The organism is Anaerobacillus sp. MEB173, from assembly GCF_052119505.1.
Classification (GTDB): domain Bacteria; phylum Bacillota; class Bacilli; order Bacillales; family JBJMAU01; genus JBJMAU01.
In genome coordinates this window covers 173015-228966 of record NZ_JBJMAU010000004.1, presented here as the reverse complement: position 1 = coordinate 228966, position 55952 = coordinate 173015, and the positions used below count along the sequence as shown (strand labels likewise).

Sequence of the window (55952 nt, the reverse complement as noted above, 5' to 3'; positions counted from 1 at the left end):
TACTTTTTTGGCAGTACTCGAATTAATGAAAAACAATTCAATTTTTTGTGATCAAGAGGACAACTTTGCAGACATCATGATTTATAGAACAAGGGAGGTTTGATCTTGAAAGAGCAGGAAATGAAAGCAATAATTGAAGGACTTTTGTTTATCTCTGGTGATGAAGGTATTGAATGCAAACAGATTGCTGAAGTTTTGGAAATAGATAAGAAAAAAGTGAAGAAATTAATTCAAGAATTGGCTGCTGACTATAAAGAACAAAATAGAGGTATACAGCTTGTGGAATATGCAGAATCATATCAATATACAACGAAGCCAGAGCATGCGGAGTATTTTAAACGATTGGTTGATCTGCCAAGTTCATCAACGTTATCACAAGCAGCACTAGAAACGTTAGCGATTGTTGCATATCGTCAGCCGATCACACGTGTAGAAATTGAAGAAATAAGAGGCGTGAAATCAGAAAAAGCCTTACAAACACTAATTGGAAAAATGTTAATTAAAGAAGTTGGACGAGCGGAAGGTCCTGGTAGAGCGATTCTTTATGGAACGACTAAATATTTCCTTGAACAATTTGGATTAAAAACTACCGATGAGCTTCCTCCTTTAAAAGAAGATTTTGATGAACAATCTATTGAACAGGAAGCTGATTTGTTTTTCGAGAGGTTCCAGGAAAAAATTGGTGATCTTGGTTAAAAGATAATGTGAAGTAATATCTGTGACTATCATTGAAAGAATACAATGTCTGTTAAATTTGGTATAATTTTGATTGGAACATATTTATTACTATTGCTAGGAGGGATTTTGATGCTTATTACTTTTTGTGAAGGAAAAGAGCTAGAAAAAGAAAGACCAAATACTTCTGAGGATTTCTTTAACCGCTCAACTGTTAAATTTTTGTTAGATGGTCAAGAAAAAGAATTCCATCTTCTATATATTCGCTACTTTGACGAGATTTTTAACAGCTTTGTCCCTTTTGAAAGTGACCCCATTTTTCAGGCGGGAGATCGTGAAGTAACGTTTAAAGACATTGTAGCTCTTGTTTGTCTGATCAAAAATCCAACCTTTGCAGAACGCAAAAGAATTTATATTAATGATCAAAAAGAATTTCAACAGTATTTTCAGGGGATTAATTATGATAAAATTAAAGAAATATTCGAAGCTCTTCAACAACGTGGAGAATATAAATTGGACAATCGTTTAGTTTTTCAAAATTAAACATACTAAAAGTAACAGATAAACAAAGGAGGAGAAAAATGTGGGGAATAATTTAGTGAAGGGACAAATTACACTCGTTGATGAAAACTTGACAAATATTTGTCAAACATTAGAAAATTATTTAAATGAAACGACACTTTCAGGGCTGATAAAAGAAGCAGAAGGTGAAGATCAACGTGAATATTTTACTTCTCTTTTGTCTTCAATAAGAAGAGTTTTCGTCTTTTGTGACGAAGGAAGAGAAGCTTGCGAAGTGATTTTAAAAGGACAAACCTTCCGAAAAGTAGCCGCTGAGAAAACATTATACTGGGTATATCATCATTGTATCGAAGAGTTTTTTAATCCTCGTATTGATAACTGGTATGAAAATAGCCGAGCAGCTTATACTGGGAAAAATTCAATTAAGTTTGCTCAAAAAGTTCCATCTTCTCTTGAAACAATGATGGCAAAAATTGAAGGTCCGTTTCAAACAATGAGAGAAGAATTAGAGTACTATGAAACAGATTATCAAACAAAAACGATTCAAACGAAATAAAAATAAGAAAATCCTCCTTTAGAAAGCAAAGGAGGATTTTTTGTCTGTCTTCCTGATCATTCGGTTCTGGGCTTTGTTGGATCACATTGTGGATAGTTAACGTCTGGTGTGACCTGAGCCAGCTTCATAAGGTAATAACACTCTTCTCTTGACATATGATCAGCCATTAGAGCGGAAAATGTTCCAAGTAGTTTATTATTCATTTCTAATTCTTCAAGCTCTGCTAGAAACTTTTTAAATAAGATGATTTCCAATTCGACATCATTATTAAAACGGTGAAGGGCAGGGAATGTTTCGATATTTGCCCGTAAATATCCAGCCATTTCCACCGCTTTTATATAAAATTGTTCAAAGTGCTCAGTGAAAGTATCACTTTTTTCCCTGATTTGTTTTTCTGTTAGATCTAATGATCCAGATATCCCGTCTGCATGCCCTGCAGCATCTAATAACCAGACAAGATGATAGTGCAATGGATGACAAACAGGTGGAAATTCTTTTTGTGACAGGTAAGGTAATACTAACAAATATTCTTCAACTTCATTAACCATATGGTTTAAAAATGTGGGAGGCAATTCAATGGTTATATCCCCTACTAAATGCTGACCAATAAGGTCTAATTTATATTGTCGAATGAGTTCAGCTTGTTGATGTGCTTCATCAGTTAATTGTAAGATTTGATCTGTAGATAGATTCTTTCTTGATTTTGCTAATAATGTATCAAAAGTATGTTTAAATTGTTCAGCTCTTTCAATTTCTTTTTTTTCGTTTGGTGATAAAGTATCCAATATGAAACGTGAGTGATCACCCAATACTTGTAGCCAAAACCGGTGTTCGAACAGGGCAGTCTTATTGAAATCATTCCTGTACAAATTGTCTCCCCCTTTATGGATAAAACGTCAACAATAACTATATGTACCACCTATAAAGAAAATGCACGTCACTTTTATGCGGTGTAGGCTATCTCCTAAAACATTTTTCTCTTACTAGGCATATAGTAGAAGCGAGATTCAATAATAAGGAGGGGCAAAATGGAGGAACAAAGCAATTTTAACAAGGCTACTTATATTGAAGAATTAGAAGCTTGGGGATATCGATTTAATGAAAATGTGAAGGAGAATGGAGCTAGCCTAGAGGAGTATTATGGGAAGGAAATAATACAGGATATCAATCATCATTCAACACAATTATTAGAAAAGATTACCCGATACAAAAAAGAACAGGAATCGGATAATCGTTCTGATGATGTAACACCAATTGCTGATTTAGCAAATCAGCTTTATGAACAATGGTTATCGTTGGATGAAAAACAATTGAATGGACGTGAAGAAACAGAATGTAATAGAAACGAGCAAGAGGAAAATCGCTTCAATTTTGTAAACAAAGAAGTGCAGGCAGTGCCAATTGGTAAGCATCAACTGCCGCCGCTACCTTATGATTACAATGCACTCGAACCATATATAAATCGAGAAATTATGCAATTGCATCATACAGAACACCATCAATCTTATGTGGATAACCTAAATAAAGCAGAGAGAAAGATGCAAGAAGCTCGTGAAAAAAATGACTTTGAGCTTATAAAACATTGGGAGAGAGAAGCTGCTTTTAATGGGGCAGGACATTATTTGCATACAATCTTTTGGAATAATATGAGTCCAAGAGGGGGAGGAGAGCCAAAGGGTTCATTACTTGCACAAATTAATAAAGACTTTGGTAGCTTTAATAAGTTTAAACAGCATTTCTCTGAAGCGGCAAAAAAAGTAGAAGCAGTCGGTTGGGCGATTTTAGTTTGGGCTCCGAGAGCACACCATTTGGAAATTCTTCAAGCTGAAAAGCATCAAAACTTAAGTCAGTGGGATGTTGTGCCATTACTGGCCCTTGATGTATGGGAGCATGCATATTATTTGCAATATAAAAACGAACGAGGGCTCTATGTAGATAACTGGTGGAATGTCGTAAATTGGGATAATGTAAGTCAAAGATTCGAGCGAGCAAAGCAATTAAAGTGGACGCCGTATTAAATGTAAAATGTATAATTTAAAATGTAAATCTTTTGTTGTAATTCATTGACGCATTTAATAAAAGATTTCTTTTAGAAATACTTTAGATAATTTTACATTTTACATTTTAAATTTAATAAAAAAGCGAATGGTTTGCCATTCGCTTTTTTTAGCTTGCTTGTTTTTTTGTTTTGATTTTCACAAGTGATAGTTGATGGATGGTGATTTCCGGTCGGCTTCCCAGGCGGATGTTTAATGCGGTTTGGCCAAGTCCTTCACTTATATAAAACGGCTTTCCATTATGATAGTGAAGACCTTTAATAATGTTTTGCTTCGCTAGTTCGCCCATTATGACTAAATGGTATGGCTTAGGCCAAAAGATTTGTCCGCCGTGGAAGTGTCCTGATAATAGATAGTCAAAATGATAATTGTCCATATGCAAGACGATATTTGGATCATGAGTAAGAACGAGTGAGTAGTCATTACGTGTTGTCTTTTGAAATGAAGCAGGGAGATCGGAATGGTTCGTACTAAAGTTATCAATACCTATTAATTGTATCGTTTTTCCCTTTACTTTGATCGTTACACTTTCATTTTGAAGTGTATGACATCCAAATTCTTCAAGGGTTTGTTTTAATTGTGCAAAGTCGTCCCCTTTTAAAACATAATCATGATTACCAAATACAGCATACGTGCCATATTGAGGGTTTAGCTTTTGAAAGACTTTTAAATAGGGAATTAGCTTTGGAATAGATCGTTTTTTGTCTAGAAAATCACCAGTTAATGCAATAAGGTCAATATGCTTATCTTTTAGGCTCTCATATAACTCATTGGGAGTAACGGAAAGCTTTTCAAGGTGCATATCTGAAATTTGTAAAACGTGTAGCAATTGCTTCGTTTCTAGCTTTTGTTCATTTATTTCGATAGTATTTAACGAAAACTTTTTTGTATTTTTATAAGCAAATAAAAATAGGGAAGACAGTACAAATAGACTTATCCCAAGGATCATTAATGCTGACCTCCTTTATACTAGTACAACCTATCTACCAGTATAAAGGAAAAGTAGCGGAGAAGTCATTGGAAATTAAAGGTCATTGTGCTTGTAAATACTTCTGAAGTAATTTTTCTTTAGACATAAATAAATAATTAGGCGCATGCTTTTTCTTTTTATATGAAGAAGGTTCAGTAGAAAATAGAAATGAAATTGGACTTAATCTTGCTGCTTTAAACCAACGGTATATACGGCTTTTTATTGATATAGATTCAAACCCTAATCGTGCATGCCCGCGATTAATCATCGTAATCCCGACAATACCTTTAATTTCTTCATACTTTTCATGTTCTTTAATATAGGCAGCAAGTGAAGGGAGTGATTCTTCAACCATTTTGTAGATAAGCAGAGCTTTTTTGACATCGCTTTGAATTGTAAGCATATCTTTAATTAACTGTGTATTGTACAAATGAATTTTAATTAATATATCATTTTTTTTTATTGAACAGCCATCAGATAAAACGACGTCTCTCCCTTTATACTTAGTGAGTCTGACACGAAAAATATTTTTATTCTTTTCCTTTTTCCCGTCGCTAAGGTGAGTAATGCCATATAGATTAATATAAAATGGATCAATAAAGTTCCAAATATTAAACAAAATTGAGCGCATTATAAAACTCTCCCTTCTAATGATCGCATTTTTATTTTGGCTTAATTTACAAATAATAAACGAAAACTGTATGATTTTTTTCCGACGTTTCATACTAAAAGTACGAATATAGATCGAATACAGGAGAGTTGTATCATGAGAAAGGTATTGTTTATGCCTTTACTACAAATATCCTCTGGTCATCATCAAGTTGCAGATGCATTGGCAGATTGGCTGAAAAAGTCTTTTGATGACATCGAGTGTGAGAAAATTGATATTTTGCAATATGGCTATGGTCCAGTTGAAAAACTCGTTTCACAAATCTATTTAAAGTGGATTCATTATTGCCCTTCCCTGTACAGTTGGATTTATCGTAAGTCATTAACAGAAAAAATGGAGCAGAATAAACGGTATGTTTTATATGAAATTCTTTTTGAAAGAATAATGAAAAAGATTGTAACGGAAACAAAGCCCCATTTAATTATTTGTACACATGCATTACCTTCTTATCTTCTCAATCGTCTTAAAGGAAAGGGAGAGATTTCCGTTCCTGTTATTAATGCGTACACTGATTTTTTTGTGAATAAGTTATGGGGGCTACAGAATATCGACTGTCACTTTGTTGCGGATCATTATTTAAAGGAAGGACTACTTTCCAAAGGGGTTTCTGAGGACGCTGTACATGTGACTGGAATACCAATTCATCAGAAAATTATCAAAAAGGAAGACAGGAGAGATAGGAGTCAACCTTATTATCAAATTATTATTACGGGAGGTAGCTTAGGAGTAGGTAAAGTTGATCGTTTCATTACCACATTACAACCAAACTATCTGATTCGCTATGTTGTGCTTTGTGGAAAAAATAAACGACTATACGAATGGATTAAACGGTATAATCATCCGTATATTGTTGGTCTTCCATACATTGATAGTCGAGAAAAAATGAATGAGATATACAATAATTCGGATGGTATCATCACAAAGCCCGGGGGTGTTACACTGAGTGAGTCCCTGCATAAAAATATTCCTATCTTTATTTATGATACATTACCTGGGCAGGAAGAGATGAACTTAAATCATTTAAAAAAGTCAAATGTTGTGTTTCAATTAGAGACTTCAGAAGAATTGAATATTGAGGAAAAAATATTAGAAATACTACAGTCGGAACAACGTTTTAATGCCTATCAACGCGCACTTCAAACATATCATTCTTTTGTAAAGAGAGAAGCAATTGATCAAAAAGTGAATGATATTATTGCTGGTTTACGTTAAAAGGGGGGATGTCTCAAAAGCTAAGTAACAGTCACCTCAACCACAAAATCTAGATGTTATTTGTGGTGTAACCTCTAGATTTTGTTAACATCGAGGAGAGCTGTCACTTATGAGATACCCCTTTTTTTATTCTGCCTTATTTATTTCCTTGCTAAAGAGTCCAAGAATATATTCTTTTAGATCTGTTATTCTTCGATATCTTGGTTCAACGTCAGTTCCTGCGACAATTAATGCTGTTAATGTATCATTTTTATGAATGCCTCCATGTTCCCCTCCGTCGGGGTGTGCAGGAGCTCCTTCCGTACCAAAGGCGTGTCCCGGCTTAGCTGCTAATACAAGTGCAGGAGTGTCCAGACTATGAAGAGAGCTATATAATTGATTGAGGACGTCTGGATAATCGACATACGAGATTCTTTTTTTCTTGTCATCTATTTTTAATGTGACATTCTGATATTCTCCTTCAATTGTCCAAGTCTGATCATAACGATCAGTCCACGGACCAGTTTGTTTAAAGCGGAATTGTTTGTTCGTGTCAGGTGTAATGACATGTATCCATTCTTCTTCTAACCATGCAGCCATTGCGATTCGATTATCAATCATTGCTGTCTCTGCAAGGGTTGGAATAACCTCTTGACCCCCAATTGGATAAACATATGTCATTCGATGATTGTTAGCAAAGACGAGTTCTCCTTCTTGAATTGGATCACCTAGTCTGTTAATGGCATAATCATGAAAAATAGATTCTAAATCGATGGTTAACTTTTCATCATCCTCAATTTGCTTATCTGATCCATGATCACCGAGAACAATAAATATATTCTCATCTAATGCTTGATCCCAACTTTCATAGCTATTTAATATATCTTGGAAAAATAATTCCGCCTGCTCAAAACCCAGGCGATAATAAGGGCTGTGGTGATGAGCCTTTTTGTCAAAATCGGGAAGGAAGACCATCATTAGATCAGGCTGTTCTCCTTCATTAATTAATGTTTTTACCGTTTCAATGGCATAGGCGTCATTTAAACCATATCTGCTAAAGATTGAATCTGGAAGGTCCTTATCTTGTAGCACTTTAGGTTTGACCATTTTTCCAAAAGCAAGTATATCTGGACCTTTTGTTTGCATTTGTTCTGGTAAACCTAATGCTTGGTCGGGTATCGTTGGTATGTTAATTGTATGGATATTATCACCGCGATACAAAAGCATATTAATTGAACCAGTTGTAAAATTTTTTCTGCTTAAATCCTCGTAAATTGTTGTCACATTTTTGCTTAGGTGAGTGTTGTTTAAATGATAAACTGAATCCTCTAATGATTGAGTCAGGCCTAATTTCACCAGTTTCTCATATGTTGAGCCGTAATCAATTAAACGATTTTCATCGGTTTTATACCAGACAAGGCCGGGGATTTCATGCTTATCTGGTGTTTGACCAGTGATTAGTGAGCTTTCGATGACAACAGACATTGAAGGAAAGGGAGATACTAAATCCTTATAATAAAATCCATTCTCAATTAAAAAATCTAATGCCGGAATCCCCCCTTTTTCCCTGCTGGAATCAATTAAGGAACCCATCATTGTATCAAGCATAACGACAATTACTTTTTTATTAGTATTTGATTTCTTTTCTGCAATAGAGGCTCCTTTAAATTCACCCTCGTTTTGGTTACAGCCAGAGGATATAAGCAATAAAAATGTCATCACTATTAATAAAAGTCGTCGCATCTGAAAACCCCCCAAGAGAAATGTAGAATTAATTATTAATTATTAATTAGTTTTTCCTAATAAACGGTTGGACAAAAAGCGGTTGTCCTTCTAGCCATTCTGCATAGAGGACTTGTTCGGGTTTTACAATACCGTGTACTCCTAATTGACGTTCTAACCATTTTTCATCAAAACCTGCTTCTTTTACGTTATCCCACATGACTTCGCCGTCAGAAATGATTGTTATTGGGAGGTAAACTGGTTTTTCAGGGACATTTAAATCTTGGTTTGTTGGTTGGTCAAATTTAGACTTTTTTAATACATTAACAGCTCCATTTGCTTCTAAAATCGCATATTGTACCTCTCGAATTGAAAACACATCTTTGTCGCGAAGTAAATGCTGCAATTGATTAATGTCTAATTTGTTTTTCTTTAATTCTTCTCTGTCAATGGCCCCATTTCGAATAACAATAGAAGGAGTTCCTTCCAGTATTCCACGTGTCTTAGATATTTTTTGTGTAAGCATTTCCACAAAGTAAATTAGTGCTCCCCATAAACTAACAGCGTATAAAACGTAATGAATACCAATGTCTTTATCATAAATTGCATTCCCAACAAGTTCCCCTAACACTAGTGCTGAAATAAAATCAAATGGTGTGATTTGAGTGATCTGTGTTTTGCCTAATACCTTTGTCATGATAAGTAGGGCAACAAATCCCACGAGTAATTCGACTGATAAATGAAAAAAATTTGTATTCAACATCATTCTCCCCTTTTTTTCCCACTTCAACCTTTATTTTGTACATCATAGTGTAAATCGATGCAACTTGTCTTAATTTCCAATAAACTTACAGGATAGTTCCTGTTCATTTTTGTCATTCTATAACCGTAGTCTTTACACTACATCATGAATAGGGAGGTATTTTTTTATGACAGTGGCAAGTCAAGTAAAACAAACATTAGCAGGATTAAAGAGTGCACAGGCAAGTTTGGAAGGTTTTGCATTACAAACGGAAAATCAACAAGCAAAACAATTATTCCAAAATGCTGCTCAGCAAACACAAACAATTGTTGACTCTTTATCACCGCGGTTACAGCAAATTGAACAGGAAGAGCCACAATATAAGCAATAATGCACAAAATCGAAAAAGGTTGGTGCCATGCATCAACCTTTTTAATGAGAAAGCTAAAATTACATTAACCTATTTACATAATGTGTAAGTTACTACCCATACTAAAGAATAAGTTAATTTCAACATAGATTGGATGGATGGTTTATGAATAAGATTCTTCTATTCGTGTTCGCAATCTTAATACTTACTGGATGCCAAGCAGGTGGTGGAGGAGGGCTACAACAAGGGGATGTTACACCAATAAACATAGGCAAGGATGCAATTGTTGATCAAACTAAAGCTGACAATTCTAAAAGTATTGTAGCATCCATGGAAGAAGTAATTGGTGTAAAGGGTGTGAATTTGAAAGAAGATATCTATATCGCAGTGCAAGTAAAACAATTTGATCGACTCCGTTTAAAGCATATTCGGAAGACGGCTTTTGACAAAATAAAAAAACGCTATCCAAAAGACAATATTCATGTGTCAACAGATAAGAAAATCTTTATGGAATTAGAAGAACTGGAACAAAAGCTTAAACGTAATGAAATTACTGAAAAAAATCTTGAGAAAAAAGTTAAAAAGTTAGAGGACGATATGAAAGGATAAAAGCTGGATAGAAAAGAGGAGCAAGCAATGTCAGATCAAAAGAAAAAGAATTTAACACCTGTACAACAAGAATATCAAAAATTTGCCAGTAAAAGAGAGATAAAAAGACCCGTCTTAAAAAATTGTATAAAAGCCTTTTTAGTTGGCGGATTTATCTGCTTAATTGGACAATTTGTACAGACTATTTTTGTTTATTATTTTGATTTTACTGAACGGACTGCCGGGAATCCAACTGTTGCCGTGATGATTTTTATTGCGGTTATGATGACGGGTTTTGGTTTTTATGATCGAATTGCACAATTTGCAGGTGCGGGGACAGCAGTACCTGTTACGGGGTTTGCCAACTCCATAGCGTCAGCGGCAATCGAGCATCGTACTGAAGGATATGTCCTTGGGGTTGGTGGAAATATGTTTAAATTGGCTGGCTCTGTTATTGTATTTGGTACATTTGCCGCATTTGTCATCGCAATTATTAAAACAATGCTCATACAATGGGGAGGCCTGTAAATGTTAGTTGGTCATCGTACATGGGTATTTAAAAAAAAACCAGTGATTATTTCAACAGGAACCATTGGCGGTCCTTTTGAAGCAAAGGGAAGATTGCCGAATGATTTTGATACATTACATGAAGATGTGTGGCTGGGACAAGATTCTTTCGAGAAGGCTAACAGGGTTTTACTAGAGGAGGCCTTTATTAAAGCCATTGAAAAGGCCGGATTAAAGAAAGAAGATATCCAGTTTATACTTGCTGGAGATTTAATTAACCAAATCACTCCTTCAAGTTTTGCTTGCCGTACAATCGCTGCTCCATATTTAGGGTTATTTGGGGCTTGTTCCACCTCAATGGAAGGATTAGCACTTGGGGCGTTTATCGTAAATAGTGGTGGTGCAAAGTATCTCCTTACTGGATCGGTTAGCCATAACATGGCTGTTGAGAAACAATTTCGCTATCCAACAGAATACGGAGCACAAAAACCACCTACAGCACAGTGGACTGTAACTGCTGCCGGGGTAGGTCTCCTAAGTGATCAAGGCGAAGGACCTGTTGTCACATCTGCAACAATAGGGAGAGTTGTTGATATGGGTTTAAGCGATCCGTTTAACATGGGAGGAGCAATGGCACCGGCAGCGGTCGATACAATTGAAGCACATTTAAGGGATCGTAATATTGATCCTTCATATTATGATTTAATCGTTACAGGGGATTTAGGTAAAATTGGACAAGATATTGCCTATGATTTATTAAAGAAACATGGAATTTCGATTACGAATGAAAAATTCGGTGATTGTGGTTTAATGATTTACCGTGAGGATCAGCCAGTATTAGCAGGCGCAAGTGGTTCGGGCTGTTCTGCAGCTGTTACGTATGGACATTTATTAAATCGAATGAAACGCGGCGAATTAAAACGAATACTTGTTGTAGCAACAGGTGCACTGCTTTCACCAATGTCCTATCAGCAAAAGGATACAATTCCTTGTATTGCGCATGCCGTTTCAATTGAAGCTGGAGGTGGAATAAGCCAATGATCTTCTTTTGGGCATTTGTTGTTGGCGGTATCATTTGTGTAATTGGGCAATTTTTGATGGATGTTGTGAAACTAACCCCTGCACATACAATGAGTGCGCTCGTCGTTACCGGAGCAATATTAGATGGACTCGGTTTATATGAGCCATTAATTGATTTTGCAGGCGCCGGTGCAACTGTACCGATCACTAGTTTTGGGAATGCTTTAGTTCACGGAGCGATGGCAGAAGCGGAACAGAATGGTCTTATTGGGGTTATTACAGGAATTTTTGAAGTGACGAGTGCTGGTATTTCAGCTGCAATTATTTTTGGCTTTATCGCCTCGTTAATTTTTAAGCCTAAAGGATAAAATAATTAATAGGAGGAAAATTTATGACAGTAGCATCACAAGTAAAACAATGCTTAGCCAGTTTAAAAAGCGTTGAATCAACCTTGAGTACGTATGCACTAAATGCAGAAGATCCTAATGCAAAGAATACATTTCATGAAACCTGTTTAATAACGAGAAGGGTTATTAAAGATATCGAAAAAAGAATTGGAGAAATGGAGTTTCAAGAACCTGAATATAAAGGATTCTAAGAATTATGAAGGAGGAATATGGGCATGCCTGGTTGGTTAGAAGTAGCTTTACGTTCATTTATCGCCTTGGTTGTCCTCTTATTTGCAACGAAATTGTTTGTTAGGAAATCTTTATCACAAATGACATATTTTGAATACATAAGTGGTGTTGTCATTGGCGTGATAATTGGAGTGGTCTCATTCAATCTATCGATTCCAATTGCTTTCGGAGTCATTGCTCTTATTATTTGGTTGTTTGTACCGTATGCCATTGGATTCTTAGCAATGAAAAGCAAGTCAGTACGTAACATTGTTCATGGCAAGGGAGTACCAATTATTAAGGATGGTAAAGTATTAGAAGACAATTTAAAAAAGGAAAAATATAATACAGATGATTTACTGAAACAATTGAGACATAAAAATGTTTTCCAAGTTGCTGACGTTGAATTTGCTGTTCTTGAGAATAGCGGAGAAATAAATGTGTTGCTAAAAAAGGAAAATCAACCTGCTACACCAAAGGATATGCAAATTCCAATTGCGCCCATAAAAGAGCCGGAAACGGTGATAATGGATGGTAAAGTACTAGATGAGCCATTATCCACCCGAGGTTTTAACCGTGCTTGGCTAGAAACAGAGCTGGATAAAATAGGAGTAGCAATCGAGAATGTTTATCTAGGTCAAATAGATGCATATGGTGAGCTAACTGTTGATTTATTTGACGATAAGATTAAAGTACCGCAACCTCAAACAAAACCACTGTTAATGGCGACCATTAAGAAGTGTCAAGCTGACCTCGAAATGTTTGCGTTATCGACAGATTCTATTCAGGCAAAAGAGCTTTACGAAAAAAGCTCTAAGGATATTCAGGAAGTATTAAATCGAGTGAAACCATACTTGCAATAGAAAAAACAAGTGATTTAGTTTTCATCACTTGTTTTTTTTTGTTTGTTTTTAATAAGGAAAATTAATGGTTAATTGGTGGAACATTCTCTTGGTTTTGGTTTACAAGAGAAACATGCAGCTCACGCTTTTTATTAATTGATGCAAAAAAGACAGAATTAATATCAGTAATTCCTCTTTGTTTTAAATGCTGTTTCAAGTCAGCTCTCGTTAAATTGACTTCTTGCAGTACTTCATCGTCAATCATTCCTTCAATAATAACTGGATAACTCATTCCGCTTTCTTTTTTTATAAGGCCAATATCTTCAATTGTAACGGTTGTTTTTGCTGGTTTTTTATATACGGTTAAGTTTCCACTTGCTTCAACAATTCCAAGTTCAACATCCTGAATATCAAATATATCTTTTTCACGAAGCATTTCTAAAATATCGTCGATGGGGTATCGAATTTTCTTTAGATTTTTGTTAAGAAAATATCCATCCTTAATGACGACAGTAGGATCGAACGTAATGAATTTTCCAAGTTTCCGTTTCTTCAGAGTTAAGTTTGAAACAATACGTTGCAGGAATCCAATCATTACGATAGCGAATGCAGTATGGAGATGATGAATATTAGGATCAGCAATGTCAGCACCTGTTACAGAAGCTAATGTAATAATAACTAAAAAATCAAATACAGGCAGTTCAGCGGCTGAACGTCTCCCCATATATAACGTGATGAGTAATAATAATGGTAGAATGGTAAGTATTCTTCCAAAAATAATAAGTAGTTCTGAAAAATAATGCATCATTACTTACTGCCTTCCTATCTGTATCTATATTTCGTTAAGCTTAGTATAAGCGTTGTAATTTTCTTTTATTCGATTTAGTAGACTGGATAAGTTTCAATCATATCATTTTATTTATCGCATACACTTGTACAAAACGACTAAGGACGGAGATGCAGATGACGATAAAAGGAATGAAAAAAAATGCATTATGTCTTCTGATCATAGCAATTCTATTAGTTAGCTTTCCGTTTTCAGCGTCAGCACACGTGTCTGTTTCTGCACAGGGGGCCATTTTAATAGAACAGGAATCTGGGAGAGTGTTATATGGGAAGCAAGAGCATACACAAATGCGAATAGCTAGTATTACTAAAATTATGACTGCGATACTTGCCATAGAATCTGGGAAAATGGAAGAAAAAGTAACAGTTAGTAAAAATGCAGAAGGAACTGAAGGTTCGTCTTTATATTTACGTGCAGGTGAAAAAATTCCATTGGAAGATCTAGTGTATGGATTAATGCTTAGGTCGGGGAATGATGCAGCTGTTGCAATTGCAGAACATGTTGGGGGCAGCTTAGAAGGATTTGTTTATTTAATGAATCAAAAGGCTAAGGAAATTGGGATGAGCAAGACAGTGTTCTCAAATCCACATGGACTTGATGATCATGAAAACCATTATTCAACTGCTTATGATATGGCATTATTGACTCGTTATGCAATGGAAAATGAAGAATATAGGGAAATTTCATCAACTAAGTCGTATCGTTCGCCACAGGACGGGGAGAGCTGGGATCGTGTATGGCAAAATAAAAATCGCTTATTAACACAGTTATATAAATACTCCACCGGCGGGAAAACAGGTTATACGAAAAGAGCAAAAAGGACATTAGTATCTACAGCCAGTAAAGATGGGGTTGATCTCATTGCAGTGACATTAAACGCACCTGCAGACTGGAACGATCATATGCAGATGTTCAATTGGGCATTTGATACGTTTAAATTAGTAACAGTTGTAGAAGAAGGTATTGTAAAAAACATTGAAGATAGCTTTTATAAAAATAAAGTTGAAGCAATTGAAGCATTAAAATATCCTGTAACGGCAGGAGAAGAAGAGGATCTTGATGTACAGATTACATTATATGAACCCCCAAAATCGAATGAATGGGAAGAACGTGGTGTACCAAATCCAGTTGGAAAAATTGAGGTGAAATTAAAAAATAAGACTATTGGCATTGTTCCCTTATTTTATAATGGGCCAATTGAGGTGAAACAAAAGTCATTCTGGTCAAAATTTAAAGATTTATTCTTTCTGATTAATGGAGTGAATAGCCGTGGTTAATTATATTTGGATGGGAATGATTATAATTGGAATTGTTTTCGCGGCAATTAATGGAAGAATGGCAGAGCTGAATGAAGCAGTATTTGATGGGGCAAAAGAAGCGGTTGCGATCTGTATCGGATTAATTAGCGTTCTCGTGTTTTGGCTTGGATTAATGAAAATTGCCCAATCAGCTGGTTTATTACAAGTTTTAGCAAAACTTCTTCGCCCAATTGCGACGAGACTATTCCCGGAAGTCCCCCCTCATCACCCGGCAATGGGCTACATTCTTTCAAATATGACGGCGAACTTGTTTGGCTTAGGTAATGCCGCCACACCAATGGGGATTAAAGCAATGGAACAGTTAAAGGTACTGAATGGAGGCAGGGATACTGCAAGTCGCTCGATGATCACATTACTCGCTGTGAATACAGCGAGTATAACGATTATACCGACAACGGTCATCTCGATTCGAATGAATTACGGTTCGGTTTCACCAACAGAAATTGTCGGTACTACATTGGTAGCGACAGCCTGTTCAACGATTGGAGCAATATTAATAGACCGATATTTTTATTACCGCAGAATTAGAAAAGGGAGGGAGTAAAAATGGAATGGATTACGATTATATCCCTTTGGTTAATTCCTTTTCTAATTGGTTTTATTTTGCTTTATGGAACATACAAAAAGGTCCCAACCTATGAAACCTTCGTCGAAGGGGCAAAAGAAGGATTTGGTATGGCGATTTCAATCATCCCTTATTTAGTAGGAATGTTAGTAGCAATTTCTGTCTTTCGAGCCTCAGGTGCGATGGATTTCTTTATTGAACTGCTCAAGCCTGTACTTCAGCTAGTTGGAATACCAACAGAAATAGTACCATTAGCACTTATCCGGCCTATTTCTGGGACAGGCGCACTAGGAATGACATCTGATTTAATAGCAACGTATGGTCCGGATTCTTTTATCGGTCGGTTAGCCTCGACGATGCAGGGCAGTACAGATACGACTTTTTATGTATTAACCGTTTATTTTGGTGCAGTAGGAATTAAGAAAATGGGCGACGCATTAAAGGTTGGATTATTAGCAGATGTTGTCGGTATTGTGGCTGCTATTGTCGTCTGCACACTCGTATTTGGTGGATAAGAGTACAAATGAATGTTTTTATATATGAGTTTCATAATTATTTCATAAATTTTGTCTATACTTTTACGTATAGGCATTTTTTTTGGCTAAAAATAATTATTTATTAAATAGGAAGTAACTGTGTTTTTGACTAAATTCTACATTTTTTGATACTTCGATGCTTGAGAATTTAGAATCCAAGGAGTATGATGAAAGTTGTGAGGTGAAGATATGGAGCGTTTACAAAAGGTTATTGCTCAAGCAGGACTAGCATCAAGACGAAAAGCAGAGCAATTAATTGTCGATGGAAAAGTGAAAGTGAATGGGCAGGTGATTACTGAATTAGGTGTTAAAGTTAACACTAATCGAGATAAGATTGAAGTAAATGGAGTTCCGATCGATAAGGAAGAACCCGTTTATTTTTTGCTGTATAAACCAACTGGTGTCATTTCAAGTGTTCAAGATGAGAAAGGAAGAAAAGTAGTTACTGATTTTTTAGATATTGAACAACGGGTTTATCCGGTAGGACGGCTTGATTATGATACCTCTGGTCTGATTTTATTAACGAATGACGGAGAGTTAGCTCATAGACTTATGCATCCAAAATTTAAAATTGATAAGGTTTATATTGCAAAGGTAAAAGGTATTCCGTCAAGAGAAAATCTACGAAAATTAGAAAAAGGAGTTTTTCTTGATGACGGAAAAACAGCACCTGCTAAGGTTAAGTTTCAGTCAGGAAATCAACAGCAAGGATCATCGATTGTTGAAATAACTATTCATGAGGGGAAGAACCGTCAAGTACGAAGAATGTTTGAAGCAATTGGTCACCCTGTAATGAAATTAAAAAGAGAACGTTATGGCTTTTTAACTGTTAGGGGGATGAATCCCGGAGATGTAAGGGAATTGAAGCCTCATGAAGTGAAGCAGTTACGTGAACTGACTGTCACATAACCGTCAAAAATCGATTAGGTAATTGTAGTTAACACTGTTATAATAGTGTTAATTAAAATTTGTAAAAAAGTGTCATTCGTCGTAGAAAAATGAGAAAGTTATTGTTTCGTGCTAGTAAGTGAGAAATGTCATCGCTTCAACACTATTTTTCTCATATAATGTACTTTGTTTCTTAGTTTACCCTTGAAAGGGTAGAGAACATAATCGCATAGAAAAAAGTTTGGAGATGGGGAGAGGAAATATGAAACAGAAGCGTCTCATGATTAGAACGATTGTTCTTCTTATAATCGTTGCAGCTTTGGGATACACGTTTTATACTAATTTTTTCAGTGAAACAAAGGAGCTTGTAAATGTTGGTGATGAGGCTCCAAATTTTGTGCTCACTGATCTTGATGGAAATCGAGTTGAATTGGCAGATTTAAAAGGACAAGGAGTTTTCTTAAATTTCTGGGGTACATATTGTCCACCGTGTGAAAAAGAAATGCCATACATGGAGAAGTTGTATCAAATATATAAAGATCAAGGTGTTGAAATATTGGCAGTAAATGTAGATGAACCCCGTTTAACGGTAGAGCGTTTTGTTCAACGACATAAATTAACGTTTCCAATCCTGATGGATGAGGGCTTGAATGTAATTAATGCGTATGGTGTAAGTCCATTACCAACAACATTTCTAATTGACAAAGATGGGATGGTTGTCGGAAGAATTCTTGGAGGTATGAACGAAGAAAGCATTGAGGAATATATGCAAAGTATTAAACCGTAATGGGGTGTCAAAATGGATAATGTCAAATGTGAATGTGGTCATATAAATCACCACGGTACAGTTATTTGTGAATCATGTGGGAAGCCCTTATTAGAAGGTGACAATCAAGAATTGTTAAACATGAGGTATGAAGGGACTGCGAGACGGTCACAAACATACAATCGAACAATTATTGATAAAATTTGGAACTTCTTTTCTTCCGTAAAAGTTGGCATCTGGATTATTGTAATATTGCTTGTTGCATCGGCATTTGGCACAATCTTTCCGCAGCAATTGTATATACCGAGTAATGTACCGCCAGCAGTGTTTTATAAAGATGAGTACGGTGTGTTAGGTCAAATTTATTATCAGTTGGGATTTCATAATTTATATGGCTCTTGGTGGTATATGCTTTTATTAGCGTCATTAGGCGTTTCTTTAATCATCTGTAGTGTTGACAGAGTTGTGCCTCTCTATCGTGCTTTAAAAACACAGAAAGTTACCCGGCATGAAGCTTTTTTAAGTAGACAACGAGTATTTGGAACTTCTAAAGTTGACAATCATGATGAAGAAATGAAGAAAGTGAAAGAAATCTTAGCAAAGAAAAAATATAAGATTTCCGAGGAAGATGGTAACATCGTAGCTGAAAAAGGTCGATTTTCACGATGGGGACCATACATTAACCATTGTGGACTAATCTTATTTTTGATTGGCTGTATGTTCCGGTTCTTCCCTGGTATGTATGTTGATGAGCATTTATGGATTCGCGATGGTGAAACTGCGCAAATTCCGGGGACACAGGGAGAGTATTTCTTAAGAAATGACCAGTTTTCTCTCATCATGTATGACGAAGATGATGAGCGGTTCCAAGATGCGTTTGAACGCACAGGGATGATGGGAGCTATTCAAGCATACCAAACCGAAGCAACATTGTTTAAACGAGTGGAAGGCGGAACAGTTGGTTTAGAGACAGAACTTGAGGAAATCGATCATCATTTTATTAATGTAAATCAACCATTTAAATTTGATGGTTATGCACTTTATCAAGTAGATTATAAATTAAATGAATTTAACGAAATGACTTTTACTTTAATGGATAAAGAAACTGAGGAAGAGTTTGGAAAGATGAATATTGATTTATTTGATCCGCAATCTTCCTATGATTTAGGTAATGGTTATGAAGTTGAAATTATGAACTATTTTCCTGATTTTATTTTTAATAATGCTGGTGAGCCGGCTACGAAGTCAAAAATTCCAGATAACCCAGCTTTTATTTTTAAAGTGAGTGGTCCTGGAATTGAAGAGCCTGAAATCAGTGTAGTTGGAATTAATTTGCAAGTTGAACCATTTGGTGAGAATGAGCATGCCCTTTATATTACCGATCTTACAACAAAGAATGTAACAGCACTAACCGTTCGTCGTGATTTTACACTTCCATTTTTATTTGTTGGTGGTTTTATTTTCATGTTTGGTCTTGTCCAAGGATCTTATTGGCATCACCGTCGTATTTGGGTTCAACGTAAAAACGATGAAATTTGGATTGCAGGGCATGCAAACAAAAACTGGAATTCTTTAAAAACGGATATTGCAAGTTTCGTAACTGAAACGAATTTAATCATGCCACTAGATCAAGTTGAAGAAAAAGAAAAAGAGAACGAAAAAGATAAGAATGATAGTGCAAATCGTAAGGGGTGACCATATACATGGCGGCATTAAGTAGTAATTTATTGTTATTTGCTTTTTTTATGTATTTAGCAGCAACCATTAGTTTTGCTGTTTCTGTAACAGGGAAGAAATGGCGTAACAAGGAAGGTGTCGAAGGAAACCGCTGGGGTACTTTTGGCTATATATTAACAATTTTAGGTTTCTTATTCTCGATGGGCTATTTCATTACACGTTGGATCGCTGGTGGGCATGCGCCAGTAAGTAATATGTTTGAGTATTTAACATTTTTAGGAATTTCGATGTCATTAGCATTCGTAATCATCTACAAAATCTATAAAAGTAACTTACTAGGATTATTTACATTGCCGGTCGTCATGCTACTTATTGCATACGCTTCTGTATTTCCTAGTGAAATTCAGCCGTTAATCCCGGCGTTACAAAGTTACTGGTTAAAAATTCATGTTACGACAACAGCGTTAGGACAAGGGATTTTGGCAATTGGTTTTGCAGCGGGTTTAATTTATTTAATCCGTGTTGTTGATCAAAAGAAAAAGAATAAACAAACACTAGCACTTGAATTAGTAATGTATTCATTACTTTCAACGCTAGGATTTATTCTAGTTGCTTCCATCTTTAGTGCCACTAACTATCAAGTTCAATTCTCATATGTTAATGAGCGTGGTCAGGAGGCGCAAATTATTTACGAAATGCCAGCGATTGCCGGGCCTCATGAAGGAGAAATGATGTCAGAAGATCGTTTTGGACCACTTTTCGCTGCTCCATCATGGATGCAAGGAGTAGAAGCACCACGTAAACTTAATACATTCATTTGGTCATTGATTGCAGGTTTAATTCTTTACGGTATCACTCGTTTGATTTTACGTAAACGTATTTCTGCAGCCATTCAACCGTTTTTAATGGGAGCCAGTCCGCAAAAAATTGATGAAGTTAGTTACAGAGCTATTGCTATTGGTTTTCCGGTCTTTACATTAGGTGGGTTAATCTTTGCCATGATTTGGGCGCAGATTGCTTGGACAAGATTTTGGGGTTGGGACCCTAAAGAAGTTTGGGCACTTATTACGTTCCTTTTCTATGCTGCTTACTTGCATTTGCGCCTATCAAAAGGCTGGCAAGGAGAGAAATCAGCGTGGCTTTGTGTTATTGGTTTTGTATTAATTATGTTCAATTTATTATTTATTAATCTTGTTGTAGCAGGCTTACACTCATATGCATAAAATCACAACCCCTTCACTGTAAAAGTGGAGGGGTTGATTACTAAGTAGAATTAGATTTCGTTGCGAGGAAGTTTGGGCTCGCTCGTGTGATTGTTCAATATTTAGACAAATCCTCTAATAGTTATTTTTATTTGTCACAATTATGTCAAGAATAAAAAATAAGTTATTTTGAAAATATTTCTGTATTAGTAACTCCGTGGTACAATAAAATTGTCAAATAATATGCCTATAAATAAAAAGCATAATTCAAAAATAATATTTTATGTTTTCGTACTGACAAAGGGGGAAATTCTAGTGGAAAAAGAAGCAAGAATTCTAGTTGTAGATGATGAAGAGCGCATTCGCCGACTTCTTAGAATGTATTTAGAAAGAGAAAATTATGATATTGATGATGCAGAAAATGGAGAGGTTGCTTTAGAATTAGCACAACAAAATAATTATGATCTTATACTATTAGATTTAATGATGCCTGGAATAGATGGGATTGAAGTATGTCAGGAAGTCCGAAAAACAAAAGCAACGCCAATTATTATGTTAACAGCAAAAGGTGAGGAAGCAAACCGTGTTCAAGGCTTTGAGGCCGGGACAGATGATTATATTACGAAGCCATTTAGTCCAAGAGAGGTTGTCCTGCGTGTGAAAGCGTTACTACGTAGATCGTCATCAACGAAGTTTTTGGAAACAGAAACATCTACAAAAGATGTATTAGTGTTTCAACATTTGACGATTGATAATGATGCCCACCGTGTTACCGTAAATGGTACGGAGATTAGTCTAACTCCTAAAGAATATGAACTCCTTCTATACTTAGCACAGTCACCAGATAAAGTATTTGCAAGGGAACAATTGTTGAAAGATGTTTGGAATTATGAATTTTTCGGTGATTTACGTACAGTGGATACACATATTAAACGATTACGTGAAAAGTTAAATCGTGTTTCCCCGGAAGCGGCAAGTACAATCTCTACCGTTTGGGGCGTAGGTTATAAGTTTGAGGCTGTGAAAGAGTAATGATTTGGCGCAGTCTAGTAGGGAAGTTATGGATAACCATACTTGCCCTTGTATTAGTTGTACTAACAATTTTAACGATTATGCTATTGCAATCGTTTGAGAAATTTCACCGAGAACAGGCTGAAGAACAGCTAACGAATCAAGCGACAATTATTGGAAATATCATGGAAGAATCGGAAATTGATGTTGCTTTGTCAACAGCCTGGAAAATTGTTAATGCTTATTCAGCAAAAGTTGTTATTATAGGTGATGAAGAACGCCATTGGTATTCACCGAATCAACAAGGATTACCGAATATTGCAATATCAACATTTGAAGAAGACCCAGATTTGGCTAAAGTCTTTGAAAACAATGAGTTAGTCGTAAGTCAAGGTGATTTTCCGATTACAATGAATGGCTATGAGTTTCATAATGAGATTTTAATCGTTGGTGTACCAATTGAAATGTTTGAAGGGAAAAAAGGTGCGGTATTTTTATATCAATCATTACGAATGATCGAAGAAACAACAAACCAAACGAAGAAAACAATTTATTTGTCTGCAGCAATTGCGATTATCTTAACGACGATCTTTGCGTTTTTCTTGTCTTCCCGTATTACTGCACCACTTCGAAAAATGCGTGAGGCATCACTCGAAGTTGCTAAAGGTAAATTTGATACGAAAGTTCCTATTTTAACAACTGATGAAGTTGGACAGCTGGCAATGGCTTTTAATCGAATGGGATCAGAGTTAAATGCAAATATTATGGCTTTAAATCAGGAAAAGGAACAATTATCAAGTATTTTAAGCAGTATGGCTGATGGTGTTATTACTCTTGATCGAAAAGGGAATATTGTTGTGACGAATCCACCTGCTGAGCGATTTATTCAAGCATGGTATTATGAACAGAAAGCTAATGATTTACAAGAGGATCACCTTCCGCAAGACATTAAGGTATTATTCCAACAAGTTGTTGAATTAGAAAGAGATCAATTAACAGAGGTAAGTGTTCAAGGACGCAGTTGGGTTATTGTAATGACACCACTATATGATAAATCATTTGTCCGTGGTGCTGTTGCTGTTCTTCGTGACATGACGGAGGAACGCCGCTTAGACAAACTCCGAACTGACTTTATAGCAAATGTTTCGCATGAATTACGAACACCAATTGCTATGCTGCAAGGATATAGTGAAGCAATCATTGATGGCATTGCTGGTACTGTTGAAGAACAACAAGAGCTTGCGCAAATTATTTACGAAGAGTCATTAAGAATGGGCCGACTTGTGAATGAATTACTTGATCTTGCGCGGATGGAATCAGGAAATATTCAGCTCAATATCGAGCCAACGAATATCAGGGAGTTTAGTCGAAGGATTATCAGGAAGTTTCAAGGGTTAGCACACGATAATCGTATCGAACTGAATGCACAGATTTCAGCCGATGATGATACAATTATTTGGATCGATGCTGATCGAATTGAGCAAGTATTAACGAATCTAATTGACAATGCGATTCGACATACGAGTGAAAATGGAAGTGTCACTTTATCCGTAGATTCGCATGAAACTGGGATTAAGGTTGATATAACAGATACAGGATCTGGTATTCCTGAAGAGGACTTACCGTTTGTGTTTGAGCGATTCTATAAGGCGGATAAGGCCCGAACTCGTGGGCGCTCAGGTACAGGCTTAGGATTAGCAATTGCTAAGAATATTGTTGAAGCTCATGAAGGGCAAATTTCTGTTCATAGTATCCTAAATGAAGGAACGACATTTTCCTTCTTTATCCCTCGCAAAATAGAGGAATAACCCGAAATAAACAGAAAAATTTTGTTTCATAAGAAACGTTGCTGCCGAGAAGATTATTCTTGGCAGCTTTTTTCTTTAGTTTAGAGCTTAGAGTGTAGAGTTTAGAGTTGCTTGAATGCAAAACAAAGAGGCACTTCCAAAGTGCTACTCTGAAAATGCCCTATTAATTTTACATTTTACATTTTAAATTCTAAATTCTCTCATTTCCTGTCTTTATAGATTTCACGCATGACATGGGTCAGTTCCGGGAGGATTAGTTTATTCATGGCGAGCTTAACAGCACCTGATGAGCCCGGAGTAGAGAAGATAGCAGTGTTTCCGCGTACACCAGCAATGGCCCGACTTAAGATGGCTGCAGAGCCAATATCTTCAACATAACTTAAGTAGCGGAAGATTTCACCGAAACCAGGCATTTCCTTATCTAATGTATCACGTACTGCTTCATATGTAGTATCACGCAGTGTAATGCCAGTACCGCCATTGAGGAGAATGGCCTCTATATCAACCCGGACTGAGGCGTCACGAATGAGTGTTTGAATCGCTGTATATTCATCTTTTACGATGTGGTAGTCAACGACTTGAAAGCCATTTTCCTCTAATAGTTCTTGCATGAGCTTTCCACTTTTATCTGTCTCCTTCGTACGTGTGTCAGAAACAGTAATAATCATACAGTTTACTGTCTTCGGTGCCTCTTGGCGATGTTCTTCTACAGACACAGTATCATCTCCTAACTATATTAAACGTAAACATTCCGATTATATCATAGTCATCATTGTAAAATACAGCAGTGATAATATGTCTGCTTTATTGTTAATGGTCTTAGTAAAAAAGCTGTCAAAAAAGAGAAAATTATGTATAATGGTTAATGTAAATCAATTTAATAATTTGTACATTAAGGTCACGATTTGTGATTAAAAGGGAAGTTGGTGAAATTCCAACACGGTCCCGCCACTGTAAACGTTAGAACATTTCATTATAACCACTGTCTAGTGATGATGGGAAGGGGGAAATGTTCGTTCATGCGTAAGTCAGGAGACCTGCCTTAATGTTTTGTGAATCCTTCGAGGAAAAGGTGAAGCAGTAAAGTAGATTACAGTTATTTTCGTTATCTATGCTACTGTTTAATTAAGTTCTCCAGAAGGGGAGCTTTTTTTATGTTGTAGAGACTTTGATTTACACCATGAATATTAACAGATGTATAAAGGAGATGAAGAGACAAATGAAAAAGTGGTTATTATTACTTTTTACAGTCCTATTATCAGTAGGAGTTCTACTCGGGTGCAGTTCGAATGAAGCAGAAGACGGTGGGACAAACGATGAAAGCGAAGAACAAGTGGAGGAAGTAACTGAAGGAGATGAAGCTACAGAAGAAGAGGCTGCTGAAGGAGCAAGCTTCCCAGTAACTGTCAAAGATGCGACCGGTGAAGAAATTACAGTTGAGGCTGAACCTGAAAGTATCATTACACTTACTCCAAGTAATACAGAAATTTTATATGCCCTAGATCTATTAGACAAAGTCATTGCTGTTACCGATAACGATGATTTTCCAGAAGGGATTCAAGACACAAAAGATAGTATTGGTGGAATGGAATTTGACGTTGAAAAAATCCTTTCACTTCAACCAGATATCGTTCTTGCTAATGCATTAAACGTTTCTGAAGGTATTGAGCAATTAAGAAATGCTGGATTAACCGTTGTTGTAACAAATGGTGGTTCTACATTTGATGAAGTGTACAGCTCAATTGAGATGGTGGCTTCAGTGACTGGTAAAGCTGAAGAAGGACAAGACATTGTGAATTCGATGAAAGAAAGAATTAATGTTATTACTGAAAAAGCAGCACAAATCAATGAAGAAGATCAAGTGAAAGTTTGGGTTGAAATTTGGCCAGCCCCAGACCTGTTTACGACTGGGAAAGGTACATTTATGCATGAAATGCTTGAAATGATCCATGCTGTTAATGCAGCCGGAGACCAAGAAGGATGGCCGAATTATACTGAGGAAGATGCTGTTAGCACGAATCCAGATGTGATTATTACTACTTATGGACATTGGGAGGGTATGGAAACAGCAGTTGAGGATGTTATAAGCCGTCCAGCTTGGCAAGAAGTTTCTGCTGTGAAATCTGAACGAGTTTATAATATTGAAGCCAACATCGTTGAGCGCCCAGGTCCACGCTTAGTTGAAGGGGTCGAAAAACTTGCAGAACTCATCTACCCAGAAATTTTTGCACAATAATCGTTTCATTGCTTATCTTTGTGCGTTATTGTTTTTAATGTTAGCTGTATTATTAGGGATATCGATAGGGAGTATATCGATTCCCTTTTCTACTATCATCTTTATTTTATCTGAAAATTTGTTCGGTATTCCGATTCATGCAGAGGTTGATCCGATGCTTGTTCATATTGTTATGGACATTCGTTTCCCAAGGGTTATCCTTGCTTTATTAGTTGGGTCGTCACTGGCTCTTGCTGGTGCTGCATTTCAAGGTTTTCTAAAAAACCCATTAGCTGATCCGTATACGTTAGGTGTATCTTCAGGGGCAGCTGTCGGTGCAGTGTTTGTATTATTTCTTGGTATATCAATCCCATTGCTAGGGAAATTTACTCTTCCTTTTTTTAGTATTGTATGCGGATTTATAACATTACTGTTTGTACTGTTTTTTGCGAAACTTGCTAATAAATCACTTACTGTTGAAACAATCATTCTAACAGGAATTATATTTAGTTCATTTCTAGGGTCGATTATTTCATTAATGATTGCATTGACCGGAGAAGAATTACGTCAAATCATAGGCTGGCTGCTTGGCAGTGTGTCAATGCGTGGGTGGGATTACATTTGGATTATGCTCCCGTTTTTTGTGGCAGGATTGATTATTCTCTTATTCAATAGCAGAGAATTAAATGCTTTGGCATTTGGTGAAGAAACAGCGAAGCATATTGGTGTAAATGTTCAATTACGAAAAATAATGATTTTACTAGGTGCATCGTTATTAACAGGAGCGGCTGTAGCTGTATCAGGTACGATTGGATTTGTGGGGCTCGTTATTCCACATTTGACACGACTGATCTGGGGACCTGATCACCGCCATTTACTACCACTTTCAGTCATGATCGGCGGCGGTTTTCTTGTTCTTTGTGATTTAGTAGCCCGTACAATAATTGCCCCAACTGAATTACCAATTGGTGTCATTACAGCTCTTATTGGTGCACCGGTTTTTGGACTTATTCTTCTTAGACAGCGTCGAAGGTTCACGTAGGGGAATGTAATAGCGTTGATTGTTCTCTAATATAATGGAAAGTACGTAAAGATAATGGAGTGATCCACATGATACAAGTAAATCAGGTGAGCGGGGGTTATGACCGAAATCGAGTTATTCATAATGTTTCCTTTGATGTTACAAAAGGAGAAATATTTGGGGTATTGGGCCCTAATGGGTGTGGGAAAACGACGCTATTAAAGATGATAAACGGTGGTTTACCGCTTCAAGAAGGAGAAGTGCTCATAAAAGGTCGTCCAATCCATTCATATTCTTCGAAACATTTGGCACAAATGATGGCTGTGTTACCCCAAAGCTCAGAAACAGCTTTTTCATATACGGTAAAAGAGGTTGTTTCTCTTGGACGTTATCCTTATCAAAAAGGGTTATGGCAGTCAAAAACAAAAGAAGATGAAAAAGTGATTACTGAGGCTATGGAGCAAACCGGGGTGCTAAGTTTTGCCAATAAACCTCTCCAATCATTAAGCGGTGGTGAGAGACAACGGGTACTGCTTGCCCGTGCTTTGGCACAGCAACCTGAAATCCTGTTATTAGATGAGCCTACTAATCATCTAGATATTTCATATCAAATCAGTTTGTTAGATTCACTGAAGATGTGGTCAAGGGAAAAGGGACTAACCGTAATCGCTATTCTGCATGATCTAAATATGGCAAGTCTTTACTGTGACCGGCTCTTATTATTAAAAGAAGGAAAGCAAGTTGTCATTGATCGCCCTGCTCATGTTATGGAAGAGACAACGCTGAAGGATGTATACAAGACCTCATTAAGCCGTAAAGAACACCCCGATGTGCCAAGGCCGCTCATTACATTAATGCTTGAACGGGATGCACAAGATGAGCGAACGCTCATTAGGCGATTTGAGCTTTATCAATCTAAGGAGATAATTAAAATTGATAGTCCGATCGCGCTTAAAACACTTTCGTCATCGATGCTTGGTGCTGGTTTCGGATGGAATAAGACGTTTGTTAATCGTCATGTAGACAGGAATTATAATGCATTAGAACCAGTACAGGAATTTAAAGAATATCTTCACCAAGCTGGGATAGACACTGTGGAAACGGTAGCGATGATGACTGCAGCGAGATTAGAAGATGCTTCTTTCATCACATTAGAAGAAGAGGAGTTTTCACTGTTTGCTGTCGTTACAGTTGGGACGTCTAATGCGGTTGATGCTTCGCGCTCATATGAGCAGGAATACGCTATCCGTGTAGGGACGATCAACACGTGGGTTTTTATCGAAGGTCAGCTGCCTGATGCTGCTTTTGTTCAAGCATTAACGACAGCAACCGAAGCAAAGAGTAAAGCTCTACAGGATGAGGAGATATATGATCCGATGTCTAAAACAATTGCTACAGGCACTTCAACAGATAGCATTTGTATTGCTGCTACTCAAACAGGGGTAGAACTGGAGTATGCTGGAACAATTACACCCCTTGGAAAAGCTATTGGCAAAGCGGTTTATGAAGGAACAATAAATGCGATAAAACGTAATAAAAGAAGGTTGAATAAAGAATGATTTTAGCACATACTATCGCAGTTTTCTTAGCTCTTGTTATTGATCGGTTCATTGGCGATCCGAAATGGCTCCCCCATCCTGTTGTCGGGATGGGAAAGCTCATTTCATTTTTTGAGAAACGATTGAATGTTGGCAACTTTAAAAAACTAAAAGGTGTCTTGTTTCTCTGTTTCGTTTTAACTTCTGTTGTATGTATCTCGATAATCGTTGTTTATGTTGCATATCAAATTCATTTTATTACTGGGATCATAGCTGAGGCACTCTTAATTTCAACAACAATCGCCAGTAAGAGTTTGGAACAGGCCGCTGTCGAAGTTGCTGATCCGCTACAGCAAGATGACCTTCCTAGTGCCCGATTGAAGTTAAGTTGGATTGTTGGACGGGACACCGAATTGTTGCAAGAGTCCGAAATTGTCCGCGGCACCGTTGAGACTGTTGCAGAAAATACTACTGATGGTGTTACTTCACCTCTATTTTATGCGATGCTTGGTGGTGCACCGTTAGCGATGCTGTATCGTGCAGTGAATACGTGTGATTCAATGGTAGGTTATAAAAATGAAAAATTCGGACAGTTTGGTTGGGCGTCAGCAAGATTTGACGATGTATTAAATTGGATACCGAGTCGGTTAACGGGACTTTTAATGGTTATAAGCTTTAAGCCAGAGCCGTATCATACGCGGCGGGAGTGTTTTGCCGTATTATTTCGTGACGCTAAGAAGCATCCAAGTCCAAACAGTGGATGGGGTGAAGCGGCTGTTGCTGCTTTGTTAGGTATTCAGCTTGGCGGTCAAAATACATATCATGGTGTTTTATCAAATCGAGCCAAAATGGGCGTAAAACATAGGGATCTCAAAACAAAAGATATTTATTTGTCCATTAAAATTATGAAGCGGACAGTTTATCTATTTACATTATTTTTGCTTGTAGTCGGGAGTGTTGTATATGGTATTACCTAACCATGGAGCGAATCCGAATCATACGATCGAAGCACTTGGGTTAACTGTAAAACAAGAGATTATCGATTTTAGTGTCAATACAAATCCATATGGTTCACCAGCAGAAATTAAAGAGCAGTGGCTTGATTATTTTCAGAATGTTGAAAGTTATCCGGATCCACACGTTAAGGAGCTAAGGCAAGAAATTTCTAAAACTGAAAACATTTCTGCCGATCATATTTTAGTTGGTAATGGTGCGGCTGAGCTCATTTTTCTTATTGGAAATCATTTTCGCCAAAGCCGAGTCCTTATCGTTGAGCCGACATTTTCTGAATATCGTGATGCTTGTGAAGCTTTTGGTTCTCATGTTGAATCTTTTTTACTAAGTGAAGAAAACGGCTGGCAAATCGATGTTGAAAAACTAGTAAAAGAAATGAAAAACAAGGACCTCCTTTTTATTTGTCACCCTAATAACCCAACTGGTGTTGTATATCAGCCAAGCCACTGGGGTTATTTATTCAAAAAAGCGGAGGAACTAGGGGTTGTCGTCATTGTTGATGAAGCATTTTATGATTTCTGTATGGAAGACATATCAGTTTCCGAGTTTGTCAAAGAGTACGCGAACCTGATTGTATTACGTTCGCTGACAAAAATGTATGCGATTGCTGGTATTCGCTTAGGTTATTTACTTGCCCATCCTTCACTTATCGGTCAATTACGTCAGCTTCAGCACCCATGGAGTGTAAATGGTTTAGCACAGAAGATTGGGCTTGTTTGTCTTAATGCTTCTTCACACGCCAAGAAATCGAGGGAGAAGATTGCTGTTGAACGGGAGCGGTTGTTTCCGTTGATACGAGAGCAAGGATTTATACTGTCGCAATCAAGTACCAACTATTATTTAATAAGAGAGCACGGGCATAAGAAAGATATGAAATCATTGATGACATTCTTAATAGAACATGGAATCATCCCTAGACATACATATAATTTTAAAGGTTTAGACGGAAAGTACCTGCGTCTTGCGATTAAAACAGAAACTGAGAATAATAAATTACTTGATGTATTAAGGGGATGGAAACGATGATTGCTTTTATTACTGGCGGGGTCAGAAGCGGAAAGAGCTCTTATGCTGAACAGCTAGCAATCAACTGTGCCAGGGAAGATCAGCAATTATACTATATTGCAACGAGTATTCCAGAAGATGAGGAAATGCAAAAGAGAGTAAATCATCATAAAAATGACCGTAATAGAAGTGGTGCCAATTGGCAAACTATTGAGCAAGCACGAAATGTTGTTGAGTTACTAGACAGATTTCAAACCGGTGATGTTGTTTTACTAGATTGCTTAACAAATCTGCTGAGTAATGAACTGTTTTTCGATTGGGACAAAGATAACCCCAGCTGGCAGAATGAAAACTTTCATCAGCATATTAAAGAGAAAATTCTCTCATTTGTAATCATGTGTAAACAAAAAGAAATCACGACTATCATCGTCTCAAATGAACTGCTTCAAAGTCCAATTCCAAATGATCAAGGAACATTTTATTATATGAAACTACTTGGAGACCTTCATCAAGAAATTGTTTCATTAGCTGATACAGCAATGTTGGTTGATTATGGAATTGTGAGAGAAATGAAGAATTAATTAATAATTAATTAATAATTTAGAATTACTGTAGGTCGGTTCAGAGGTGGTTTTTAATGGACTTCTTGATGGGACTTGCAATAACTCTACACTCTACATTCTAAACTCTAAACTAAAAATGAAAGTGGGTGTTGATTTGTGAAAGGGGTTATGTTTCAAGGGACGGCCTCGGATGTTGGCAAGAGTGTGCTATGCACTGCTTTATGTCGAATTATCCATCGTAAAGGATATAAGGTTGCTCCGTTTAAGTCACAAAATATGTCAAACAACTCTTATGTTACTGTTGATGGGAAAGAGATTGGCCGTGCACAAGGTGTGCAAGCAGAGGCAGCCAAAACGACAGCAACGGTATACATGAATCCAATTTTACTGAAGCCCCGTAATGACCGTGATGCAGAAGTAGTGCGATTTGGTAAATCGTATGAAACGTTATCAGGTCGTAATTATCGAGAGCATTTTTATGAAAAAGGAATTGAAACGATTCTGTACTCACTTGATCAACTTTGTAAGAACTATGAGTATCTTGTAGTCGAAGGTGCTGGCAGTCCTGTTGAGATGAACTTAAATGATCGGGAAATTGTGAACATGAAGGTTGCTGAATTGGCAGATCTCCCTGTTGTTTTAATCGCTGATATTGATCGTGGAGGTGTGTTTGCAAGTATTGTTGGTACATTGGAATTACTCCCGCCAGAGCATCGCAGTCGAGTGATTGGGGTCATCATTAACAAATTTCGTGGAGATATCACGCTATTTGAAAGCGGTATCAGTTGGATTGAGGAGAAAACAGGGGTAAAAGTGCTTGGAGTCGTCCCTCATATAGGGGGGCTAACAATTGAAGGCGAGGATTCCTTGTCGATGACGACCCAGTTTCAAAGTAGCGGTGAAAAGAAGGCTATTGATCTCGCCGTCATTCAGCTTCCGTATGTTTCGAACTATACCGATATAGAACCATTTCGTTTTGAGGAGGATGTTTCGATTCGATTTGTAAGTGATGTTCACCAATTTGGTCAGCCTGATGCGGTTATCATTCCTGGTACGAAAAGCACGTTTCATGATTTATCATTCTTGAAAAAACAAGGGCTTGCTGAAAAAATTCAACAATTTACTAATAACGGGGGCAGAGTTGTTGGGTTATGTGGTGGGTATCAAATGTTAGGAAGTAAGCTAACCGATACAGAGGGGACAGATACTGGTGACGTTGGTTCCACAAGTGAGGGACTTAATATCGTTCCATTAGAAACACAATTCCAAGCCCGAAAAACGACGGTACGTTCTGAGGGCACGCTTTATGGAGAAGGGGCAAATGAAGTTGGTCGAATCGAAGGATATGAAATTCATTTAGGAGATACAACATGGCAGAAAGCCAAGGAGAAGATGACACCGTTCTTAGTTTTAAATGGAGAGAATGAAGGTGTAAGCTACAATAATGGACAAGTGATTGGTACATATTTACATCATTTATTTCACAATGACAAGTGGCGTTCATATTGGCTTAATCAAATTCGGGAGAGTAAAGGTCTTACTAAACAGGATGTTCGCTATTTACAAGCTGAAAAAGAGAAGTCGTTTGAACGTTTGGCCGATCATGTTGAACAAGCCATTGATGTAGATTATTTAATAGAGAAGATGGAAAGTTGGAGCCAAAGTATTAATGAACCAGTCAAATAATAAACTACACTACTTTTTTGATGGGTTTGTTTTATCGATTCAATTTTTAACAGTGTTACCTTTAAATAAAGAGATTCCCTGGGACCGTGAACGGGCGAGGATGAGCGTGCGAACATTTCCACTTGTAGGGATCATGTTAGGTTTGCTCTTAGCTTTACAAGCGTATCTACTCATCGAATATAGTCCATTTTCAATGTTAGCGATTGCATTTTGGTTGTTTTTCTTTTCGGTTATATTTACCGGTGGTCTTCATTTAGATGGTTGGATTGATTGTAGTGATGCTTATTTTTCCTATCGTGATAGAGAACGTCGGCTCGAGATTATGAAAGATTCTCGGGTTGGAGCCTTCGGTGTACTTTCGGTCTTGTTTCTGTTAGGCTGGCGCTTTCTGTTTCTCTATGAAGTATTGCTGTTTTCTTATGAATATATTTATCTTGTTTTGGTTATAATCCCATTTTTTTCAAGAATTGTGATGGGTGTTGTATTAATATACGGGAAGCTTGCACGTAATGAGGGGATGGCTTATGCCTTTCGCAAACACGTGTCAAAAAAGGATATTAGCTATTATTTCATCTATCTTATTCTTCTGTTTATCGGATTCATTTTCTTATTGCAATTTGAAGTGATCCTTGTTGCTTTATTTCTCCTAATTAGTAGTGTTGTTTTTTATTTTATTTATGTGAGATTTATAACGTGGGCGTTTGGAGGCGTAACAGGTGATTCGCTAGGAGCATCAGTTGAAGGAGGGGAGGCTGTCCTATGGCTGATCATGTGGCTATTACTATACTTCGTCATGGGATGACAGAGTATAATCTAGACAAGCGTTATTTAGGGTGGACAGACATTCCATTACATCCAAAAGGGGAGCAACAGCTACTGGGGTTAAAGAGAGCCAAAGTGTATCCTGACGGTGATGTATTCTTAGTCAGTGATTTAACACGGTGTAAACAAACAGTGGAGCTTCTATATCCCGATGCGCAATATATTGTTGACAAAGGTTTACGGGAGTATCATTTTGGGAGTTGGGAAGGTCTGACATACAATGACTTAAAAGACGACCCAAGTTATGTTGATTGGCTTAATCATTATGAGGAGCGGGCACCTTATAATGGGGAGTTGTACTCAGTCTTTCAGGAAAGGGTTTTGGCTGTTTGGAATCGAATTATTAGACTACTAGAAAATCATTCTATTCATCATATCATTGTTGTTAGTCATGGAGGCCCGATTCGCACCTTTCTTTCAATGTTTGCTCCTGAAAAAAAGAACATGTGGGAGTGGTCAGTTGATTTTGGTACTGGCTACACATTGTGTGGAGATCGTACATTAATAAGGAGGGGGAAAAGATGCACTTCGTTATCGGTGGTGCCTTTAATGGAAAAGGAAAGTGGGTCTATCACACCTATCAGTTAAGAGACCGTGAAGATTGGAATTGGTATAATAATTATAAAAATATAGTAACCTCGTTTCCGCATTTTACAAACAAGTCTTCGAAGGTTATCGTAATCAGCGGCATAGAGCAATTTGTAAAGGAAATAGTAAGAATTTATGGCGCGGAAAATACCAGAGAAAGTTATAAGGTATTTTTACAAGAAGGGTTAAACTGGGAGCAAGAAGATGAAGGTCGTTATTTAATTCTAATTGGTGCAGACATCACAAAAGGAGTAGTTCCTGTTTCTGAAGAAGAACGTACATGGCGAGATTACGTCGGATGGTGCTATCAAGATACAGTTACTGAAGCTGAGCAAGTTGATGTGGTATGGTATGGAATACCTCAAAAAGTAAAGAGTTGAGAGTGAAAGTTAAATGTAGAATTAAGAATTTAGAATGTAGAATTGTTTTTGCTATGTTCAAGGAAGATTGTAAGTACTTCATGAAGTTACTTTCAGTAATTCTTAATTCTAAATTATAAATTCTAAATTATAAATTCTAAATTAATTAAGGGGGATTTTAGTATGAAGTTATATACTCGTACTGGTGATGAGGGAAAGACTAGTGTAATTGGGGGAAGACTTGCAAAGGATGATATTCGTGTTGTGGCGTATGGAACAATTGATGAGGTCAATTCGTTTGTTGGTCAGGCAATTACGCAGCTTGATGATCAAAAATTCAGTGATATCATCGCTGAACTTGTAAAAATTCAGCATGAGCTGTTTGATTGTGGTGGTGATTTAGCGATGGTTTCGGATAAATATCCGTACAAAGCGAGTCAAGAAATGGTGACGTTTTTAGAGGAACGTATTGATGACTATATTAAACAAGCTCCAGAACTTGAGAAGTTTATCTTGCCAGGGGGATCACCAGCTGCAGCGAGCATTCATATTTGTCGTACAGTTACTCGTCGTGCCGAGCGTTATGCAACTAGACTTCAACAGGATGCAGTGACAAATCCAATCGTTTTAAAATATTTGAACAGATTATCTGATTATTTCTTTGCAGTAGCCCGTGTCATTAACGCTCGTCTTAATGTGAAGGATGTTGAATATGAGCGCAGTGCACTTGTTTTTCGTGAAGGAAAAAGAAAAGAGGATAAGTAATGGTGAAAAAAACGACATTACTAATTATTTTTATTAGTCTGTCTGTTGTTGGTGCAATGATTAAAATACCTGCGATTGTTGGTAGTGTTGCCTTTGATTCATTTCCAGCTGTTGTTGCTGCGACTGTTGTTGGCCCGTATTATGGGGCAATTGTAGCGTTGATGGGTCACTTGATTTCAGCAGGAGTTGCTGGATTGCCGTTAGGACCGTTTCACCTCATTATTGCTGTAGAAATGGCATTCTTATTAGCGGGATTTGGTTATATCTTCCGTAAAGGCTGGAAGAAGTCAAGTTATGTGATCTTTGTTGTCGGCAATGCCTTTCTAGCCCCGCTTCCATTTGTTTTCCTTATTGGAACGGGCTTCTATATTGCCTTATTACCAAGTCTCTTAGTCGGTACATTGTTTAATCTATTTGCAGCGGTGGCTGTTATTCCGAGGCTGGAGCGATGGTATGAAAAGAGTAGTATGTCAAAAAATGGAATGGTAGCATGAGGGATTTACTTTTTCTGCCTCTGCAAAACGACGAGGAGATTGTAATCAGTACCGATTGTTCTGGTGCAACAGGTTTAAAAGAAGCGGATGAGGTTCGTGTACCGTATGATGTTGTGAGTTATTATGGGTTTCGTGTTGCATTAATGGAGTTGCTAGCAGTCGGAGCTGAACCTCTTGGATTGGTCATTCAAAATCTTGTTAATGATCATGTGTGGGAAGAGTTAATAAGAGGGGCAAGGAAAGCTTGTACAGAGATCGGCTTTTCTTCAGTTCAGATTACTGGCAGCTCCGAAACGAACTTCCCTTTACTTCAGTCAGCAGCAGGATTTACTGTAATAGGTAAAGTCGATCAAGAAAAAAAGAGGGTTGCTGTTACGCCGAAAGATGCAACGTTTGCAGTAATCGGTTCACCGTTAGTTGGTGAAAGGATCATTACTGAACAAGAAAAAGTTGTTCCATTAGCGATATTCTCACAGCTTATCAACATGGAAGGTGTTTATGAAGCACTTCCTGTTGGTTCAAAAGGTATTGGTTATGAATTAGAACAGTTATTAGCTGAAAACGCAATTCAACATAATGGATATCGCTGTGAACTTGATCTCTCTCAATCTGCTGGACCTGCTACTTGTTTTATTATTAGCTTTTCTAAAGAAAAAGAAGCTGCCATTCGTGCGGCAGCTTCACAATATTTTTTCCGTGTCTGTTTCAACAATTAAGTTGAGCAGACTTTTTTTGTGAGAAAATACAAAATTAGTAAGGTAATAGTTGATGCTTATAACATCGTATTTTTGATTCTATTATTCTGTTAACCGCTTCTTCTATCTCGATAGTTGCCTGTTCAAGATCGTTGACAGTGATCGTAACAGCAGGATTGTTTTTCATAGAAGAATGATCATACCGCGGATCATAATAATAGATTAAAAGAAGTTCAACAATCTTTTCAATATTACGTTGGTCTGTATATTGTCTTAATTGGTCTAAAATGGCTATAGGCAGTCGTTTCCAAACTAGACTAAGCGCTTCTTTAAATTGATCATAGTTTTTGTCTAATTGATATGTTTTACAAATTGTTTGAATTCGAAATGATAAATCTGCCTCTAAATGAATGCGGTGTCCATCTTCTTTGCCGCTTAACAAATAACTAGGTAAGTGCACCTTCCCAATCCGTCTACTTTCAGCCTCAATAATATAATAGTCAGTATTTTCCAGCTCTTTAAGTCTCATTGCTAGTTTTTCATCAAATTGTTTTTGATTATACGGCTCTTTTCCAATATGCCCAAAAATTGACCCGCGATGATTAGCCAAACTCTCTAGATCGATGATTGGATATCCTTTTTTCTCTAATTGATGAAGAATATTGGTTTTTCCTGTTCCGGTATTTCCTGACAATACAATAAATGGCTTTGTTTCTTTAACCTCGAACTCTTTTGTGATTTTTTGGCGATAGGCACGTATGCCACCTAGTAATTGAAAAACTGGCAGTTGCAGTGCTGCCAGAAAAGAAACAATACTTTTACTTCTCATGCCGCCCCGCCAGCAGTATAGAACAAAACGTTTATCTTTGTCTGCTTCGTATATCGTTTTAAACTTTTGATAGATTGATGGTATTTTTTCTCCAAATAATTTTACACCTATATCAACCGCATCTTCTTTTCCGATTTGTTTATAAATAGTCCCAACTTGAGCACGTTCCTCATTTGTAAAAAGGGGAATATTAATAGCACCTGGCAAGTGGAATTGTTCATATTCTTTTGGTGTCCTTACATCAATATAAATGACTTGTTCTTTTAGTGCTTCTTCTATTGTTATGCTAGGTATTTCTAGTTTTGTTTCCATATATTTCGCATCCTTTTGCTAAATATCACATTTTACTATGATAAAACAATTATAGCATAAGAGCATATTAAACATCTTCTGGGATATTGCAGGAAATCTTTTTTAGTAAAATGGTAGATATTTTACTATATTAATACTATACAAAAAATATAGAATTGTTTTATAATAATAACTTAATAATAGGAGTAATTAGAAAAAATATAATAAATCCCTTTAATATAATGTTGAATTAATAGATAGGAGGAATGATAAGGTATATAAATATATTAAAATTATTTTTTTAACATTTTATATTTAATGAGGGTTGGAGGTAATAGTAAAAATGGAAATGACAAAAGCAAAGAGTAATAATCAATTAATGAAAAGATTACTAGAAATACGTCAGGAATTGCATCAATATCCCGAGTTAAGCTCACAAGAATTCCAAACAACAGAGAAAATTAAAAATTGGTTGCAAGATGTCGGTTGTACGATTCTTCCTATTGAAACAGAAACAGGAGTGGTTGCTGAAATCTGTGGAACAAAACCAGGGCCTACTGTGGCGTTTCGAGCCGATATCGATGCGTTGCCAATTCAAGAACAAACTGGACTTTCTTTTTCATCAAAAATTGATGGCGTTTCTCATGCTTGCGGACATGATTGGCATACGACAATTGCTTTAGGAGCCGCGTTCATATTTGCTGAAAATCGAGATGAATTTTCCGGAACCGTACGTTTTATATTTCAACCAGCTGAAGAAACAACACAAGGAGCAAAACAGCTTGTTGAAGGCGGATTGTTTAATGATGGAAAGATTAAAGCAGTATTTGGTTTGCATAACCAACCTGATATACCTGCTGGAAAGATAGGAATTACTGAAGGTAAATTAATGGCTGCAGTAGATACGCTTTATATTACCGTTAATGGTCATAGTGGTCACGGGGCGATTCCGCAACATACGGTCGATACTGTTGTGGCAGGTTCTGCGATTGTCATGGGATTACAAACCGCTATTAGTCGAAATATTGATCCATTTGAACCTGTAGTTATTACAATTGGAAAGTTCCAAGCGGGTCACGGTCATAATGTAATTGCAGGAGAAGCTAAATTGACTGGTACAGTTCGAAGCTTTAATCCAGAGGTCCGCTTACAGCTTCCAGATTTAATTAATCGTATTGCAGGAGAGATTGCTAAGGGGTATGGCGCTAAAGCAAAGGTTGATTTTGTTCCACAAGTTCCGGCTATTAATAATGATCCGGTTATGACGGAATTAGTTAGAGAAGCAACAAAGGAAGTATTAGGAGAGAAAGCAATTGTTAAACCCGTTCCCACAATGGGAGGAGAGGATTTCTCGTTATATCAAGAATATAAGCCGGGCTGTTTTTTCTGGGTTGGTACAGGAGACAAGGAAAAAGGAGTAACGCGTCAGTGGCATGATCCTGCGTTTGTAGTGAATGATGATGTACTTCCTGAAACAGTGGAAGTTGTCGTTAACACATTATCAAAAGCGTTACAGCATTTTTCAAAAAGAAATTAAGTGATGCCGATCTAGAAAAAATATTGCCGAATTTTTGCTTATGAACGATTTTGGTAGCCGTTTAGTGATGAAGGCTAAGTAATTATCGTTCAATAAAGATAATAAGGAGTGGTTTACATGTCAGAACAACTAAAGAATATTTGGAAGGATTGGCGGCTTCACGGAATTGTCTTTGCCATAGTGATCATAACAGAATTGATTGGAACTCATTCTTTTACAGTAGGACCAGGTGTTGTTTTACTATTACCGATGCTCTATGCAATCATTATTGGTATTTCGTTATATTTTACACCGTTAGTTAAAGAAAAGCAGTCAAAAAATGCAGAACCGTTAATCGTTCTCGGAGTAACATTATTGATTGCCAAAATAGGCGTTATTATCGGTCCGTCGTTACCTCAAATTATTGCTGCAGGACCTGCTTTACTGCTGCAGGAGTTTGGAAATCTGTTTACGATCTTTATTGCATTACCTGTAGCTGTGTTACTTGGATTAAAGCGTGAAAGTATTGGGATGACTCACTCAGTTGCTCGCGAACCAAATGTAGGTTTGATTATGGATAAATTTGGATTTAACTCGCCTGAAGGAAGAGGAGTTATGGCCATTTATATTTTTGGAACTGTTTTTGGTGCTGTTTTTATGGGGTTAATGTCCGGCTTTCTGGCAACACTGACACCGCTTCACCCACTATCCTTTGCCATGGCTTCAGGGATAGGAAGTGGAAGTATGATGGCGGCTGCCAGTGGTTCGCTTGTTGCGGCATTTCCACATCTTGAGAATGATATTATCGCCTTTGCAGGCGCAAGTAATTTACTTTCATTATCAACAGGGTTATATATGAGTATTTTTATTGGCTTACCACTTACCGAAAAGCTTTATAATATGATGACAAAGCGAAGAGACAAGAAGAAAAATACAGGGATGGGGGCATAAAACATGCTTAAGAATATTCAAGAGTGGGTATTGTTACTTTTGATCTACGGTGTTGTTGCAATTTTAGGGAATTGGATTGGTTATGATATTTTCCCGCTTCAAGCCGTTCCGGGAATGGTTGTGTTAATTGTTATTTGTCTTTTAGGACTAGTTATTCATAAATTATTGTCATTTAAGATTCCAAGTGTTGCCTATATTGCTATTATCGGTATTGTAGTATCAATGCCTTGGATGCCAGGGTCAGAACAAATTGTTGCATGGACAAGTGAAGTTAATTTATTAGCGTTAACAACACCAATTTTAGCATATGCCGGGATTGCGATTGGAAGATCTTGGTCAGATTTTGTGAAATTAGGATGGCGAAGTATCGTTGTTGCAGTTTGTGTTTTCTTTGGGACATTTCTTGGATCAGCATTAATTGCAGAGATTATTTTAAGAATACAAGGCATTATATAATAACATGATAAAAGTAGAAACGGTGAGCTAAATTATTAGCTTGCCGTTTTTTATGTCATACTAAGTGATAGCATCATGAAGGGAGGTTGTTTTGGTATCTTATGTCTGAGTATAGTTTTCTGTTTCTCCTATTATTAATAATAGTACCTCTGATTACGTGGAAACGAGAGGGTCCTAAGCAGGCTGGATTAACCTTTATTGGAATCATAGGACTTATGCTTTTTATGGTAAGAGATCAAATTCCTGTTGGGATTGCCTATATTGGCCTGGGTGTTACTTTTATTGTTATCATTGTCGGAGCCATTAGTCACTTTAAAAAAAATAACTAGATGATGTTATTGGACTGCCGGAAAATTAAATACTATGAAAAACATCGAAGAGCATACACTTGTATGCTCAAGAATTTATTTTGGATCAGTTTATGAAAGACTCTTACTATTGCTTCGGTTTAAACCATTCCCTCCATAGCTCTCCTTTATTTACTTTTTCAACAGCAATGTGTACCCATCTCTTATCATTTATTTGATTACGTAACGCTTGATCGTTAATTCCATCTTCTTTTTTACCATTTGTAATATTTTTAATGAGCTGTTCCCCTTTTTTTATGATTGAGGATAATGGATTGTTCATATTTTTACCTCCAAGTAGTTACCGTTTGTTTATACAAATAGTTTGGCGGAATTCTATTTTAACTATACCAAGTAATAAGGTAAAGGGCTGGCTGTAAACAATGAATGAGTTTTATTTATTTGTTATACAGACAATGAGACAGGTATTTTTTATATTTAAAGTCATAAAGTAAAATTGTGGAATTTTTTTGAAGAATTGTCTAGTCAAGCTTATTGGTCTTGTTGTTTAGTACATATCGGTAGGAGGTTAGCAAGGTGAAGAGAACGGTTCGTGTTGTCCTTTTTCTGATGTCGATTGTATTGTTAATGGGGTGTCAAATAAGTAAGGAAAGCATGTTAGTGAGCAAAATGAATCCAGATTTTCAAAGCAAGTTAAAGGAAATTGAGAAGGTACCAATAAGTTTAGACATTCATCTTGTTGATGACCGAGTAGGTGAAGTAATTGCTTCCGTGAATCTAAAGGAGCTAGGATATGGAGAAGAAGAGGCAGAAAGTTTGGATGAGGAAAGTGTAAGCTTACTTGCTAAAAGCTTGGCTGAAGGGATTGATCAGCCAATGAAAAACCCAACGATTGATTTAGAAGGGAATATTATTGAAGGACAAAATCGGATCATTCTTTCTGAACAAGAGCTTGTAGAAAAACTAATGACACTATCTTATTATAATAAAGAACTAATCCTGCCGATTTATGAAACCCCCCCAACGGTCTCTGCTGACCAATTAATTGATATTTTGGAAGTGCCCATTGGTAATTATACAACCTATTTTAACCCAAATGTACAAGGGAGATCAATGAACATTAAATTATCATCAGAGGCCATTCAGCATTTTGTTCTTGGTCCAGGTGATGAATTTTCATTCAATGGCGTTGTTGGCCAGCGAACTCGGGAAAGAGGGTACCAAGAAGCAAAGGAAATTGTAAACAAAGAATTTGTGATCGGTATTGGTGGTGGAATTTGTCAAACGTCATCTACATTATTCAATGCCATTGATTTAGCTGGTCTCGAAGTTGTTGAACGGTACACACATTCAAGGGAAATCGGCTATGTTCCAGTAAGCAGGGATGCCACTGTTTCTTGGGGTGGTCCAGATTTTAAATTTAAAAACCCGTACGATTTCCCAATAATTATTAAAACGGATGTTTCGTTACAGGGGGGAAGAATCGATGTTGCTGTCTATACCTCACAGCAAAATGCTCTTGTAGCAAGGGGAAATTAATTGATAAGCAGATTTCTTACTGGCTACTAACAGAATATGTTATGGTTTTTATCATTGAAAAATTAACGAACTTCCTCCAATAGACAGGAGGGGGTTTTTTTTTGTGGAGAAGTTTATATCTAGGACTGTGCAATATTTATTCAAATCGTCACTTTTTACGATTAAAGTATAAATTTATCCAAGCCTTCATAGTCTATAGTGAGTATAGCTTGTTTATAATAAATATGGAAAACAATGAAATGGGAGGAAAAAATGACTGATTATGTAAGACGCTTTCTAATTGTTTTTGTCATGGCAGTGTGTATTGCGATTCTGTTTATTGGAGGGACGATTTCATTTGCCGAAGAAATGGACAATAATGACAAGGAGTGGTTCTGGCCTACTGTTGGTGAAGTCACTGACACATATGGAACAAGACAAGGTGAACATTATGGGATTGATATAGCCGCTCCTGAAGGTACCCCGATTCTCGCAGTAGATGAGGGGGTTGTCACTAAATCCTATTATTCAGATACGTATGGTAATGTTATTTTTATTTCACACAAGAATGGCTATGAAACGGTGTATGCGCATTTACATAAACGGCTGGCCAATGAAGGACAGCAGGTTAAAAAAGGGGAAGAGATTGGAACTGTAGGAAATACCGGGCGTTCATCCGGTAACCATCTTCACTTTGAAGTTCATGAGGGAGAATGGAATGCTGAAAAGTCCAATGCGATTGATCCATATCTAGTTTTAATGGACGAGCCTCCAGTTAACGTAGCTACAGTCGAACAAGCAGATTATGCGGTTATGGCATTGTATCATGAAGAAGAAGATGCCAGTACAGAAGCAAAAGGGCTTGTAGTAACAGTACAAAATGGCGATACGTTATGGGGGTTAGCAAGGACATATCAAGTCCCTGTTGAAGAAATAAAAAATGACAATAATCTTTTAAGTGATGTTATTTCTGTTGGTCAAAAATTAACGATCAATCAAGAGGTAAACACTTATGTTATACGACAAGGTGATACATTATCTAAGATTGCTAGCAGAAACAAAGTAACAGTCAAAGATTTAAAAGAAACCAATCAGTTAACAAGTGACCGAATCTACCCAGGTGAAATTTTATTACTGAAAAAATAGAGGTGATGACCCTCTATTTTTTTGTGGTAAAATAGTAGTGGTATATAGTTCAAAAGAATGTGTGGGTAGTAAAATGGCAATAATGATTGATACAGAATTGATTAGCTGGTTAAATAAACAAACCGAGTCTTCGGAGCATAACGTCATTCTTGTTGAGAGCTTTGTATTTATGTTGATGAAGATAAAGAGACAAGGTTATGTACGTGTTATGAATGATGGAGAAATTCACCGTCGTTTTTGGCGTGCGTTAGATCGGACCTATAATTATCAGCTTTTTCATCCTAAAAAGAAAAGACAACGTGAAGTAGCATTGTTCCAATTTTATTATGAAGTAGCAATAAGGGCTCAATTTATTAAGATTGAGAATGACAAAGCCGTTATTACTGAAATGGGAGAAAAGTTTCTTCATCTGCCTAAGCGTGAGCAGTTAGCTTTTTTATTAAATAAAATATGGGAATAAAACAGCGCACTTGGCTTGTAGTCAGGTGCGCTGTTACGGTTGTTATCAAAAGAGTTATCAGTATTAGTCACTAAAAATTATACATATTATTTGTCCCCTCTATATATGTTCTCTTATAAAAATTAAAAAACTTCCCCCCACACGACTTAAGTCGTGTGGGGGGAAGTTGGATGTTCATTACCTATTTTTTGTTTAGATTCCAGGAAAGGTTTAATTGTTTGATAATTTATCACACTCCAAGTTTTATGTCAATAAATAAAATAAAATTCTTTTTTTTATTTTTATTCATAATGTAGTTTAAGAGGAGAAATCAGCTTTTATGAAGTTTCTACAATTTAAACTAGTTAAGAGGTGATAGAGAATGATGAATTATATAGTAAAGCAAGGAGATACGATAGCTAAAGTAGCATATCAACACCGAGTGAGACCATTTGATTTGATGATTGCTAATCAGCAATTACAACATGAAAAACAATACATCTACCCTGGTGAAAAGTTAGTCATTCCTGCCCCGTATTTAGCTGAATATAGAGAAGAAGATGACCTGCAGTGTCTGATGGAATATGGTCCAATGGATGTGTTAGAAGATTGTCGTTATCTTAGTAAGAAATTTTCAAATTTATGTCAAATTGAAACGATCGGCTATTCTGTTATGGGTAAACCAATTCAAATGCTTGTGATTGGTCATGGTAAGAAGGAAGTTTTTTATTCTGGCGGGTGGCATGCGAATGAATGGCTGACAACAAAGTTTTTGATGGTGTTTGCAAAGCACATGCTACAGCATCTTGAAAAGGAAGAGTTGTGGCATAAATATGACTTAAAAGAGATTTTTTCAGATATAAAGTTGTTTATCGTACCTCTTGTTAATCCTGATGGGGTCGAATTAGTTCAACAAGGCATTTATAAGGAGCACCCGTATTATAAAAAGGTGCTAGAAATCAATAAAGGTATACGGCAATTTGATCACTGGTCAAGCAATATTCGCGGTGTCGACTTGAACCACCAATGGCCGGCCGGATGGGACATTGAAGCGAAGGAGAGTCCGCAACATCCATGGTCAAGGCACTATAGTGGCAAAGGTCCATTAACAGAACCAGAAGCACAAGCGGTTTACCAATTAACGATGTCTCAAAATTTTTCGCATGTTCTGGCATTTCATTCACAGGGGCAAGTCATCTATTGGGGATATCGTCATCTTGAGCCAACAATAAGTGAGGAGATGGTAACAAGGTTATCGTTATTAAGCTCATATGTACCGGTTCACACTGCAGATAGTGACGGAGGGTATAAAGACTGGTTCATTCAGGAAAAAAGGCGTCCCGGATTTACGATCGAAGTTGGTGTTGGAACAAACCCACTCCCATTTTCATCATTTTCAGAAATATGGTCTAATAATGTTTTGCTAGCATTAGAAGGATTAATTTTATAAGTCACAGTTTAATATGAAAATCATCATGAACTATTAAATGAATGGATTAATTTTATTGTAAATATGGGTAAAATGAGTTGATGAATGGTAATTGTCATTCTTTTTTCACATCATTACTGTGTGAAATTATACAAATTAAAATATTATACTATAGATAAAGTAAATTTCATGTGATGTTGATTACATGCTTAACTCCTTTTGTTATACTAATAATAGAAATTGTTGATGGGGGAGAGAGAATGAAAGTTTGGATTGATTTATTAAAACAAATGGATTTTTTTAAAGGGCTTTCACATGAGGAGATGGAACCGTTACTCCAAAACGCGATCGAAAAAACATTTCACGATAAAGAGATTTTGTTTTCAGAAGGCGAAGACCGTGAATATTTGTATGTATTAAGGCGAGGGACGGTTCTTATTAGTAAGCTTTCAGAAGAAGGAGAAGAACGGGTTATTAATATTTTGTATCGTGGTGACATTTTCCCGCATACTGGTTTTTTTGATGATCGTCCATATCCTGGAACAGCATCTGCTAAGAAAGACGTTGAGGTATTGATGATTCCAATTAGAGCATTTGAAACATTTATTGAATCACATCCGCATTTAGCATTTCGTATTATTAAATCAATGAGTAAAAAAATCTATTTGTTACAAGGGAAATTGAATGAGTTATTGTCATTAAATGTTGAAGAACGTTTAGTAGCTGCAATTAAAAAGATTAAAGATGAAAATGGAGAGAACATTCATCTTACCCATCAAGAACTCGGAAACATCGTTGGTGCATCTAGAGAAACAATAAGTAGACAATTGAAAAAGCTTGAAAAACAAGGTAGAGTACGGATGACTAAAAATGGCATTGTGTTAGTTGATGAAGAGTGAACCAGTTTATTTAGTTAAACGTTAAGAGTTGAAAGTTAAATGTTGATTTATAAGCGCGCGTTGCTTCCTAAAGAAAAGGAAGGAGGGTGCGTTTTTTGTTTTTATTATATGGGAAAGCATCTTAAACAAAACTTTTCAAATAATTCTACAAACGCAATTGACAATGATTATCATTAGTGGTTATAATTGAATTAGAAATTGATAATCATTTTCATTTATTGGAGGCTGGTTTACATGTCATCCTTACTCATAGTAGGTGCAGATCATTTAGGAAATATAACAAACCGTTTACAGAGCTGTGGTTTTGAACATATCTGTCATTTAAAAGGAAGAAAGTGTCAAGAGGTGCGAAGAGAGATTCCCGAAGACGTTGAACATATTTTAGTATTGACAGACTACGTTAATCACAACTTATCAAAGGTCATTAAACAAAAAGCAAAAGAGAAATCTGTGCCAATCTATTTTGCAAAACGATCCTGGTGTTCAATTTATCGGGTGTTAGAAGAGAACAAGTTAGCGAAAGAAAAGATAGTATAAAGAAAATCATCACTTTGTGATATAAGAAGAGTTTTAATTATGAATAAAAAGGGGGAACATACGCCCATGAATAAACATACAAGTAAACCGAGAATAAAAAACTGTTGGAAGTCAGAAATTCAAAATTCAGTAATGAAGATTATCAACATATACACGAATATTCCGGTTACAAAGCGTTCGCCATTTATATTACTATCGCTAATAGAGAAATGTTGGAATAAACAGGATTCTATCTATGAATCAAAGGTACATTACTATGTAACCCTCGCAGCAGTGACAAACTACCTTTTACAATATGTGATGAAAATAGATGAAGGTTACTACCAAGAATCGAGGGTAGTGGGAATGCAGCATTCATTCTTATATAACAAAAGAAAATCGGGTGGATACACTATACTAACTGCAGCTGTTGACGATAACCCGGAAATTCTTCAAGCACTTGTTGAACAGATATTAGTTGAAAGCGAAAAGGTATATGGAGAGCTACCGCATAATATTGAAATTTATTCACTTTTAACAGGTAAATCGATTTTCTTTTACCCAAAAATTTGTTCCGTTTGTTAACGACCGAATGAATTTAGATGTTTACATACAATTTACAGTGAATTGAATACGGGAAAGGGTTTCTTTTAGCTAGACTCAGTATCCGGTTCAATTGGTGTCAGACCGAGTTGTTATGAATAGTAAAAGGTAAAAAGATCCCCTAACAATAAGCTAGGGGATTTTTGTATTAATTAATCAAATTTTGTAGCGTCGCCGTCGAATGGCTCTTCAGCAATTTTGATTGAGTCAGTTGGGCAACCTTCAGCAGCATCGTTCATGTCATCTAATAATACATCAGGAATTTCAACGATACCTTGGTTGTCATCAAGTGTTACGAATGCAATACCCTCATCATCGTAATCATAAATATCTGGTGCTGCGGCTCCACATGCACCACATGCGATACAAGTTTCTTTGTCTACAATTGTGTACTTTGCCATAATATATAAACCTCCTAGTTTGTAGTAAATGTTATATCCCCTTTATATATGTATGTTTGTGCTGTGACGATGTTCAACACGTTAGATAGGAAATATAATATCTAAGTCATATTGTAAAGGGGATTCATGAACTTTTCAATAGTAAAATATATGAGAATACTTATCATATAGCTGTTTTCTCAATTATTGTTACCTCATTATTTTTAAAATAAACAAGCAAAATCACCCAAACATTTGATAAAATAGGAATATAAAAAAAATGTAGAAAGCTGAATGCTGATGAAGTTTAGAAATAATATAATATTATACTTAATTAAAAAATTTGATGGTAACCGATCGCTTGCAGCTTGCTATCACCTTTTGAAGGGGAAGAAGACATCTCAAACCATTCAAGATGGAAAATTGTTTGCTGTTTCTTTTTTATTTGGCACATTAAAGGAAATTGAAAAACAAGAGCTGACTGAGTGGACAAAGGAATTATTGTCCACTGGTAATGTCGTTGAAAAAGAGAATGGGATATTGATGATTACTCCAAAAGGAGAACAGCAATTACTGTCTGCAAGAGAAAAATATGATTTTCTTCAGAAATTGGATGGATGGACATATGGAGATAGCGGTAAGTGTTTTTGGGACCGGTTTAGCTTATACTTCCAAACGCTTTCAAATCTAATTGCCGACAAGAATAATTTTATTCCAATTACAAAGGAACAGAGCACGTTGACCTGGGTAAAAAAGCATTTCCCCTCATCACGTATAGATAGGAACCAAGCAGCTGCAATTATTTACAATGAAATTTATCAAATATTATCATCACTGACTGAGCAAGAGGCAACTATTTTCCTAATGCGTCTCAGTGGCTGCCACCGAATTGGCTACACAATTGAACAAATTGCATCTATTTTAGGTTTAGAAAAAGAATATGTTTCGGTCCTATTTCAAGCAATCCTTCATCAGTTTGTATCCACCATAACAACACAAAAAGAACAATTTCCGATGTTACATCAATTTATTGAAAATGGTAAAAGAAACTTAATATTAACCGAATCAACTGCGTATACATACCGCATGATAAAAAAAGGAAAATCAATCGAAGATATTGCTCGAATTCGTCGGCTAAAGAGAAACACGATAGAAGATCACCTTGTTGAAATCGCTGTTCATGATCCTTCATTTTCAATTGAACCATATGTAGCCAAAGCAGTCCGCGAAAAAATTATTGAAGCAGCCGGTAAGGCTAACTCTATGAGGCTAAGAGATATTAAACAGTTACTTGATGATGAACGGATAAGTTACTTTATGATTCGGCTGGTATTAATGGTAAATGGGGGAAACAATCGGTGAAACTTGAACGATTTTTATTGAAAAAATTTGGTTTCGAACGCTTTCGAGAGGGTCAAAAGGAAATCATTGAAGATATACTTCAAGGGCATGATGTACTTGCTATGCTGCCGACTGGAACTGGAAAATCATTATGCTATCAATTTCCAGCTTTATTCAAAGAAGGTTCAGCAGTTATTATTTCTCCATTACTCTCACTAATGGAAGACCAGGTACAACAGTTAAAGAGCAGTGGCGAAAAACGAGTCGTTGCTCTAAACAGTTTTTTATCATTTGCTGAGAAGAAAAAAATTCTTACACAGTTGGATGAATTTAAGCTTATCTATGTCTCTCCAGAAATTTTACAGTCTTCACATGTACAAAAAGTATTAAAGCAGATAAATATCTCATTGTTTGTTGTTGACGAGGCGCATTGCATTTCGCAGTGGGGTCATGAGTTTCGAACGGATTATTTGAAGCTTGAAACGATTCGTGAAATGTTGGGAAATCCCCCTTGCCTGGCAATTACGGCAACGGCTACTATAGAGGTTCAACAAGATATTATTAAGTATTTAAATATGAGTAAGGTACGTGAACACATACATAGTATCGATCGTCCAAATATTGCCTTAATCGTTCAGCATATGGAATCCGTTGACGACAAAATGAACAAACTTATAGAGCTGACTAATTATCTAGAAGGACCGGGTATGATTTATTTTTCAAGCCGCAGGTGGGCTGAATATGTAGCACATCATTTAAGAAGTGTTACAGACTACCGCATTGCCTATTACCACGGTGGTCTTGATTCTGAGGCGCGAATACTAATTCAACAGCAGTTTATTCAAGATCAACTTGATGTAATTTGTTGTACGAATGCTTTTGGTATGGGAATTAATAAACCGAATATTCGTTATGTCATCCATTTTCATTATCCTTCACAATTGGAATCTTATTTACAAGAGATTGGTCGAGCAGGGCGTGATGGTGAGAATAGTGTTGCGATTTTATTGTTTAGTAACGACGACGAACCATTGCCTCAGTTATTAATTAATCAAGAGTTTCCCGATGAAGAACAGATTGATCATTTATTTAGATCACTATTACAAATTGAAAAAACAGGAGGAAGTTTTACAAAAGAAGTCGAAGAAAGAGTAATGTTAGAAGTTGGTCTTGGTGATACTGTCTGGCGTTTTTTACAGTTTCAGCTAGAAAAGCTTGGGGGTGTAAATCATAGTCAAATTACACTTTCAAGTAATGCTAATCAAATTAGAGAAAATATACTTAGAACAATAAAACAAAGAAAATTAAAAAAACGGTTGAAGCTTGAACAGATGGAGATATGGATACGTAAGACAACAGGCTGCAGGCGAGAGAATTATCTTTCAGTTTTTAATGAGTCCCTCGTTCAGAGGCCAAAGAATTGTTGTGATTTATGTGATGTTCAATTGGAACTTTATTCAGGTAAGGGTAAGCACCGTAATGAAAAAGGAAAAATTGACTGGAAAGAGGAGTTACGACTCTTCTTACCGCATGATAGCTAATACATTTTTATTATCTAGGAATGGATGATTTTATGGCCAGGCAGTCTGAATTAATAAAAAATATGACAGATAAAGAGTTGTTGTTAAATGTGTATGTATCACAACTCGGGATGTTGGTATTGGCATTGGTTATTGGCTTTTTCCTATTCGACTCTTGGTCTGAGATGTTCGAGTTATTCATTTGGGATCCACAGCAAATTGTCATACTTGGTGGAGGGCTTGCAGCTGCAGTCATAATTATCGAACTGATCTTAATCAAATTATTACCAAAAGACATGTTTGATGATGGTGGTATCAATGAAAAAGTTTTTATAAATCGTAGTATTAGTCATATCTTTGTTCTAAGTCTTGTTATTGCTTTTGCAGAAGAAATCCTTTTTCGCGGTGTCTTACAGACTCATATTGGATTAGTTCCAGCAAGTATTCTGTTTGCACTGATCCATGTCCGCTATTTAGGGAAAGTTCTTTTGTTTTCTGTTACAGTCATACTAAGCTTTTTACTCGGTTGGCTTTTTTATATGACAAATAACCTACTTGTACCGATATTTTGCCATTTTTTAATTGATTTTGTTCTTGGTTTACTCATACGTTTACGCTATATTAAGTAAAAAAAGCTTAATAAAAGTTTAACGTTTATAAAGGCTTGTTGATGGGGGGAGAGGGCGATGTCAATGAGTGTTCAGCGAGATCAAGCAGAAAAGCTTCACCATAAAATGGAGGAGCTTGTTGAAAGAGCACCAACTAGAAATAAACAGCAACAGACTCTTGAGCCAAAGAGTAGAGTTGAAAGAAAAAAATTAGAAAAAGAAGCAAGAGAGGCTAAGAAAAGGCGGTCAAAAAAGCCGCATTCAGAGGAAAAGAGCAAGCAAGCAGAAAAGAAGAGACCAAAATTCAAAGTACAGTTCTTACTCGTTCGTGTACTTTTGTTTTTATTTTTATTACTAATTGGAGTCGTAGTGACATATCCATTATGGAGTGATAAGTATCCAATATTATAATTTTGCAAACATGCCAATTGTTATGTATCGTCATGTACATGCATACAAGGAGCATGTTTTTTTGTGTACAAAAAAATCTAACTTGAATTGTGTATGAACGTGATATTCTCTTCATAAACATTACTAAAAGACTGTGAATTAGTATAGAAAAAGGCGGTGTTGTGGGTGGATTCATTAACAAAGCTTAAAGGAAATATTTTGCCGAAAGTTGCTGAAGTAAGTCTGAAAGAATTAGTTAAACTAAAAGAGAAAGAAGAGAAATATGAAAAGAGAAAAATTCGTTGGTCTTATACAACAATCGCTTTTGTCGTGGCGGCATTATTGTATAGTTTTTACGTGAAGATGTATGGGACAGGTTATTTGTCAGGGTCACCCATTCAATTTTTCATTAATGATTTTTGGATGAAGGTATTTGCTATTTCAATTGCTGGCAGTTTTTTTCAAGTGCATATGATGGATCGAAAGTACGAAAAGGCTGAGAAAGAATTTGAAGAATTACGTACAGAAATTATTGAACGAAGCTCAGAATTATGGTCTGACCCTGAACAATGGAATAATCGCCACATCGTTTATGAGGTATTTAAAGAAACTTATGATATAAATTTGTATCACCGCTAACAGGTTTCGAAAAAAGAATTAGTGGGCAGGCAACCCAAACAGTAAATGCTTCTCACGACAATACTCTGCCCCACTAATGTACACTTGCTGACCAGTAAAACTCTCTATTCTTCCAAAAGCAATTGTAGATTGTGCGCTTGGGCAAAAGACCTCAATTGGAAGACCGATACGCATATTGTATGCCAGGTCGTCGTTGGTCACTAGAGACTTGTTTGTCAGTTTCGTAATCATCATGATGATTCATCTCTCCTTTTATCGAAATAGTCTTACAGTAGTATACAAGGCAAGCGGACAAGTCAACGAGTAGAGTGCTCTGATAAATGGCTTTAGCAAAGCGATATGAGAAGCTTCGATAGTAACTATGTGATAGGCTGGGTTCTTGGGCATCTACATGCAAAGTTAAAAAAGTAGTGAATTTTGCTCAAGTCACAATAGCTTTACTTATTTTGGTATTATATCTATTACAGTCATCATTGTAAAGTTAAAATTGTAAGCGTTTTCCAAAAGTATATCGTAAATTCACAGAATTTTCAATAATTATTATGAATTTTGAAGGTGCGAAAAATCACTTATCCTGGAGAAGGATGTATAGTACAATGGAGAGGACATTCATTGTAAGGCGAGTGATCAATTTGAGATTATTAATTGATATGGATTCTGTGATGGCAGACTTAATGACTCCTTGGTATGCAAGGTATAATAAAGATTATAATGACAAGCTCCACTATTTAGACTTAACAAGTTGGGATACCCATAAATTTGTTAAAAAAGAATGTGGAGAAAAAATTTATCAATATTTACATGAACCTGGCTTTTACCGGTATTTACAACCACTTCCACATTCGCAAGCAGTGATGGAAAAACTCAATAAGGAACATGAAATATTCATCGTAACAACAAGTCCGGCTGAAGCTGTTTCAGACAAGCAGGAATGGATGAAAGAACATTTTCCGTTCATTCAAATTGAGCATATGATTTTTACACATCGTAAAGATCTTATTATTGGAGACCTTTTATTTGATGATGCACCTCATAATCTTGAGGCATTCATGGCAACAGGAAGAAAAGCGATTGCGATGAATTATCCGTATAATCAAAGTGTAAATTGTGACAGAGTAAATAATTGGTTAGAATTTGCTGATTATATCGCTCATCTACAAGAAAAAACCATCTCGGTGTAAGATCTTAGTCGTAAAGTGATGTCTTCTAGAATCATATGAAAAAGCCATTCAAAACGTTAGAACGTTTGAATGGCTTTTTGTATTGTTAATTTGTGGAAATTCAAAAAAATAGAAAGCCTTTTTCGTAAGGCTTTCCCAAAGAGAGAAAAATAAGAGGTCATTTACACATATTACTTTACCACGCGATTGTACTAAAGTAAAGTTATAAATTAGAATTTTCTATAAATTATAACGATATCAATGAAAATTTAATAGTCTTAGACATATTCTAACGCCTGCAATTATAAGATTCTAAATATAAATGGAATTCGATATTCCTGCCCTTCATATGCTTTGATCGCAGCAAGAATTGTAAAGATAAGCGCAGCAATACCAACAACCCATAAAAGAATAAAGCCAATAAGTAGAATGATTAGAATCGCGCTAATTATTGAATAGACAGTGTAAGAAATGAAGAAATTTAAATATTCTTTACCATGATAATCTACAAATTCAGATTCTTCTTTTTTCAACAGCCAAATTACTAATGGACCGATAAATGCTGTAAAAAAACTAATTAAATAAATGAGCATGGCAATTATTCTCTCGTCTTTCTCAACGACTTTACTTTCCATTTCCATCAAAAACACCTCCTCAAAAAAATTAAAGATGAGTAGTTAGAGTTATTTCAATTGTTTAGTTTTTAGGCAAGGTGAAATACCTTTAAATAATATGTTTAATATTAAAGTTTTAGTATTTATTTTTTCTTTCTTTCTATTAGGCGAGGTTACATGGTATTTATTACGGAACTACATTATGAGTACATTGTAGCAAGACTAACACAATGGAAAGTTTTTTTATACTGTTGTTTTATAATTTCGTCAAAATAAGTGTTTTTCTTACATTATTGTATAGCGTTTTCACTACACTAGTTTAGCTTTTTCCTGTAAAATATAGGCTATAAAGCTATTTTTTATAAGGTAGGTGGGGGGAAATGTCTATTAATCGGAATTCTGCATGTCCATGTGGTAGTGGAAAGAAGTATAAAAAGTGTTGCTTAAACAAAACAGAAGTCATTGAATTGAATGAGAGAAAGGAGCAGCGCTTTTTTGAGCGGAAAGGTGAATTAAGACATAGGCTCGTTGATTTTATCGATAAACAACTTACGTTAGAACAAGATAAGGAACTTTTCCGATATTTTAGCGATAAAATGAGCGGGTTGATTAATCAGGACATCATGGAACCGTATTTCCGCTTTTGGGCAACAATTATTCACCGTTTTGAAAATGGACTAAGGGCTGTCGAATGGATGTGGCGTGATGCAAAGGGGAAATTAGATTCTCTTGAACGTGAAATGCTTGAGTCCTGGGTGAAAATGGTGCCACGTATTATTCAATATATTGATAAGAATGATAATGGAATTGTTGTTGAAGATATCATGACAAAGGAACAGTTCTATTTACCATATTGTGAATCGATTCACAGAAATCATGTGCCACCGTGGAGTATAGCGCTAAGTTTTCTCGAACCGTACAAAGAGGGTCACTGCTTACATGGAGTGACATTGTGGACAAGTCCTGATAGAATACAGCCGTTGGTAAATGAAGTCAATCGATTGAGAAAGGATAACGGTGAGGATCGTACAGTCATAACTGAAAACTATTTGGAGTTACTGACACTACTGCTTCAAAAAGAAGATACAGAAAATAAAAATAAAGTGGTAGATATTAACCTTACGTATACGATCAATAATTCTGAACATGTATTTCAATTTTTTACAAAGAGACGGGATGATGTTCTCGTTAATGATTTAAATAATAGTACAAAAACCGGTTTATTTGCTTGGATTGGTGATATGTACAGCTATGAAGATACAGAGATTGATGGCGCTATGTATTTAGCTGAAATTTATGGTTTAGTTAAGCTGACAAAACGTAAATTATCATTTGAGACACTAAATAAAGATAAGGCACAGCAATTTTCCATGTGGCTTGAGGAAATTAGTGATTATTTGAAGTTTGAAAAATGGGATGAGAAGTATGTAAAGACAAAAGTTGCATCAAAAACAGAAGTCCAACATTATTGTGTGGCTTATGAAAAGGGAAATATTAACAAAGATTATGGCCGTCTAGCACAATCAATGGTACAAATGGATAAGATGTTTACTAAGAAAACTGAAACTGATGAACATTTACTTGCAGATATTGAACAGTGGTTTAAGGAGAAGGAATTTGAAAGCTGCAAACCGGAGACTAGTCTTAGTGAGAACTTTAACTATTTACGAAAGAAGCTTGGTTTACCGTTATCTCCATTTATTACTGGTGGAGAGTCGAGAGAGACAATTATCCGTCGTTGTGAAAATATGATTTCCATGTTTACGTTCCAAGGTTATTCAAATGATGATATTTCATTATTAGAAATGTTGCAATTTACGCCAGAAACAGCCAGAGCATTCTACACAACTGATGTACTATCATTCTTCAAAGAAAAGACAACGGGTAAATCGAAGGCAACCGAAAATAAATATGCATCAGCACTCCCAATGTTTGTTCGTTTCTGTGATGAGGAATTAATTGATGG

The 55952-nt window shown here is 36.4% G+C and carries 65 protein-coding genes and 1 riboswitch (2 of these 66 running past the window's edge); of the genes, 53 read left to right on the top strand and 12 right to left on the bottom strand.

Annotated elements, in window-relative coordinates; genetic code table 11:
- The 4 genes from ACJ2A9_RS11000 to ACJ2A9_RS10985 form a co-directional block, all read left to right on the top strand.
- Nucleotides 1-103: the 3' portion of a segregation/condensation protein A gene (locus ACJ2A9_RS11000; protein ID WP_441421858.1), read on the top strand. It extends 650 nt beyond the left edge of the window; only the last 103 of its 753 coding nucleotides appear in the window; its start codon lies off the left edge, out of view; it ends in the stop codon at nucleotides 101-103.
- A gap of 2 nt (nucleotides 104-105) precedes the next feature.
- Nucleotides 106-696 (top strand): SMC-Scp complex subunit ScpB, encoded by a 591-nt coding sequence (scpB, locus tag ACJ2A9_RS10995; RefSeq protein WP_441421696.1) that lies wholly within the window; start codon nucleotides 106-108, stop codon nucleotides 694-696.
- A gap of 111 nt (nucleotides 697-807) precedes the next feature.
- Nucleotides 808-1218, top strand: a complete 411-nt coding sequence (locus tag ACJ2A9_RS10990) for a hypothetical protein (protein WP_441421695.1) — start codon at nucleotides 808-810, stop codon at nucleotides 1216-1218.
- Between the two features lie 40 nt (nucleotides 1219-1258).
- Entirely contained in the window at nucleotides 1259-1753 is a 495-nt protein-coding gene (locus tag ACJ2A9_RS10985; RefSeq protein WP_441421694.1) for a DUF3907 family protein, read from the top strand.
- 56 nt (nucleotides 1754-1809) lie between these two features.
- On the opposite strand, the gene ACJ2A9_RS10980 is transcribed toward ACJ2A9_RS10985, so the two are convergent.
- Nucleotides 1810-2622, bottom strand: coding sequence for a DUF2935 domain-containing protein (locus ACJ2A9_RS10980; protein WP_441421693.1), 813 nt, complete (start codon nucleotides 2620-2622; stop codon nucleotides 1810-1812).
- A 159-nt stretch (nucleotides 2623-2781) separates the two neighbouring features.
- Here ACJ2A9_RS10980 and ACJ2A9_RS10975 point away from each other — a divergent pair, with 159 nt between their 5' ends.
- Nucleotides 2782-3771, top strand: coding sequence for a superoxide dismutase (locus ACJ2A9_RS10975; RefSeq protein ID WP_441421692.1), 990 nt, complete (start codon nucleotides 2782-2784; stop codon nucleotides 3769-3771).
- 148 nt (nucleotides 3772-3919) lie between these two features.
- Here ACJ2A9_RS10975 and ACJ2A9_RS10970 read toward each other — a convergent pair whose 3' ends face one another.
- Together ACJ2A9_RS10970 and ACJ2A9_RS10965 are read right to left on the bottom strand one after the other, a co-directional pair.
- Nucleotides 3920-4759, bottom strand: coding sequence for a metallophosphoesterase (locus ACJ2A9_RS10970; protein ID WP_441421691.1), 840 nt, complete (start codon nucleotides 4757-4759; stop codon nucleotides 3920-3922).
- 82 nt (nucleotides 4760-4841) lie between these two features.
- Complete coding sequence (locus ACJ2A9_RS10965) at nucleotides 4842-5411, bottom strand: YkoP family protein (protein ID WP_441421690.1); 570 nt, start codon at nucleotides 5409-5411, stop codon at nucleotides 4842-4844.
- Nucleotides 5412-5546: 135 nt separating this feature from the next.
- On the opposite strand from ACJ2A9_RS10965, the gene ACJ2A9_RS10960 reads away from it, so the two are divergent.
- Nucleotides 5547-6662 carry an MGDG synthase family glycosyltransferase gene (locus ACJ2A9_RS10960; protein WP_441421689.1) on the top strand — a complete coding sequence of 372 codons (1116 nt, stop codon included), beginning with the start codon at nucleotides 5547-5549 and terminating at the stop codon, nucleotides 6660-6662.
- 126 nt (nucleotides 6663-6788) lie between these two features.
- Here the strand turns inward: ACJ2A9_RS10960 and ACJ2A9_RS10955 are convergent, their stop codons facing one another.
- Nucleotides 6789-8384 (bottom strand): alkaline phosphatase family protein, encoded by a 1596-nt coding sequence (locus tag ACJ2A9_RS10955; protein ID WP_441421688.1) that lies wholly within the window; start codon nucleotides 8382-8384, stop codon nucleotides 6789-6791.
- A 46-nt stretch (nucleotides 8385-8430) separates the two neighbouring features.
- Nucleotides 8431-9123, bottom strand: a complete 693-nt coding sequence (locus tag ACJ2A9_RS10950) for a DUF421 domain-containing protein (protein WP_441421687.1) — start codon at nucleotides 9121-9123, stop codon at nucleotides 8431-8433.
- 169 nt (nucleotides 9124-9292) lie between these two features.
- Between ACJ2A9_RS10950 and ACJ2A9_RS10945 the strand changes: the two genes are divergently transcribed.
- The 7 genes from ACJ2A9_RS10945 to ACJ2A9_RS10915 all read left to right on the top strand — a co-directional run bounded on the left by ACJ2A9_RS10945 (nucleotide 9293) and on the right by ACJ2A9_RS10915 (nucleotide 13070).
- On the top strand, nucleotides 9293-9496 hold the full coding sequence (locus ACJ2A9_RS10945; protein ID WP_441421686.1) for a DUF1657 domain-containing protein: 204 nt from the start codon (nucleotides 9293-9295) through the stop codon (nucleotides 9494-9496).
- A gap of 144 nt (nucleotides 9497-9640) precedes the next feature.
- The gene (locus ACJ2A9_RS10940) at nucleotides 9641-10084 is read left to right on the top strand and encodes a YhcN/YlaJ family sporulation lipoprotein (protein ID WP_441421685.1); all 444 of its coding nucleotides are present in this window, start codon (nucleotides 9641-9643) and stop codon (nucleotides 10082-10084) included.
- Between the two features lie 27 nt (nucleotides 10085-10111).
- Nucleotides 10112-10591, top strand: a complete 480-nt coding sequence (gene spoVAC / locus ACJ2A9_RS10935; RefSeq protein WP_441421684.1) for a stage V sporulation protein AC — start codon at nucleotides 10112-10114, stop codon at nucleotides 10589-10591.
- The gene (gene spoVAD, locus ACJ2A9_RS10930) at nucleotides 10592-11611 is read left to right on the top strand and encodes a stage V sporulation protein AD (protein WP_441421683.1); all 1020 of its coding nucleotides are present in this window, start codon (nucleotides 10592-10594) and stop codon (nucleotides 11609-11611) included.
- Nucleotides 11608-11958, top strand: a complete 351-nt coding sequence (spoVAE, locus tag ACJ2A9_RS10925) for a stage V sporulation protein AE (RefSeq protein WP_441421682.1) — start codon at nucleotides 11608-11610, stop codon at nucleotides 11956-11958. Before spoVAD ends, spoVAE begins: the two co-directional genes overlap by 4 nt.
- A 23-nt stretch (nucleotides 11959-11981) precedes the next feature.
- Nucleotides 11982-12188 (top strand): DUF1657 domain-containing protein, encoded by a 207-nt coding sequence (locus tag ACJ2A9_RS10920; protein WP_441421681.1) that lies wholly within the window; start codon nucleotides 11982-11984, stop codon nucleotides 12186-12188.
- 24 nt (nucleotides 12189-12212) lie between these two features.
- Nucleotides 12213-13070: a DUF421 domain-containing protein gene (locus ACJ2A9_RS10915; protein WP_441421680.1), complete on the top strand. Its 858-nt coding sequence runs from the start codon at nucleotides 12213-12215 to the stop codon at nucleotides 13068-13070.
- Between the two features lie 61 nt (nucleotides 13071-13131).
- Here the strand turns inward: ACJ2A9_RS10915 and ACJ2A9_RS10910 are convergent, their stop codons facing one another.
- Entirely contained in the window at nucleotides 13132-13854 is a 723-nt protein-coding gene (locus tag ACJ2A9_RS10910; protein ID WP_441421857.1) for a DUF421 domain-containing protein, read from the bottom strand.
- A gap of 158 nt (nucleotides 13855-14012) precedes the next feature.
- On the opposite strand from ACJ2A9_RS10910, the gene ACJ2A9_RS10905 reads away from it, so the two are divergent.
- From ACJ2A9_RS10905 to ACJ2A9_RS10865, 9 genes are all read left to right on the top strand, one after another.
- Entirely contained in the window at nucleotides 14013-15173 is a 1161-nt protein-coding gene (locus tag ACJ2A9_RS10905) for a D-alanyl-D-alanine carboxypeptidase family protein (RefSeq protein ID WP_441421679.1), read from the top strand.
- Complete coding sequence (locus ACJ2A9_RS10900; protein ID WP_441421678.1) at nucleotides 15166-15759, top strand: nucleoside recognition domain-containing protein; 594 nt, start codon at nucleotides 15166-15168, stop codon at nucleotides 15757-15759. The genes ACJ2A9_RS10905 and ACJ2A9_RS10900 overlap by 8 nt, the downstream gene beginning before the upstream one ends.
- A 2-nt stretch (nucleotides 15760-15761) precedes the next feature.
- On the top strand, nucleotides 15762-16295 hold the full coding sequence (locus ACJ2A9_RS10895; protein WP_441421677.1) for a spore maturation protein: 534 nt from the start codon (nucleotides 15762-15764) through the stop codon (nucleotides 16293-16295).
- Nucleotides 16296-16505: 210 nt separating this feature from the next.
- Nucleotides 16506-17225, top strand: coding sequence for a pseudouridine synthase (locus ACJ2A9_RS10890; protein ID WP_441421676.1), 720 nt, complete (start codon nucleotides 16506-16508; stop codon nucleotides 17223-17225).
- Between the two features lie 241 nt (nucleotides 17226-17466).
- Nucleotides 17467-17991: a thiol-disulfide oxidoreductase ResA gene (gene resA, locus ACJ2A9_RS10885; protein ID WP_441421675.1), complete on the top strand. Its 525-nt coding sequence runs from the start codon at nucleotides 17467-17469 to the stop codon at nucleotides 17989-17991.
- 12 nt (nucleotides 17992-18003) lie between these two features.
- Entirely contained in the window at nucleotides 18004-19665 is a 1662-nt protein-coding gene (locus ACJ2A9_RS10880; protein ID WP_441421674.1) for a cytochrome c biogenesis protein ResB, read from the top strand.
- 8 nt (nucleotides 19666-19673) lie between these two features.
- Nucleotides 19674-20870 carry a c-type cytochrome biogenesis protein CcsB gene (gene ccsB / locus ACJ2A9_RS10875; RefSeq protein ID WP_441421673.1) on the top strand — a complete coding sequence of 399 codons (1197 nt, stop codon included), beginning with the start codon at nucleotides 19674-19676 and terminating at the stop codon, nucleotides 20868-20870.
- 294 nt (nucleotides 20871-21164) lie between these two features.
- Complete coding sequence (locus ACJ2A9_RS10870) at nucleotides 21165-21881, top strand: response regulator transcription factor (protein WP_441421672.1); 717 nt, start codon at nucleotides 21165-21167, stop codon at nucleotides 21879-21881.
- Nucleotides 21881-23668: an ATP-binding protein gene (locus ACJ2A9_RS10865; RefSeq protein WP_441421671.1), complete on the top strand. Its 1788-nt coding sequence runs from the start codon at nucleotides 21881-21883 to the stop codon at nucleotides 23666-23668. Before ACJ2A9_RS10870 ends, ACJ2A9_RS10865 begins: the two co-directional genes overlap by 1 nt.
- A 200-nt stretch (nucleotides 23669-23868) precedes the next feature.
- Here the strand turns inward: ACJ2A9_RS10865 and ACJ2A9_RS10860 are convergent, their stop codons facing one another.
- On the bottom strand, nucleotides 23869-24336 hold the full coding sequence (locus tag ACJ2A9_RS10860) for a MogA/MoaB family molybdenum cofactor biosynthesis protein (protein WP_441421856.1): 468 nt from the start codon (nucleotides 24334-24336) through the stop codon (nucleotides 23869-23871).
- A gap of 210 nt (nucleotides 24337-24546) precedes the next feature.
- Nucleotides 24547-24727: riboswitch (cobalamin riboswitch) on the top strand.
- 160 nt (nucleotides 24728-24887) lie between these two features.
- Here ACJ2A9_RS10860 and ACJ2A9_RS10855 point away from each other — a divergent pair.
- From ACJ2A9_RS10855 to ACJ2A9_RS10795, 13 genes are all read left to right on the top strand, one after another.
- On the top strand, nucleotides 24888-25904 hold the full coding sequence (locus ACJ2A9_RS10855; RefSeq protein ID WP_441421670.1) for an ABC transporter substrate-binding protein: 1017 nt from the start codon (nucleotides 24888-24890) through the stop codon (nucleotides 25902-25904).
- Nucleotides 25867-26925 (top strand): FecCD family ABC transporter permease, encoded by a 1059-nt coding sequence (locus ACJ2A9_RS10850; RefSeq protein WP_441421669.1) that lies wholly within the window; start codon nucleotides 25867-25869, stop codon nucleotides 26923-26925. The genes ACJ2A9_RS10855 and ACJ2A9_RS10850 overlap by 38 nt, the downstream gene beginning before the upstream one ends.
- Before the next feature lie 68 nt (nucleotides 26926-26993).
- On the top strand, nucleotides 26994-28463 hold the full coding sequence (locus ACJ2A9_RS10845; protein ID WP_441421668.1) for a heme ABC transporter ATP-binding protein: 1470 nt from the start codon (nucleotides 26994-26996) through the stop codon (nucleotides 28461-28463).
- Nucleotides 28460-29419: an adenosylcobinamide-phosphate synthase CbiB gene (cbiB, locus tag ACJ2A9_RS10840; RefSeq protein WP_441421667.1), complete on the top strand. Its 960-nt coding sequence runs from the start codon at nucleotides 28460-28462 to the stop codon at nucleotides 29417-29419. The genes ACJ2A9_RS10845 and cbiB overlap by 4 nt, the downstream gene beginning before the upstream one ends.
- Nucleotides 29406-30482 carry a threonine-phosphate decarboxylase CobD gene (gene cobD / locus ACJ2A9_RS10835; protein WP_441421666.1) on the top strand — a complete coding sequence of 359 codons (1077 nt, stop codon included), beginning with the start codon at nucleotides 29406-29408 and terminating at the stop codon, nucleotides 30480-30482. The genes cbiB and cobD overlap by 14 nt, the downstream gene beginning before the upstream one ends.
- The gene (locus ACJ2A9_RS10830; protein WP_441421665.1) at nucleotides 30479-31042 is read left to right on the top strand and encodes a bifunctional adenosylcobinamide kinase/adenosylcobinamide-phosphate guanylyltransferase; all 564 of its coding nucleotides are present in this window, start codon (nucleotides 30479-30481) and stop codon (nucleotides 31040-31042) included. The genes cobD and ACJ2A9_RS10830 overlap by 4 nt, the downstream gene beginning before the upstream one ends.
- Nucleotides 31043-31180: 138 nt before the next feature.
- The gene (locus tag ACJ2A9_RS10825; RefSeq protein WP_441421664.1) at nucleotides 31181-32710 is read left to right on the top strand and encodes a cobyric acid synthase; all 1530 of its coding nucleotides are present in this window, start codon (nucleotides 31181-31183) and stop codon (nucleotides 32708-32710) included.
- The gene (gene cobS / locus ACJ2A9_RS10820; RefSeq protein ID WP_441421663.1) at nucleotides 32694-33512 is read left to right on the top strand and encodes an adenosylcobinamide-GDP ribazoletransferase; all 819 of its coding nucleotides are present in this window, start codon (nucleotides 32694-32696) and stop codon (nucleotides 33510-33512) included. Before ACJ2A9_RS10825 ends, cobS begins: the two co-directional genes overlap by 17 nt.
- Complete coding sequence (locus ACJ2A9_RS10815) at nucleotides 33470-34120, top strand: histidine phosphatase family protein (RefSeq protein ID WP_441421662.1); 651 nt, start codon at nucleotides 33470-33472, stop codon at nucleotides 34118-34120. Before cobS ends, ACJ2A9_RS10815 begins: the two co-directional genes overlap by 43 nt.
- Entirely contained in the window at nucleotides 34054-34500 is a 447-nt protein-coding gene (locus ACJ2A9_RS10810; RefSeq protein ID WP_441421661.1) for a bifunctional adenosylcobinamide kinase/adenosylcobinamide-phosphate guanylyltransferase, read from the top strand. Before ACJ2A9_RS10815 ends, ACJ2A9_RS10810 begins: the two co-directional genes overlap by 67 nt.
- Nucleotides 34501-34662: 162 nt before the next feature.
- The gene (locus tag ACJ2A9_RS10805; protein WP_441421660.1) at nucleotides 34663-35244 is read left to right on the top strand and encodes a cob(I)yrinic acid a,c-diamide adenosyltransferase; all 582 of its coding nucleotides are present in this window, start codon (nucleotides 34663-34665) and stop codon (nucleotides 35242-35244) included.
- Nucleotides 35244-35738 carry an ECF transporter S component gene (locus ACJ2A9_RS10800; protein ID WP_441421659.1) on the top strand — a complete coding sequence of 165 codons (495 nt, stop codon included), beginning with the start codon at nucleotides 35244-35246 and terminating at the stop codon, nucleotides 35736-35738. Before ACJ2A9_RS10805 ends, ACJ2A9_RS10800 begins: the two co-directional genes overlap by 1 nt.
- Entirely contained in the window at nucleotides 35735-36454 is a 720-nt protein-coding gene (locus tag ACJ2A9_RS10795; RefSeq protein ID WP_441421658.1) for an AIR synthase related protein, read from the top strand. The genes ACJ2A9_RS10800 and ACJ2A9_RS10795 overlap by 4 nt, the downstream gene beginning before the upstream one ends.
- 34 nt (nucleotides 36455-36488) lie before the next feature.
- Here ACJ2A9_RS10795 and mnmH read toward each other — a convergent pair whose 3' ends face one another.
- Nucleotides 36489-37574: a tRNA 2-selenouridine(34) synthase MnmH gene (gene mnmH, locus ACJ2A9_RS10790; protein WP_441421657.1), complete on the bottom strand. Its 1086-nt coding sequence runs from the start codon at nucleotides 37572-37574 to the stop codon at nucleotides 36489-36491.
- Between the two features lie 322 nt (nucleotides 37575-37896).
- On the opposite strand from mnmH, the gene ACJ2A9_RS10785 reads away from it, so the two are divergent.
- The 4 genes from ACJ2A9_RS10785 (at nucleotide 37897) to ACJ2A9_RS10770 (ending at nucleotide 40805) form a co-directional block, all read left to right on the top strand.
- Complete coding sequence (locus tag ACJ2A9_RS10785; RefSeq protein WP_441421656.1) at nucleotides 37897-39090, top strand: M20 metallopeptidase family protein; 1194 nt, start codon at nucleotides 37897-37899, stop codon at nucleotides 39088-39090.
- Between the two features lie 117 nt (nucleotides 39091-39207).
- Nucleotides 39208-40020, top strand: coding sequence for a DUF3100 domain-containing protein (locus tag ACJ2A9_RS10780; RefSeq protein ID WP_441421655.1), 813 nt, complete (start codon nucleotides 39208-39210; stop codon nucleotides 40018-40020).
- Nucleotides 40021-40023: 3 nt separating this feature from the next.
- Complete coding sequence (locus tag ACJ2A9_RS10775; protein ID WP_441421654.1) at nucleotides 40024-40476, top strand: hypothetical protein; 453 nt, start codon at nucleotides 40024-40026, stop codon at nucleotides 40474-40476.
- Between the two features lie 101 nt (nucleotides 40477-40577).
- Nucleotides 40578-40805, top strand: coding sequence for a hypothetical protein (locus ACJ2A9_RS10770; RefSeq protein WP_441421653.1), 228 nt, complete (start codon nucleotides 40578-40580; stop codon nucleotides 40803-40805).
- Between the two features lie 106 nt (nucleotides 40806-40911).
- On the opposite strand, the gene ACJ2A9_RS10765 is transcribed toward ACJ2A9_RS10770, so the two are convergent.
- Nucleotides 40912-41106, bottom strand: a complete 195-nt coding sequence (locus tag ACJ2A9_RS10765) for a hypothetical protein (protein WP_441421652.1) — start codon at nucleotides 41104-41106, stop codon at nucleotides 40912-40914.
- Nucleotides 41107-41360: 254 nt separating this feature from the next.
- Here ACJ2A9_RS10765 and ACJ2A9_RS10760 point away from each other — a divergent pair, with 254 nt between their 5' ends.
- From ACJ2A9_RS10760 to ACJ2A9_RS10730, 7 genes are all read left to right on the top strand, one after another.
- Nucleotides 41361-42323, top strand: a complete 963-nt coding sequence (locus ACJ2A9_RS10760) for a VanW family protein (RefSeq protein WP_441421651.1) — start codon at nucleotides 41361-41363, stop codon at nucleotides 42321-42323.
- Nucleotides 42324-42575: 252 nt separating this feature from the next.
- The gene (locus ACJ2A9_RS10755) at nucleotides 42576-43448 is read left to right on the top strand and encodes a peptidoglycan DD-metalloendopeptidase family protein (RefSeq protein WP_441421650.1); all 873 of its coding nucleotides are present in this window, start codon (nucleotides 42576-42578) and stop codon (nucleotides 43446-43448) included.
- Nucleotides 43449-43521: 73 nt separating this feature from the next.
- Nucleotides 43522-43908, top strand: coding sequence for a hypothetical protein (locus ACJ2A9_RS10750; RefSeq protein WP_441421649.1), 387 nt, complete (start codon nucleotides 43522-43524; stop codon nucleotides 43906-43908).
- Between the two features lie 361 nt (nucleotides 43909-44269).
- A complete protein-coding gene (locus ACJ2A9_RS10745; protein ID WP_441421648.1) occupies nucleotides 44270-45337 on the top strand; it encodes a M14 family zinc carboxypeptidase in 1068 nt (355 codons plus the stop codon).
- 239 nt (nucleotides 45338-45576) lie between these two features.
- Nucleotides 45577-46215, top strand: a complete 639-nt coding sequence (locus ACJ2A9_RS10740) for a Crp/Fnr family transcriptional regulator (RefSeq protein WP_441421647.1) — start codon at nucleotides 45577-45579, stop codon at nucleotides 46213-46215.
- Nucleotides 46216-46449: 234 nt separating this feature from the next.
- The gene (locus ACJ2A9_RS10735) at nucleotides 46450-46752 is read left to right on the top strand and encodes a DUF2325 domain-containing protein (protein WP_441421646.1); all 303 of its coding nucleotides are present in this window, start codon (nucleotides 46450-46452) and stop codon (nucleotides 46750-46752) included.
- Nucleotides 46753-46818: 66 nt separating this feature from the next.
- Entirely contained in the window at nucleotides 46819-47316 is a 498-nt protein-coding gene (locus ACJ2A9_RS10730) for a hypothetical protein (protein ID WP_441421645.1), read from the top strand.
- 170 nt (nucleotides 47317-47486) lie between these two features.
- Here ACJ2A9_RS10730 and ACJ2A9_RS10725 read toward each other — a convergent pair whose 3' ends face one another.
- Nucleotides 47487-47735, bottom strand: coding sequence for a ferredoxin (locus tag ACJ2A9_RS10725; RefSeq protein WP_441421644.1), 249 nt, complete (start codon nucleotides 47733-47735; stop codon nucleotides 47487-47489).
- Between the two features lie 279 nt (nucleotides 47736-48014).
- Between ACJ2A9_RS10725 and ACJ2A9_RS10720 the strand changes: the two genes are divergently transcribed.
- The 5 genes from ACJ2A9_RS10720 to ACJ2A9_RS10700 all read left to right on the top strand — a co-directional run bounded on the left by ACJ2A9_RS10720 (nucleotide 48015) and on the right by ACJ2A9_RS10700 (nucleotide 52212).
- Nucleotides 48015-49076, top strand: a complete 1062-nt coding sequence (locus tag ACJ2A9_RS10720; RefSeq protein WP_441421643.1) for a helix-turn-helix domain-containing protein — start codon at nucleotides 48015-48017, stop codon at nucleotides 49074-49076.
- The gene (locus tag ACJ2A9_RS10715; protein ID WP_441421642.1) at nucleotides 49073-50596 is read left to right on the top strand and encodes a RecQ family ATP-dependent DNA helicase; all 1524 of its coding nucleotides are present in this window, start codon (nucleotides 49073-49075) and stop codon (nucleotides 50594-50596) included. Before ACJ2A9_RS10720 ends, ACJ2A9_RS10715 begins: the two co-directional genes overlap by 4 nt.
- 32 nt (nucleotides 50597-50628) lie before the next feature.
- Complete coding sequence (locus ACJ2A9_RS10710) at nucleotides 50629-51204, top strand: CPBP family intramembrane glutamic endopeptidase (protein ID WP_441421641.1); 576 nt, start codon at nucleotides 50629-50631, stop codon at nucleotides 51202-51204.
- A gap of 57 nt (nucleotides 51205-51261) precedes the next feature.
- On the top strand, nucleotides 51262-51594 hold the full coding sequence (locus ACJ2A9_RS10705; protein WP_441421640.1) for a hypothetical protein: 333 nt from the start codon (nucleotides 51262-51264) through the stop codon (nucleotides 51592-51594).
- A 165-nt stretch (nucleotides 51595-51759) separates the two neighbouring features.
- Nucleotides 51760-52212, top strand: a complete 453-nt coding sequence (locus ACJ2A9_RS10700; protein ID WP_441421639.1) for a DUF2663 family protein — start codon at nucleotides 51760-51762, stop codon at nucleotides 52210-52212.
- Between the two features lie 18 nt (nucleotides 52213-52230).
- Here ACJ2A9_RS10700 and ACJ2A9_RS10695 read toward each other — a convergent pair whose 3' ends face one another.
- Nucleotides 52231-52446 (bottom strand): hypothetical protein, encoded by a 216-nt coding sequence (locus ACJ2A9_RS10695; protein WP_441421638.1) that lies wholly within the window; start codon nucleotides 52444-52446, stop codon nucleotides 52231-52233.
- Nucleotides 52447-52808: 362 nt separating this feature from the next.
- Here ACJ2A9_RS10695 and ACJ2A9_RS10690 point away from each other — a divergent pair, with 362 nt between their 5' ends.
- The gene (locus ACJ2A9_RS10690) at nucleotides 52809-53393 is read left to right on the top strand and encodes a 5' nucleotidase, NT5C type (protein ID WP_441421637.1); all 585 of its coding nucleotides are present in this window, start codon (nucleotides 52809-52811) and stop codon (nucleotides 53391-53393) included.
- 281 nt (nucleotides 53394-53674) lie between these two features.
- On the opposite strand, the gene ACJ2A9_RS10685 is transcribed toward ACJ2A9_RS10690, so the two are convergent.
- Nucleotides 53675-54007: a DUF4870 domain-containing protein gene (locus ACJ2A9_RS10685; protein ID WP_441421855.1), complete on the bottom strand. Its 333-nt coding sequence runs from the start codon at nucleotides 54005-54007 to the stop codon at nucleotides 53675-53677.
- Nucleotides 54008-54366: 359 nt separating this feature from the next.
- On the opposite strand from ACJ2A9_RS10685, the gene ACJ2A9_RS10680 reads away from it, so the two are divergent.
- Nucleotides 54367-55952 carry the 5' portion of an SEC-C domain-containing protein gene (locus ACJ2A9_RS10680; RefSeq protein WP_441421636.1) on the top strand. Its footprint extends 229 nt past the window's final position, so the window shows 1586 of its 1815 coding nt (coding positions 1-1586); the start codon lies at nucleotides 54367-54369; its stop codon lies beyond the right edge, outside the window.

Coding starts and splice junctions, on each gene's coding strand:
- ACJ2A9_RS10890 (WP_441421676.1), top strand. CDS start 16,506: ATGGAGCGTTTACAAAAGGTTATTGCTCAAGCAGGACTAGCATCAAGA.
- ACJ2A9_RS10775 (WP_441421654.1), top strand. CDS start 40,024: ATGCTTAAGAATATTCAAGAGTGGGTATTGTTACTTTTGATCTACGGT.
- ACJ2A9_RS10955 (WP_441421688.1), bottom strand. CDS start 8,384: ATGCGACGACTTTTATTAATAGTGATGACATTTTTATTGCTTATATCC.
- ACJ2A9_RS10845 (WP_441421668.1), top strand. CDS start 26,994: ATGATACAAGTAAATCAGGTGAGCGGGGGTTATGACCGAAATCGAGTT.
- ACJ2A9_RS10805 (WP_441421660.1), top strand. CDS start 34,663: ATGAAGTTATATACTCGTACTGGTGATGAGGGAAAGACTAGTGTAATT.
- ACJ2A9_RS10970 (WP_441421691.1), bottom strand. CDS start 4,759: ATGATCCTTGGGATAAGTCTATTTGTACTGTCTTCCCTATTTTTATTT.
- cbiB (WP_441421667.1), top strand. CDS start 28,460: ATGATTTTAGCACATACTATCGCAGTTTTCTTAGCTCTTGTTATTGAT.
- ACJ2A9_RS10685 (WP_441421855.1), bottom strand. CDS start 54,007: ATGGAAAGTAAAGTCGTTGAGAAAGACGAGAGAATAATTGCCATGCTC.
- ACJ2A9_RS10905 (WP_441421679.1), top strand. CDS start 14,013: ATGACGATAAAAGGAATGAAAAAAAATGCATTATGTCTTCTGATCATA.
- ACJ2A9_RS10855 (WP_441421670.1), top strand. CDS start 24,888: ATGAAAAAGTGGTTATTATTACTTTTTACAGTCCTATTATCAGTAGGA.
- ACJ2A9_RS10990 (WP_441421695.1), top strand. CDS start 808: ATGCTTATTACTTTTTGTGAAGGAAAAGAGCTAGAAAAAGAAAGACCA.
- ACJ2A9_RS10785 (WP_441421656.1), top strand. CDS start 37,897: ATGGAAATGACAAAAGCAAAGAGTAATAATCAATTAATGAAAAGATTA.
- cobD (WP_441421666.1), top strand. CDS start 29,406: ATGGTATTACCTAACCATGGAGCGAATCCGAATCATACGATCGAAGCA.
- ACJ2A9_RS10860 (WP_441421856.1), bottom strand. CDS start 24,336: ATGATTATTACTGTTTCTGACACACGTACGAAGGAGACAGATAAAAGT.
- ACJ2A9_RS10770 (WP_441421653.1), top strand. CDS start 40,578: ATGTCTGAGTATAGTTTTCTGTTTCTCCTATTATTAATAATAGTACCT.
- ACJ2A9_RS10730 (WP_441421645.1), top strand. CDS start 46,819: ATGAATAAACATACAAGTAAACCGAGAATAAAAAACTGTTGGAAGTCA.
- resA (WP_441421675.1), top strand. CDS start 17,467: ATGAAACAGAAGCGTCTCATGATTAGAACGATTGTTCTTCTTATAATC.
- ACJ2A9_RS10830 (WP_441421665.1), top strand. CDS start 30,479: ATGATTGCTTTTATTACTGGCGGGGTCAGAAGCGGAAAGAGCTCTTAT.
- ACJ2A9_RS10690 (WP_441421637.1), top strand. CDS start 52,809: ATGGAGAGGACATTCATTGTAAGGCGAGTGATCAATTTGAGATTATTA.
- ACJ2A9_RS10815 (WP_441421662.1), top strand. CDS start 33,470: ATGGCTGATCATGTGGCTATTACTATACTTCGTCATGGGATGACAGAG.
- ACJ2A9_RS10795 (WP_441421658.1), top strand. CDS start 35,735: ATGAGGGATTTACTTTTTCTGCCTCTGCAAAACGACGAGGAGATTGTA.
- ACJ2A9_RS10800 (WP_441421659.1), top strand. CDS start 35,244: ATGGTGAAAAAAACGACATTACTAATTATTTTTATTAGTCTGTCTGTT.
- ACJ2A9_RS10705 (WP_441421640.1), top strand. CDS start 51,262: ATGTCAATGAGTGTTCAGCGAGATCAAGCAGAAAAGCTTCACCATAAA.
- ACJ2A9_RS10810 (WP_441421661.1), top strand. CDS start 34,054: ATGCACTTCGTTATCGGTGGTGCCTTTAATGGAAAAGGAAAGTGGGTC.
- ACJ2A9_RS10725 (WP_441421644.1), bottom strand. CDS start 47,735: ATGGCAAAGTACACAATTGTAGACAAAGAAACTTGTATCGCATGTGGT.
- ACJ2A9_RS10735 (WP_441421646.1), top strand. CDS start 46,450: ATGTCATCCTTACTCATAGTAGGTGCAGATCATTTAGGAAATATAACA.
- ACJ2A9_RS10960 (WP_441421689.1), top strand. CDS start 5,547: ATGAGAAAGGTATTGTTTATGCCTTTACTACAAATATCCTCTGGTCAT.
- ACJ2A9_RS10910 (WP_441421857.1), bottom strand. CDS start 13,854: ATGCATTATTTTTCAGAACTACTTATTATTTTTGGAAGAATACTTACC.
- ACJ2A9_RS10780 (WP_441421655.1), top strand. CDS start 39,208: ATGTCAGAACAACTAAAGAATATTTGGAAGGATTGGCGGCTTCACGGA.
- ACJ2A9_RS10940 (WP_441421685.1), top strand. CDS start 9,641: ATGAATAAGATTCTTCTATTCGTGTTCGCAATCTTAATACTTACTGGA.
- cobS (WP_441421663.1), top strand. CDS start 32,694: ATGAACCAGTCAAATAATAAACTACACTACTTTTTTGATGGGTTTGTT.
- ACJ2A9_RS10915 (WP_441421680.1), top strand. CDS start 12,213: ATGCCTGGTTGGTTAGAAGTAGCTTTACGTTCATTTATCGCCTTGGTT.
- ccsB (WP_441421673.1), top strand. CDS start 19,674: ATGGCGGCATTAAGTAGTAATTTATTGTTATTTGCTTTTTTTATGTAT.
- ACJ2A9_RS10920 (WP_441421681.1), top strand. CDS start 11,982: ATGACAGTAGCATCACAAGTAAAACAATGCTTAGCCAGTTTAAAAAGC.
- ACJ2A9_RS10750 (WP_441421649.1), top strand. CDS start 43,522: ATGGCAATAATGATTGATACAGAATTGATTAGCTGGTTAAATAAACAA.
- ACJ2A9_RS10740 (WP_441421647.1), top strand. CDS start 45,577: ATGAAAGTTTGGATTGATTTATTAAAACAAATGGATTTTTTTAAAGGG.
- ACJ2A9_RS10695 (WP_441421638.1), bottom strand. CDS start 52,446: ATGATGATTACGAAACTGACAAACAAGTCTCTAGTGACCAACGACGAC.
- ACJ2A9_RS10975 (WP_441421692.1), top strand. CDS start 2,782: ATGGAGGAACAAAGCAATTTTAACAAGGCTACTTATATTGAAGAATTA.
- ACJ2A9_RS10755 (WP_441421650.1), top strand. CDS start 42,576: ATGACTGATTATGTAAGACGCTTTCTAATTGTTTTTGTCATGGCAGTG.
- ACJ2A9_RS10865 (WP_441421671.1), top strand. CDS start 21,881: ATGATTTGGCGCAGTCTAGTAGGGAAGTTATGGATAACCATACTTGCC.
- spoVAE (WP_441421682.1), top strand. CDS start 11,608: ATGATCTTCTTTTGGGCATTTGTTGTTGGCGGTATCATTTGTGTAATT.
- ACJ2A9_RS10720 (WP_441421643.1), top strand. CDS start 48,015: ATGAAGTTTAGAAATAATATAATATTATACTTAATTAAAAAATTTGAT.
- ACJ2A9_RS10765 (WP_441421652.1), bottom strand. CDS start 41,106: ATGAACAATCCATTATCCTCAATCATAAAAAAAGGGGAACAGCTCATT.
- ACJ2A9_RS10745 (WP_441421648.1), top strand. CDS start 44,270: ATGATGAATTATATAGTAAAGCAAGGAGATACGATAGCTAAAGTAGCA.
- ACJ2A9_RS10710 (WP_441421641.1), top strand. CDS start 50,629: ATGGCCAGGCAGTCTGAATTAATAAAAAATATGACAGATAAAGAGTTG.
- ACJ2A9_RS10880 (WP_441421674.1), top strand. CDS start 18,004: ATGGATAATGTCAAATGTGAATGTGGTCATATAAATCACCACGGTACA.
- spoVAD (WP_441421683.1), top strand. CDS start 10,592: ATGTTAGTTGGTCATCGTACATGGGTATTTAAAAAAAAACCAGTGATT.
- ACJ2A9_RS10965 (WP_441421690.1), bottom strand. CDS start 5,411: ATGCGCTCAATTTTGTTTAATATTTGGAACTTTATTGATCCATTTTAT.
- spoVAC (WP_441421684.1), top strand. CDS start 10,112: ATGTCAGATCAAAAGAAAAAGAATTTAACACCTGTACAACAAGAATAT.
- mnmH (WP_441421657.1), bottom strand. CDS start 37,574: ATGGAAACAAAACTAGAAATACCTAGCATAACAATAGAAGAAGCACTA.
- ACJ2A9_RS10945 (WP_441421686.1), top strand. CDS start 9,293: ATGACAGTGGCAAGTCAAGTAAAACAAACATTAGCAGGATTAAAGAGT.
- ACJ2A9_RS10895 (WP_441421677.1), top strand. CDS start 15,762: ATGGAATGGATTACGATTATATCCCTTTGGTTAATTCCTTTTCTAATT.